Annotated in this window: 53 protein-coding genes and 2 tRNA genes (1 of these 55 running past the window's edge); 28 read left to right on the top strand and 27 right to left on the bottom strand. The window is 40.8% G+C overall.

Annotated elements, in window-relative coordinates:
* The 3 genes from AC4E92_RS05470 to AC4E92_RS05460 all read right to left on the bottom strand — a co-directional run.
* Positions 1–703, bottom strand: the 5' portion of a protein-coding gene (locus AC4E92_RS05470) for an MFS transporter (protein ID WP_490239586.1). The gene continues 527 nt to the left of window position 1, outside the view; the window shows 703 of its 1,230 coding nt (coding positions 1–703); the start codon lies at positions 701–703; its stop codon lies off the left edge, out of view.
* A gap of 86 nt (positions 704–789) precedes the next feature.
* Positions 790–2,415: a hypothetical protein gene (locus AC4E92_RS05465; RefSeq protein ID WP_490239585.1), complete on the bottom strand. Its 1,626-nt coding sequence runs from the start codon at positions 2,413–2,415 to the stop codon at positions 790–792.
* 74 nt (positions 2,416–2,489) lie between these two features.
* Positions 2,490–4,517, bottom strand: coding sequence for a hypothetical protein (locus AC4E92_RS05460; RefSeq protein WP_490239584.1), 2,028 nt, complete (start codon positions 4,515–4,517; stop codon positions 2,490–2,492).
* Positions 4,518–4,616: 99 nt separating this feature from the next.
* On the opposite strand from AC4E92_RS05460, the gene AC4E92_RS05455 reads away from it, so the two are divergent.
* Genes AC4E92_RS05455 through AC4E92_RS05445 form a run of 3 tightly spaced genes read left to right on the top strand, consistent with a single transcriptional unit; the run spans position 4,617 to position 7,377 of the window.
* The gene (locus tag AC4E92_RS05455) at positions 4,617–5,189 is read left to right on the top strand and encodes a GGDEF domain-containing protein (protein ID WP_490239583.1); all 573 of its coding nucleotides are present in this window, start codon (positions 4,617–4,619) and stop codon (positions 5,187–5,189) included.
* Complete coding sequence (gene murA, locus AC4E92_RS05450; protein WP_490239582.1) at positions 5,190–6,449, top strand: UDP-N-acetylglucosamine 1-carboxyvinyltransferase; 1,260 nt, start codon at positions 5,190–5,192, stop codon at positions 6,447–6,449.
* A gap of 34 nt (positions 6,450–6,483) precedes the next feature.
* Positions 6,484–7,377, top strand: coding sequence for a radical SAM protein (locus AC4E92_RS05445; protein ID WP_490239581.1), 894 nt, complete (start codon positions 6,484–6,486; stop codon positions 7,375–7,377).
* On the opposite strand, the gene AC4E92_RS05440 is transcribed toward AC4E92_RS05445, so the two are convergent.
* The 5 genes from AC4E92_RS05440 to AC4E92_RS05420 form a co-directional block, all read right to left on the bottom strand.
* Positions 7,349–8,221, bottom strand: coding sequence for a FlgD immunoglobulin-like domain containing protein (locus AC4E92_RS05440; RefSeq protein WP_490239580.1), 873 nt, complete (start codon positions 8,219–8,221; stop codon positions 7,349–7,351). The genes AC4E92_RS05445 and AC4E92_RS05440 overlap by 29 nt on opposite strands.
* 16 nt (positions 8,222–8,237) lie before the next feature.
* Positions 8,238–8,939, bottom strand: a complete 702-nt coding sequence (locus tag AC4E92_RS05435) for a hypothetical protein (RefSeq protein WP_490239579.1) — start codon at positions 8,937–8,939, stop codon at positions 8,238–8,240.
* Between the two features lie 5 nt (positions 8,940–8,944).
* Complete coding sequence (locus tag AC4E92_RS05430) at positions 8,945–9,406, bottom strand: hypothetical protein (RefSeq protein ID WP_490239578.1); 462 nt, start codon at positions 9,404–9,406, stop codon at positions 8,945–8,947.
* A 29-nt stretch (positions 9,407–9,435) separates the two neighbouring features.
* The gene (locus AC4E92_RS05425) at positions 9,436–9,828 is read right to left on the bottom strand and encodes a ribonuclease H-like YkuK family protein (RefSeq protein ID WP_490239684.1); all 393 of its coding nucleotides are present in this window, start codon (positions 9,826–9,828) and stop codon (positions 9,436–9,438) included.
* Between the two features lie 61 nt (positions 9,829–9,889).
* Positions 9,890–11,071 carry an alkaline phosphatase family protein gene (locus tag AC4E92_RS05420; RefSeq protein WP_490239577.1) on the bottom strand — a complete coding sequence of 394 codons (1,182 nt, stop codon included), beginning with the start codon at positions 11,069–11,071 and terminating at the stop codon, positions 9,890–9,892.
* A gap of 117 nt (positions 11,072–11,188) precedes the next feature.
* Here AC4E92_RS05420 and rd point away from each other — a divergent pair, with 117 nt between their 5' ends.
* A complete protein-coding gene (gene rd, locus AC4E92_RS05415) occupies positions 11,189–11,353 on the top strand; it encodes a rubredoxin (RefSeq protein WP_490239576.1) in 165 nt (54 codons plus the stop codon).
* A 13-nt stretch (positions 11,354–11,366) separates the two neighbouring features.
* Here the strand turns inward: rd and AC4E92_RS05410 are convergent, their stop codons facing one another.
* Together AC4E92_RS05410 and AC4E92_RS05405 are read right to left on the bottom strand one after the other, a co-directional pair.
* Positions 11,367–11,927, bottom strand: coding sequence for a biotin transporter BioY (locus tag AC4E92_RS05410; protein WP_490239575.1), 561 nt, complete (start codon positions 11,925–11,927; stop codon positions 11,367–11,369).
* A gap of 22 nt (positions 11,928–11,949) precedes the next feature.
* Positions 11,950–12,633: a queuosine precursor transporter gene (locus AC4E92_RS05405; RefSeq protein WP_490239574.1), complete on the bottom strand. Its 684-nt coding sequence runs from the start codon at positions 12,631–12,633 to the stop codon at positions 11,950–11,952.
* Between the two features lie 331 nt (positions 12,634–12,964).
* On the opposite strand from AC4E92_RS05405, the gene AC4E92_RS05400 reads away from it, so the two are divergent.
* The 8 genes from AC4E92_RS05400 (at position 12,965) to AC4E92_RS05365 (ending at position 22,647) form a co-directional block, all read left to right on the top strand.
* Entirely contained in the window at positions 12,965–13,531 is a 567-nt protein-coding gene (locus AC4E92_RS05400) for a methionine synthase (RefSeq protein ID WP_490239573.1), read from the top strand.
* The gene (locus tag AC4E92_RS05395) at positions 13,518–15,836 is read left to right on the top strand and encodes a homocysteine S-methyltransferase family protein (protein WP_490239572.1); all 2,319 of its coding nucleotides are present in this window, start codon (positions 13,518–13,520) and stop codon (positions 15,834–15,836) included. The genes AC4E92_RS05400 and AC4E92_RS05395 overlap by 14 nt, the downstream gene beginning before the upstream one ends.
* Positions 15,833–17,188 carry an aspartate kinase gene (locus AC4E92_RS05390; protein ID WP_490239571.1) on the top strand — a complete coding sequence of 452 codons (1,356 nt, stop codon included), beginning with the start codon at positions 15,833–15,835 and terminating at the stop codon, positions 17,186–17,188. Before AC4E92_RS05395 ends, AC4E92_RS05390 begins: the two co-directional genes overlap by 4 nt.
* Entirely contained in the window at positions 17,175–18,500 is a 1,326-nt protein-coding gene (locus AC4E92_RS05385; protein ID WP_490239570.1) for a homocysteine biosynthesis protein, read from the top strand. Before AC4E92_RS05390 ends, AC4E92_RS05385 begins: the two co-directional genes overlap by 14 nt.
* A complete protein-coding gene (locus tag AC4E92_RS05380) occupies positions 18,493–19,242 on the top strand; it encodes a UPF0280 family protein (protein ID WP_490239569.1) in 750 nt (249 codons plus the stop codon). The genes AC4E92_RS05385 and AC4E92_RS05380 overlap by 8 nt, the downstream gene beginning before the upstream one ends.
* Complete coding sequence (locus AC4E92_RS05375) at positions 19,229–20,176, top strand: methylenetetrahydrofolate reductase (RefSeq protein ID WP_490239568.1); 948 nt, start codon at positions 19,229–19,231, stop codon at positions 20,174–20,176. Before AC4E92_RS05380 ends, AC4E92_RS05375 begins: the two co-directional genes overlap by 14 nt.
* A 4-nt stretch (positions 20,177–20,180) precedes the next feature.
* Positions 20,181–21,206, top strand: coding sequence for an aspartate-semialdehyde dehydrogenase (gene asd, locus AC4E92_RS05370; RefSeq protein WP_490239567.1), 1,026 nt, complete (start codon positions 20,181–20,183; stop codon positions 21,204–21,206).
* 91 nt (positions 21,207–21,297) lie between these two features.
* Positions 21,298–22,647 (top strand): amidohydrolase, encoded by a 1,350-nt coding sequence (locus tag AC4E92_RS05365; protein ID WP_490239566.1) that lies wholly within the window; start codon positions 21,298–21,300, stop codon positions 22,645–22,647.
* Positions 22,648–22,649: 2 nt separating this feature from the next.
* Here the strand turns inward: AC4E92_RS05365 and AC4E92_RS05360 are convergent.
* A tRNA-Thr gene (locus AC4E92_RS05360) sits at positions 22,650–22,726 on the bottom strand.
* A gap of 82 nt (positions 22,727–22,808) precedes the next feature.
* Here AC4E92_RS05360 and AC4E92_RS05355 point away from each other — a divergent pair.
* Entirely contained in the window at positions 22,809–24,044 is a 1,236-nt protein-coding gene (locus AC4E92_RS05355) for a patatin-like phospholipase family protein (RefSeq protein ID WP_490239565.1), read from the top strand.
* Here AC4E92_RS05355 and AC4E92_RS05350 read toward each other — a convergent pair.
* The 5 genes from AC4E92_RS05350 to AC4E92_RS05330 all read right to left on the bottom strand — a co-directional run bounded on the left by AC4E92_RS05350 (position 24,034) and on the right by AC4E92_RS05330 (position 29,108).
* A complete protein-coding gene (locus tag AC4E92_RS05350; protein WP_490239564.1) occupies positions 24,034–25,452 on the bottom strand; it encodes a B12-binding domain-containing radical SAM protein in 1,419 nt (472 codons plus the stop codon). The two genes, AC4E92_RS05355 and AC4E92_RS05350, sit on opposite strands and share 11 nt — an antisense overlap.
* Positions 25,436–25,837, bottom strand: coding sequence for a thioesterase family protein (locus AC4E92_RS05345; protein ID WP_490239563.1), 402 nt, complete (start codon positions 25,835–25,837; stop codon positions 25,436–25,438). Before AC4E92_RS05345 ends, AC4E92_RS05350 begins: the two co-directional genes overlap by 17 nt.
* Entirely contained in the window at positions 25,794–27,674 is a 1,881-nt protein-coding gene (gene ftsH, locus AC4E92_RS05340) for an ATP-dependent zinc metalloprotease FtsH (protein ID WP_490239562.1), read from the bottom strand. Before ftsH ends, AC4E92_RS05345 begins: the two co-directional genes overlap by 44 nt.
* Positions 27,671–29,008: a tRNA lysidine(34) synthetase TilS gene (tilS, locus tag AC4E92_RS05335; RefSeq protein WP_490239561.1), complete on the bottom strand. Its 1,338-nt coding sequence runs from the start codon at positions 29,006–29,008 to the stop codon at positions 27,671–27,673. The genes ftsH and tilS overlap by 4 nt, the downstream gene beginning before the upstream one ends.
* Before the next feature lie 24 nt (positions 29,009–29,032).
* Positions 29,033–29,108 (bottom strand) — tRNA-Thr (locus tag AC4E92_RS05330).
* A 196-nt stretch (positions 29,109–29,304) separates the two neighbouring features.
* Here AC4E92_RS05330 and AC4E92_RS05325 point away from each other — a divergent pair.
* The 3 genes from AC4E92_RS05325 to AC4E92_RS05315 are packed head-to-tail and all read left to right on the top strand — an operon-like array spanning position 29,305 to position 32,332.
* Positions 29,305–30,744 (top strand): NAD(P)/FAD-dependent oxidoreductase, encoded by a 1,440-nt coding sequence (locus tag AC4E92_RS05325; RefSeq protein ID WP_490239560.1) that lies wholly within the window; start codon positions 29,305–29,307, stop codon positions 30,742–30,744.
* Complete coding sequence (locus tag AC4E92_RS05320) at positions 30,741–31,952, top strand: NAD(P)/FAD-dependent oxidoreductase (RefSeq protein ID WP_490239559.1); 1,212 nt, start codon at positions 30,741–30,743, stop codon at positions 31,950–31,952. The genes AC4E92_RS05325 and AC4E92_RS05320 overlap by 4 nt, the downstream gene beginning before the upstream one ends.
* Before the next feature lie 2 nt (positions 31,953–31,954).
* Positions 31,955–32,332: a DUF1667 domain-containing protein gene (locus tag AC4E92_RS05315; RefSeq protein WP_490239558.1), complete on the top strand. Its 378-nt coding sequence runs from the start codon at positions 31,955–31,957 to the stop codon at positions 32,330–32,332.
* On the opposite strand, the gene AC4E92_RS05310 is transcribed toward AC4E92_RS05315, so the two are convergent.
* The 5 genes from AC4E92_RS05310 to AC4E92_RS05290 form a co-directional block, all read right to left on the bottom strand.
* Positions 32,312–32,869, bottom strand: a complete 558-nt coding sequence (locus tag AC4E92_RS05310; protein WP_490239557.1) for a glycerol-3-phosphate responsive antiterminator — start codon at positions 32,867–32,869, stop codon at positions 32,312–32,314. The two genes, AC4E92_RS05315 and AC4E92_RS05310, sit on opposite strands and share 21 nt — an antisense overlap.
* Positions 32,866–34,365 (bottom strand): glycerol kinase GlpK, encoded by a 1,500-nt coding sequence (gene glpK / locus AC4E92_RS05305; RefSeq protein ID WP_490239556.1) that lies wholly within the window; start codon positions 34,363–34,365, stop codon positions 32,866–32,868. Before glpK ends, AC4E92_RS05310 begins: the two co-directional genes overlap by 4 nt.
* Positions 34,366–34,378: 13 nt before the next feature.
* Complete coding sequence (locus AC4E92_RS05300; RefSeq protein WP_490239555.1) at positions 34,379–36,175, bottom strand: alpha/beta hydrolase family protein; 1,797 nt, start codon at positions 36,173–36,175, stop codon at positions 34,379–34,381.
* A gap of 217 nt (positions 36,176–36,392) precedes the next feature.
* Positions 36,393–37,541: an aldo/keto reductase gene (locus tag AC4E92_RS05295; RefSeq protein ID WP_490239554.1), complete on the bottom strand. Its 1,149-nt coding sequence runs from the start codon at positions 37,539–37,541 to the stop codon at positions 36,393–36,395.
* 101 nt (positions 37,542–37,642) lie between these two features.
* Positions 37,643–38,959, bottom strand: coding sequence for an MATE family efflux transporter (locus AC4E92_RS05290; protein ID WP_490239553.1), 1,317 nt, complete (start codon positions 38,957–38,959; stop codon positions 37,643–37,645).
* Positions 38,960–39,313: 354 nt separating this feature from the next.
* Here AC4E92_RS05290 and AC4E92_RS05285 point away from each other — a divergent pair, with 354 nt between their 5' ends.
* The 8 genes from AC4E92_RS05285 to aar all read left to right on the top strand — a co-directional run bounded on the left by AC4E92_RS05285 (position 39,314) and on the right by aar (position 48,100).
* Positions 39,314–40,612: an ABC transporter substrate-binding protein gene (locus AC4E92_RS05285; protein ID WP_490239552.1), complete on the top strand. Its 1,299-nt coding sequence runs from the start codon at positions 39,314–39,316 to the stop codon at positions 40,610–40,612.
* A gap of 243 nt (positions 40,613–40,855) precedes the next feature.
* Positions 40,856–41,725: a carbohydrate ABC transporter permease gene (locus AC4E92_RS05280; protein ID WP_490239551.1), complete on the top strand. Its 870-nt coding sequence runs from the start codon at positions 40,856–40,858 to the stop codon at positions 41,723–41,725.
* Entirely contained in the window at positions 41,722–42,552 is an 831-nt protein-coding gene (locus AC4E92_RS05275) for a carbohydrate ABC transporter permease (protein ID WP_490239550.1), read from the top strand. Before AC4E92_RS05280 ends, AC4E92_RS05275 begins: the two co-directional genes overlap by 4 nt.
* A gap of 24 nt (positions 42,553–42,576) precedes the next feature.
* A complete protein-coding gene (locus AC4E92_RS05270) occupies positions 42,577–43,572 on the top strand; it encodes a LacI family DNA-binding transcriptional regulator (protein ID WP_490239549.1) in 996 nt (331 codons plus the stop codon).
* Between the two features lie 343 nt (positions 43,573–43,915).
* Positions 43,916–45,181 carry an ABC transporter substrate-binding protein gene (locus AC4E92_RS05265; protein ID WP_490239548.1) on the top strand — a complete coding sequence of 422 codons (1,266 nt, stop codon included), beginning with the start codon at positions 43,916–43,918 and terminating at the stop codon, positions 45,179–45,181.
* Positions 45,182–45,227: 46 nt separating this feature from the next.
* A complete protein-coding gene (locus AC4E92_RS05260) occupies positions 45,228–46,100 on the top strand; it encodes a carbohydrate ABC transporter permease (protein WP_490239547.1) in 873 nt (290 codons plus the stop codon).
* Positions 46,100–46,924 carry a carbohydrate ABC transporter permease gene (locus AC4E92_RS05255; RefSeq protein ID WP_490239546.1) on the top strand — a complete coding sequence of 275 codons (825 nt, stop codon included), beginning with the start codon at positions 46,100–46,102 and terminating at the stop codon, positions 46,922–46,924. The genes AC4E92_RS05260 and AC4E92_RS05255 overlap by 1 nt, the downstream gene beginning before the upstream one ends.
* A 15-nt stretch (positions 46,925–46,939) precedes the next feature.
* Complete coding sequence (gene aar / locus AC4E92_RS05250) at positions 46,940–48,100, top strand: bifunctional L-alanine/L-glutamate racemase (RefSeq protein WP_490239545.1); 1,161 nt, start codon at positions 46,940–46,942, stop codon at positions 48,098–48,100.
* On the opposite strand, the gene AC4E92_RS05245 is transcribed toward aar, so the two are convergent.
* The 6 genes from AC4E92_RS05245 to AC4E92_RS05220 form a co-directional block, all read right to left on the bottom strand.
* The gene (locus AC4E92_RS05245; protein WP_490239544.1) at positions 48,078–48,734 is read right to left on the bottom strand and encodes a FadR/GntR family transcriptional regulator; all 657 of its coding nucleotides are present in this window, start codon (positions 48,732–48,734) and stop codon (positions 48,078–48,080) included. The two genes, aar and AC4E92_RS05245, sit on opposite strands and share 23 nt — an antisense overlap.
* On the bottom strand, positions 48,731–49,792 hold the full coding sequence (locus tag AC4E92_RS05240) for a galactokinase (protein ID WP_490239543.1): 1,062 nt from the start codon (positions 49,790–49,792) through the stop codon (positions 48,731–48,733). The genes AC4E92_RS05245 and AC4E92_RS05240 overlap by 4 nt, the downstream gene beginning before the upstream one ends.
* Positions 49,792–50,751 carry a galactose-1-phosphate uridylyltransferase gene (galT, locus tag AC4E92_RS05235; RefSeq protein ID WP_490239542.1) on the bottom strand — a complete coding sequence of 320 codons (960 nt, stop codon included), beginning with the start codon at positions 50,749–50,751 and terminating at the stop codon, positions 49,792–49,794. The genes AC4E92_RS05240 and galT overlap by 1 nt, the downstream gene beginning before the upstream one ends.
* Before the next feature lie 5 nt (positions 50,752–50,756).
* On the bottom strand, positions 50,757–51,869 hold the full coding sequence (locus AC4E92_RS05230; protein ID WP_490239541.1) for a hypothetical protein: 1,113 nt from the start codon (positions 51,867–51,869) through the stop codon (positions 50,757–50,759).
* A 74-nt stretch (positions 51,870–51,943) separates the two neighbouring features.
* A complete protein-coding gene (locus tag AC4E92_RS05225; RefSeq protein WP_490239540.1) occupies positions 51,944–52,687 on the bottom strand; it encodes a protease complex subunit PrcB family protein in 744 nt (247 codons plus the stop codon).
* 10 nt (positions 52,688–52,697) lie between these two features.
* Positions 52,698–53,381, bottom strand: coding sequence for a metal-dependent hydrolase (locus AC4E92_RS05220; protein ID WP_490239539.1), 684 nt, complete (start codon positions 53,379–53,381; stop codon positions 52,698–52,700).
* A 118-nt stretch (positions 53,382–53,499) separates the two neighbouring features.
* Here AC4E92_RS05220 and AC4E92_RS05215 point away from each other — a divergent pair, with 118 nt between their 5' ends.
* From AC4E92_RS05215 to AC4E92_RS05200, 4 genes are all read left to right on the top strand, one after another.
* Positions 53,500–55,227, top strand: coding sequence for a clostripain-related cysteine peptidase (locus AC4E92_RS05215; RefSeq protein ID WP_490239538.1), 1,728 nt, complete (start codon positions 53,500–53,502; stop codon positions 55,225–55,227).
* 23 nt (positions 55,228–55,250) lie between these two features.
* The gene (locus tag AC4E92_RS05210) at positions 55,251–55,481 is read left to right on the top strand and encodes a hypothetical protein (RefSeq protein WP_490239537.1); all 231 of its coding nucleotides are present in this window, start codon (positions 55,251–55,253) and stop codon (positions 55,479–55,481) included.
* A 66-nt stretch (positions 55,482–55,547) separates the two neighbouring features.
* Positions 55,548–56,318 carry an alpha/beta hydrolase gene (locus AC4E92_RS05205; protein WP_490239536.1) on the top strand — a complete coding sequence of 257 codons (771 nt, stop codon included), beginning with the start codon at positions 55,548–55,550 and terminating at the stop codon, positions 56,316–56,318.
* A gap of 1 nt (position 56,319) precedes the next feature.
* Positions 56,320–57,312, top strand: a complete 993-nt coding sequence (locus AC4E92_RS05200) for a threonine ammonia-lyase (RefSeq protein ID WP_490239535.1) — start codon at positions 56,320–56,322, stop codon at positions 57,310–57,312.
* Positions 57,313–57,671 lie beyond the last annotated feature (359 nt).

Here is a 57,671-nt window from a genome sequence, read left to right as displayed (position 1 = left end):
CCAATGAAAAAAAGGTCAGACTCATGGCTCTGTTTTTGGAAACAAAGCGCACACCTTCTACCAAATCTTTGAAAAAGGATTTATCCCTTTCACCGTTGTATTCATGCTTTGAAGGTATCATCGGCAAAATTATCAGCAATGGTAGAAAGGAGACTGCGTTGACTATAAAACCAAAACTGAGTCCGTAATATTTCACAACAAAACCGGCTATCGACGGTCCTATCATTCTTGCTACATTGAATATCATCGAGTGCAGAGCAAGCGCATTTGGAAGGTGATTCTTTGGGACGATTTTTCCAATGAAGGTGTTTCTGGATGGAAGATAAAATGAAGCAGAGATACCCATGAAGATACTCAGTACAATAAGCTGGAAAGGTGTCAGGATATTTTTGTAAACAAGATAAGCCATGAAACAGGCGTTTATCGTATCGGCTAACTGTGTCAGGAAAAGTACTTCTCTTGGACCAAACCAGTCGATGAGCACACCGCTGACCGGAGAAAGTATCACAGTTGGGAACCCCTTCAGGAAAGCTATCAAGCCAATAAAGCCGGCTGCTTTGTTTTCAGGAAGGATATTCACTCCAACCCAACCACGCAATGTTGTGTCGATCCATGTACCGATCAACGATATACTCTGTGGAATCCAGAACATGAGATAATTCCTGTTTTTAAGCGCTCTAAATGGGTTCGAATATTTCGCCATACAAACTTTTTATACACCGGGAATGTTAAGTATTCTGGCACGAATCTTTGACAAAAAGCAAACAGCGGGGATGAAATTTCCCCGCTTCAAAAAGTATATGTACCCTCTGCAAGAACCTTTTCCCATTGCCAAAAATCATAACTTATCGATGGTATTCCTCCACAAAGATCCTTTAACCAGCCAGCCATCTGAACGCCGCCAGAAGCTTTCAATCCTCCTTTAACTTTGTATCCCACCTGATTTGAACCTCCAGTAGATGCATGGGTTTCTCCTGATATCCATGGAGTTAATCTTACAAAAGGACCGGCGACATAATAAACATAGGCAGATAAAGTGAAGGGCAACCGTCCTTCTGCTCCAGCCTGTACTTTTGCATTTGCACTGAAATTCACCCCAGAGTAGTTTGTCGAATAAGAAGGCGATTTAGACCAGCTTCCATTCTGGTAGGTCACCTTTAAAGACGTTGTCATACCGAATGTAACCCAAGTTTCGAAACTTATTGAACCATTTATTTGTGCAATGGCTTCTGCATCAAGTTTAGCTTCAAGGTAAAGCACAACGGGAATACAAACAACCCAGAATGTCACAGGTTTTCCTCTTGTGAAAAGATTCACGGACCAATCTTTTGTTATACTCCCGCCTGCATTCACTTGCAGTGAGGGAGTGAAAGATGGTGACAGTGAAACAACCGTTTCAAATTTCTTGAGTCTGTAGCTCCAGCTAAACCAGCCTGTCTGTATCCATTCGTGTTCCCACAACAGCGATACGTTAAAAGAAAGTGTCACGGTGATCTTCGGTGTCACAGAGAGTGTGGAATAGGTGAATGTACGAGATAGCATTTCATTTGTAGAAACGTTAAAACCCCATGATCCATAAAAATCGCTTGCGATTTTGTGTACAGCGGGTTTGGTTAGTTCCTGTTCATGCATTTCTCTGTTTGAAAATTCCAGACTGAAAGCGGTGTAATCTCTAAGAGCTTGTACGACTTCTATACTTTTTTTCTGATCAAGAAGATTTTTTGGTGCCTCACCGCTTGTCACAATTTCTTCAGAGAGCAGAATACCTGTGGCTGTTTTTTGAAGACTGGCTCTGTAAGTTGTACCTCCGCCCAGATCGACAAACCAGTTTTCTGTTCCGGATTTTGAAAAAAAGCTTGGTTGTAAACGTCCTATTTCCGAGCCTTTTGGCAGTACTATTTCCGTTTTTCTTTTAGTTATAAGAGTGTTCTTTGGTGAATTTAAGAAAGCTGACTCAAAGATCTTCCCATCGATTTCATTCTCAAGGTACTTCAGTATCATCTTCTCTGCTGCTCTTTCATTTTCAAAGCCTTTGCGTGCAATGAAAAGTGAACCAGCTTTTGATCTGACAGCACCCGGTGCCCTCATCGTTATGACACAGGTGTAACCTTTTGAATCCTGAGAAACTTTCATGTCTTTCAACGTGAAAGAAGGTGCTGTGCCGTATAAGAGATAGTAGTTTTTTGCAAGTTCATCCACGAAATTGTTGAAAACCTCTCTGTCTTTTTGCATTTGCTCATAGTGGGCTATGTATATTTTTGCCAGATCTGATTGTGGGACGAACTCTGTTCTTGTGATGATTGCTGAACCATCCTGCATAATCTGAATACGCTCTTCGATCGTTCTGGTAAACTGCGCCGCATAATTCAGGGTGACTAACAGCATGATCAGAACTAACATGGCCTTTCTGATCATTTCCAGTCCCCCCCTTGTATAAATCACTTATTCATTTTATGCTTTTTAAAAATTAAAAAATCATTAAAGTCTAACTACCTGCGCAGTATGATCTTTTTCAAACCATTTATGCTCACAGACTTAACCAAAGACAGGTTGGTGTCGAAAACCTTTATACCATTTTGCATTCCAACATAGACATAACTTCCACTGACTAAAAGAGAGTTGGCACTGTTCAAATCGATCTCTATTAATTTTGAAAGGTTTTCATCGAATTTAGTGAGTTTTTGATCGCTCAGCACATAAACAAAACCAGAATCGAAATAGATCTTTTTTGCACCGGAAAAATCGGTTGAGTTGATTTCTGACAGATCAGTCGAGCTGAGTTTGACGATTTCTGAATCTGTAAGCAAATAGACTGTGTTATCCACGACAAAGGCTTCTTTTGCCGTGCATTGGTAAGTGCTTTTCAGGATCGGATTTTTTGGATCTATCGCATCGATCTTTTTCAAACCATCTGCATCACAGACATATATGTACTGACCGAGAACAAAAAGCGATGAAGGCTGGTTCATTGATATTGAGGACTCTTCATAGACGTTTTGGTCTGATATTCTCAAAATCGACAAATCAGTGTCGCTCAGTATACACGCGAAGATTTCACCGGCTACGATTCTTTGAATTGGTATAAGACTGTCAACCCAGATGGCTTTTCCGCTGAAGGATGATGTAGCTACAGTTGTATCTTTTATGATCGAGAATTCATCGCCTATCACGAAAATAGACTCATCACGGTAAAAGAAGTCATTACCCGTCACAGAGGATATCTTTGTAACTGTAACTGGCTGCGCAAAGCTGACATCGTAAATACCGTCTGCCAGAGCCAGAATTTCACTGAAAGACGTCTGTACACCTGTGTAAAAGCTCCAGACAGGTCCTTCTGTTGAGGTGTTACCATCTTTTGCCACAACTTTCCAGTAGTATCTTTTGTTGGTTTCAAGGTTCTGTATCAGCATATTTGAACTTGACAGATTTTGCCTTATCAACGGTGGATTTGAGCTTTCTCCAAAGTACAGATCATAAAACAGTGTGTCACCATCAGCATCTGAACATTCCCAACTTAGGACAACATCTTTTTCAAAGATTGAGGTGTTATTTTCCGGCACGGGATTGGTTGGTGTTGAAGGAGCGGTGTTCGGTATACCTTTTGTTCTAAAGTTCCAGACAGGTCCCTGTGTTGTATTTGTCCCATCAGAGGCTTTTACATACCAGCTGTAATATGTGTTTGGTGAAAGATCGTCCAGTAAAAGAGATGGTTCATTGGTAGTTTTTTTCAGGTTATTGATATAAACTTCATAAGTGAGCTGGTCATTATCTGGATCTGAACATTTCCACTCTAACTTCAGGGGTATATTTACAGACTGTGCTCCATCAGGTGGAGAAACAAGCTGGGGGACATTTGGAGCCCTGTTCTGACCAATCTGGGCTGTTGTGAAAGTTGCTGGATCACTTTCAACGATGTACATACCATCAAAAGCTTTCACAAACCATTTGTAAGTCTTTCCGGCAGTGAGATTGTATTTTGTATACTGATAATTTGTAACTGTCGCTACAAAAGAATCATCGATGTATATTTCGAATCTCAAAGGATCCTGATCTGGATCTGTGCATCTCCATTGAAAAACTACTTGCGAACAATCGACGTTTTTCGAAGTTGGAGCAGGTGATATCAATTCTGGTTTGCTCGGTTGTCTGTTTACTTTAACAGTGGAAAAACTCAGCAGAGGTGATTGAACTTTGTTTTTTCCATCGCTTGCGACTATTTTCCAGTAATATGTTTTAGATGGCTCAAGACTTATTCTGTAAGAATTTTCAGTGCCTTTGTACTTGGATTGTGTGTTATTTTCACTATCTCCAAAAAACAGTTCGTATGTCAGAAAGTCGTTTTCAGGATCTGTGAATGTCCAACTTAAGGTGATATCTAAGGACACATCAGTTTGACCGTTTTGGGGAGATGATGAAACAAAAACAGGTGGCTGATTAGTGGCAACAGATGGTCCACCGCACGAAAACAACACTATGAGAGCAAAAGACACAATTATCAGCGTGATTGAGAATTTCATAACGACCCCTCCCTTTGAGGATTAAACAGACATCAACTTTTCTTCCTTTGATGTTATTATATACTATATGAGAAATCTCAAATCCTGGGAGGAATCGAAATGGATGAAAGAGAGGAACTGTTGAAAAAAATCAAGATCCTTGAGGACCAACTTGAATACTATCGCATGCGTGATGCACAGATGGAACAGATGCTTGAAGAGTATAACCAGTTCATAAGAAAGCAATTTGAACTGTACGACGATTTTGTCAAGGATATAGGTACCAGCAGAATCATAGACCCAATCACGAGGGTTTATTCCAAAGAACACATGAATCGTTTGATAACCTATTATCATCAGAAAGCGTTCGAAGAAAATAAAGGTTATGCCATTGTCATGGTGAGATTGTGCAGAGAAAACGAAGACTTTGAAAGACATCTTGCCTTTATTGGAAAGCTTTTGAAGAATGTCGTGCGGGTGCCGATGGACAGTGTGGGGAAGGTCTCTGATGATACCTTTGCCATCCTTTTGACCGATGTGAACAAAGAAATCGCACAAAAAGTCGTAGAAAGGGTCAGAGATTCGTTGAAAAAAAGTGCCGAAATGAACACGAAGGTGGCTTTCAGGGTTTATCCAGATGATGGAGAAGATTTAGAAAAGTTGATTCAGCAACTTCAGTCGGAGGTATCATAGGTGGGCAAATTGATAGTTCATGGCCCAGCAAGATTAACCGGATCAGTTGAGACCTCTGGCTCTAAAAATTCCGCCTTACCAATTCTCGCTGCTACCCTTTTGTGCGATGAAAAAGTTGTTCTTGAAAATGTACCTGATTTGATGGACATTCACACAATGATAGAGATTCTGAATGCGGCTGGATGTCAGGTCTTTTTTGAAAATGGTATTATCACAGTTATTCCTCCATCAAATCCTAACACAGAGATACCTTACGAGCTTGTTAGAAAGATGAGAGCTTCTTTCAATGTACTCGGTCCACTGGCTGCAAAATTTCAAAAAGCATCTGTCTCTTTACCGGGTGGTTGTTCCATAGGCGTTAGACCTGTGGATTATCATCTTGAAGGTTTACAGAAACTCGGTTTTTCAATAAATATCGAGCATGGAATCGTCACTGCCGAGCTGGAAAAAAAGGTGGACGAGGCGACCATATCTCTACCCTTTCCAAGTGTCGGAGCAACCGAACATCTAATGACAACAGCGGCGATTTTGAACGGAACTCACACAATTATAGAAAATGCGGCTATGGAACCTGAGATAGAAGATCTGGCAGAGTTTTTGAATCGGTCTGGCTGCAAAATTTCAGGTGCAGGAACAAGATGCGTCAAAATTCTCGGAGTCAAAAAAACGCACGGCTGTATCCACAGAATAATACCTGATCGAATTGAAGCAGGCACATACATAATAGCAATTGCGGCGACAATGGGCGATGCTCTGGTAGAAAATCTAAACACATCGCATTTGGTAGCACTCTTTGATGTACTCAGAGCCTCTGGGGTTAATTTATCTCAACTGGATCAGGACAGAGTGAGGGTTTCAATGGACCGAAGACCAGATCCGATGAAGATTCAGGTAATGCCATATCCTGGTTTTCCGACAGATCTTCAGCCCCAAATCATAACCTATCTTTCAAGAGCTCAGGGTACGTCAACCGTGACAGAAAATGTTTTCAAATCTCGATTTCAATATGTCGATGAGCTCAGACGTCTTGGAGCAAAGATCGAGGTCAGTGACGGCACTGCCATTGTGTACGGTGTTGAAAAACTGAGCGGTACACAGGTGAGCGCAACTGATCTGAGAGCAGCAGCGGCACTCGTGATTGCCGGTCTGATGGCAGATGGGACAACGCAGATCAACGAGGTTGATCAGATATTCAGAGGCTATGAAAATATCGTGCAGAAATTTTCAAAACTTTCGGCGGTGATCGAGTATCAAGAGTGAATTTTCACAGATCATTTCTGTACTCAAAGAAAAAATGCATCACTGTGATCTCTGCCCTGTTATGTGCAAAGTTGATCGATATCAAAGTGTTGGTAAGTGTAAAGTCGCAGATCTACCGAAGTTGATGAGCGTAGTCCTTCATTTTGGGGAAGAACCTCCTATCAGTGGAGAAAACGGTGCCGGCACGATCTTTTTCAGCGGATGCAATCTACGCTGTATTTATTGTCAGAACATGAATTTCAGCCAGATGGCAAACGGTGTGGAAATAACCCATCAGGAACTTGCCGAGATCTTTATGGATTTACAGAACCACGGTGCTGAAACTCTCAATCTGGTCACTCCAACACCGCATTTGCTATCAATAGTCCAAGCCCTTGCAATTGCCAAAGAAAAGGGATTCAGTCTGCCGGTTGTATACAACACCAGCAGTTATGAATCTGTTGAAACTCTCAGGTTGCTTGATGGAATTGTCGATATATATCTGGCAGATTTAAAATACGCTGATGATAAATCAGGTTATGTTTATTCTGGTGTGAAAAACTACTACACGATTGCAACTCGAGCTCTCATAGAAATGCACAGGCAGGTCGGCGCATTTAAAGAAAACAGAAAAAAGGGTCTTATAGTCAGGCATCTTGTCCTTCCAAATAACGTCGGTGGTACTCACAGGGTTCTGGATTTTGTTTTTCATTCTCTCTCACCTTCTGTACCGATCTCTCTGATGGCTCAGTACAACCCATTATTTGGTGCAAGATCTGATCCTTTAATTTCAAGAAAACTCACCAAAGAAGAATACGAAGCAGCGGTACAAAGAGCCATCGAACTTGGAATGACTGGCTGGATTCAGACCGATGAAAAAAAGAGAGTCACAGCCAGACCTGTTCCGTCAACCTACAAAATCATAAACCTGATGAGATCAAAAACATGAATATCAGAGCCCCAACAGCCACGAATGTTGTTGTCAGGATTATCTCTTTTGTATTGGTGTAATGAGATCTGTCTATCCTCACAAGATCGGTTGCAACAAAAGTCTCCTTATCAGTTTGAGCAACGGCTTTGACCGTATAATCTCCATCTGGTATGCCTTTCCCATCCCACGAAAGCTGATTTGAACCGGCTTTACCTTTTCCACTCCACTGCCAGACTGTGTTCTGATTGTTGTCAACAACGCTGATCGTCAATTGAGCTGGTTTTGAAAGATATACATAGAAAGTTGTGTAATCGTTGTACCAGTCACCATTCGGAGAAAATTCTTTCGGTTCCACCTTCAAATTTATCGACAGGGCTTCTTCTACCAGATTTATATTCACACTTGTTTCCTTCAGATAAGAGATATTCAAAAGACGGGTTTCAGGTATGTATCCACTGGCTTTAAAAGTGATATAGACACTTCCTTCGGGAACGTAAACGGTATCTTTCACACTGTCCACCCTGCCAAGGAATCTTTCCTGTGAATACAACTCGACTGGATATACGTTGGAATAAATTCTCAAGCTTCCCGCTCTACTCAGCGGTGCATAAAAAACAACCTGACCTGGTTGAGAAACATATACCATCCCATCAAAGACAAGATACCAGCTCTTGCTGACGGTTATTCTATGCTCTCCCGATGTGCTCAGAGTTATCTGTAAAAGACCGTTTATATCAGAAATACCCGCATATACTCCATTTATATACACACTGGCAAAAGGTTCAGTTTTAACTACCACAACATAACCTGCGCTGACCAGTATGGTAACAAGCAACGAAATCAAAACAAGAAATTTTTTCATAAAATCCCTCCAGCTTTCACCAACTTGTTGTCGTATACCAATCAACGATGTTCTCTACTATCCAGATCTCATCGCTCTGATAATACTCCACACCGATGATTATCGGCTCAGTAGATCTGATATCAATTACTCCAGAGGTTTGACTGCTCAGTTCCTTTGCCAGATCCACATAGGCTGAAGCTTTTGCCGATATAGTCCCAGACAGTTCATCTACAACGCTTCCTGTATAATCATACACCCTGATATAAACTTCGCTTTCTTTGGTGGAAGTATTCATCAGACAGAAAGCGGTTCCTGAACTGCCGAAATTCGTGTAGTTTACACCATACCAGTAGTATTTGGCATCTGAAGAGATTTGCACAGGTTCTATCACGTGATTTCGGCAAAAGAGCATCTCTCCATACATGTAAAGAACTGAAATGTAAAGCAGTTGATCACACTGAACCAGTACCAGTCCCCAGTTCTTGTCGCTCTGCGGTATTTTCTGTGCAAGGTCCACGTAAACTGTTTCGTATGGTTTTGATTTGAAAGTTTCTTTCCATATTTCCTTTCCTTCACAGTCATAGACCAGCACTCTAAAGTACGCATTCTCATCACTCAAATTTGAGATCATCACGGCAGTACTTCTATTTGGTGTTGAATCATGATAAAGACCATAATTTGCTCCAAGAGCGATAATTGGTAAAAGCACCGCACAGATCATCAAAAACTTTTTCATCAATATCACTCCCCTAACAAAGGATAGGAAATGATATCTGTTCCGGAAGCGTATACTGTCAACAAATAAGGCTTACCTTCTATCAAAAGCATCGGGCATGAAATTGTTCTGGTCATATCTACCATAAGGCTCAAGATATACACTTTTTCTACCCACTGGGGAGGTTGTTTTAATTCAAAAGATTTCAACCCGCTATCTCCAAAGGAAATTAGACTGATATTGCTTGCACTGTCAGTCAAATCATCTATCAACTTCTTTCCAAAGTATCTCGCATCTGTATATGTTGCAGGCTCAGTTATATGGACATAATGGCTTACAAGATAATCTGCATCCACTTTTTTTTGAAGATAATCGTTGATGTCTTTGACTATTTGTTCAGAAAACTTCGTGATATTTAGCTCAAGTAGAGAAAGACATCCACTGAGTATGAAAACAACGATAAGAACAACAAAACAGATTCTGTACATACCGACAACCCCCTTATATATTTTACACCTTACTTTGTGTGTCGGTGTGCAATTTTTGTTGCCGCAAAAGCCCATGGTTTGAGTTTGTAGGAATATCCCATTCCTTTCACATAACCAACAACACTTGATAGTACATCTCTGCTGGCTCCATCATAACCGACATCTATGTGTATCTCTGGATTTTTCAAATCGAATATTTCTCTCGCAAATGTAGCCATCTCCAAACTCAAATATGTCTCCTGAAAAAGTCTTGTGAACATATCGTAGTGCTTGTGTTCCTTTCGAAGGGTATATAGATAGGTTGCCCCGGCGCCAATTTTGTAAACTATCAGGACCGTTGCAAAAGTGACAACGCCATCTCGTGCATCACTATCAGTTCCGATATATATCTTAAATGGGCTGTGTTCTTTGAAACTGTGGATGATCTGTTTTGCTCTTTCAACATCAACAATACCATAAGTTGGACTTTTCAGTAAGAATTAATCACCTCCTGAAAACCACAAGGGGTATGATCAGTTCATCAGGACTCAGGCTGCCGTGCTTTGATTTTAAACTCTCTTCTCTGCCCGTGAACTTGAAATAAAAAGAGTAATTAGATCTTGCTATCAAAACGACGTCACCAATTCTTTCCAAACTCTCTTTTTTCGAATTACTACCGAACAAATTCATCCCCACAGCCTGGTCTTTTGTCAAAGCTATTGCCTGGTTTTTGTACACCGTTTGAATGTATTTTATCACTTCTTCTGGTTGATGGGTATATAGATGCATCATCCGCATCTCCCCACCAGGTGGAACGGTGAAAAAAGTTGAGATTTCGTCTTTCCATGACCACCAGATCTCGTTTTCCCATGGCGTTTCAATCTGACCATGATCTCCCATTATGATCAACAAAGTGTCGTTTTTCAGATCAAAGATCACTTCTTGTTGAATCATCTTTAAAAGCCAATACAGTTCGCTCTCGAATGCCTTCGAGTTGACCCCCATCTTGTGTCCAATTGAGTCGAGCAATCCCCAGTAGACAAAGCCAAAAATCTTACCATCTTCTTGAAGCATTTCCCTCAACTTGAAAAAAAGATCTCCAAAGCTCTGATAACTTCTCACCGAAGCTCCCGTATGGACCAAATTTGAAAAGCCAGAGCCGCGTATGTTCTTCGAGGTGAGTACACACCCCCTGACTCCTACACTGAGAAGTTTTTCAAAGATCGTCTCGGATAAAAGAATCTGATTAGAGGAAAAATTCGACGAGACTTTGCCAAGTGTTGGTGAAGACAGTTCTATCATATTCACAAGAGCCCCAAGTTCTTTTAAGTACAGAATATACCCCAAAATACCATGTTCAATGGGTGTTGATGCAGTTAAAAGTGACGCAATAGAAGCACTTGTCGTTGTGGGAAAAACAGAGGTTGCCTGCAAGATGTTTTTTTGATCAAAAAAATCCGCTTTCTGGAGTATTTTTTGCAAACTGTGTAGTCCAAGTGCATCTATCAGAAAAACGATGACTTTGTCGATGTTTTCAAATAAACCGGGCAGGAATTTCTCAAAAGGATAAACAGAATGATATGTCTGGCAACCAAAATGAGCCAAAATCGAATTTGAAACATTCACAAGAGAAAATCTCTCATAATCGGGTTTGAAAAGATCATCGGTGATTTTCTCTATCTCCATTTTTCACCACCAGTTAGAGTATAAATCCAAAGACCGGTTTTGAGAACAACCAAAATGTGGTAAAATCTCAATACGAGATTTCATATACCTTCGTTAAACTCAAAAGGGGGAATGAGGATGCAAAAGTACAGGTGCATAATTTGTGGGTATGTCTATGATCCTGCTGAAGGAGATCCAGACAGCGATATTCCTGCAGGAACCCCATTTGAAGATCTTCCCGATGATTGGGTATGCCCGGTATGCGGCGCTTCCAAGGAAGACTTCGAACCAGTAGAAGAGTGAACCCCTAAGGGGTTCACTTTGTGATTTTCCTAAAAGCGCAGTGAGTTCCAACAGCCAGAGAGATTTTCAACAGATCGCCAGGTATGAATGGGAACAATCCCATTGAAAGCAATTTTAAAAGACCAAGGTGAACTCCCTTTGCCAAAAACCACAGATAAAGCTGTGTCAATCCAAAACCGTATATGACACCAAAATTGGCGATCAAGAGTACGATGGTAGTGTTGAGTTTCTTTGATCTTAAAGCGTAACTGATGAACAACGATGCAAAGATAAACCCTATCAGATAACCACCTGTTGGACCAATCAATGCGTTAAGTCCAGCGCTTCTTGAAGAAAACCATGGAATACCGAGTACACCGAGTAATACGTAAAAAATCTGACTGAAAACTGCCAGTTTGTTGATCAAAAGTGGAGCAAGTAAAACCACAAAAGTCTGTCCCGTAACTGGCACCGGGCTGAAAGGAAGAGGAATTCTTATCTGAGCCGCAATGCCTGTCAAGACAGTAAAGGTCAGCGTTGCCACAATCCTGTACCAGACATTTTCTCTCACCAGATACTGCTGGTGTGTTTTCATTATCTCACCTCCAGAAAAATATTCAGTTTTTTGCAATGGCTAAATCTTTTTTCAGCATAGATACACCTGCATAAACAACCCATGTGTCAACGTAGTCTAAAGCAAACTCGATGATCGTTGTTGTAATGTATATATCGATCAATGTTTTAAGATCGTACACACCCGCGAATGCAATGGTTACGAAAACGAGATTGTCCAAGATTTGTCCAAGTTTTGTTGCAATATTGTTTCTCATCCACAGTTTTGTTCTTGTTCTCAGCTTATCATGCACCCAGACGGCGAAGTATCCTGAAAGTATATAAGCAGTCCAGCTGGCAAAGGCTATTCTCGGTGTAAAGGCAAAGGCACTTGAAAGATAACTCTGCGCTATGTCATTTGAAGAGGGAGTGTATCCCACATATACAAGTCCAAGAATCACAAAAACAAACTGGGCAAAGAAGCCTATCCATACGGCTTTTCTTCCTTCTTTCTGTCCATAGACTTCTGTGATAATGGAATAAACAGCAAAAGCCATACCCATGCTCATGTTTGCGGCTGTCACTTCAAGGCTGAAAAGATTAAAGAGTTTTGCCACCCCTAAATTCGATGCGACTATCAAAGTTGCAAGTGCTACGTACAATCCCTCTTTCTTCAGAAATCTTATGGCAAACAACACCGTTAAACATGAAACGATGTATTCAAGTCCCATGAAGAGGAAATTGCCCAATTAATCTCACCTCATTCACCATTATCTCATTTGCATTTTTTCAAAAGTACTAAGAGAAGGAAAAGGCTTTAAAAATGCCCATGCTATTTATTTTTTACCTTTCAAAAATAAAAGCGTAATTTTTTGGCATATATAATAAGTAAAACAAAGTGGAGGTTTTGCAATGAGAAATCATAGCATGTTGATTCAACTCAAAAACAGCGTGATGGCTATGATAATGTGCATTCATGCCCCTGGAATATCTCCAGGCTTTTAGTCGTGCTTGGAGATAATAACAGGGGCGTTTCCAAAAATGGAAACGCCTTTTTTTTAAGTTTCTGGAGGGAGAAGGGTGAGCGAAGTATTTCATCCAGATCGATTGGATTGTATGCCAGACAAAAAGATTTTCTTAGCAAGGGCAGGAGCAAGATATGGAAAGATTGACGAATATTTCATACATCGCGTCAACCAGTTGTTTTTGATCGCACTGGATAAAATACAACCTGTCGTTTATTACAACACCTTTGATGTTTTTGAATTACCCATACAAATCATTCCATCGAGTTTTAAGAACATCAAAAAGATGACAATATTTCTCTCCACACTTGGCTCAGAAATAGACCTTTTGATATCACAACTGGCAGATCAACAGAGAACTTTTGATGCCTTTATAGTTGACTCATGGGCATCTGAAGCTCTTGAAACGCTCAATGAGAGGTTCGACCAGTCACTCAGAGAAAGGTTCGGTGAAGGGACTATGCGCTTTTCTCCGGGCTATGGGGATATAGATCTGAGAACAAACAAATACTTGGTGGAAGAACTTTTAAAGGTTGATCGTGTGAGAGTTCTGGAAAGTGGAGTCATGATTCCAAGAAAAACTACAACCTGCATGATAGGGTGGTTCTATGAAAAGAAATGAATTTCTTCAGATGTTAAATGAAAGAGTTTTGTTTTTAGACGGTGCTTATGGCACGGAATTTTTCAAAAGAGGTTTCAGGGAACTAATAGAATTACTGAACATAAGCAAACCAGAGGTCGTTGAAAAACTTCAACGCGATTACATTCAAGCCGGTGCAGACATTTTGCTCACGAATACTTTCAGTGCCAACAGGATGAAATTGAAAGCACACGGTTTTGAAACAGAGTTTGAGAAAATAAATCACAGGGCAGTTCAAATAGCAAAATCGGTGTCCGCAGGACGGCTTGTTTTTGGAGACATATCATCAACAGGCAGTTTTGTTGAACCTTTTGGTGAGATCAGCTTCGATCAGGCTTATGAAACTTTCAAAGAGCAGGCGTCGGTTCTCATTGAGGCAGGTGTGGATGGGATCATCATTGAAACTATGTCCGATTTGAAAGAACTCAAAGCCGCCATACTTGCTGTAAGAGATCTGTCAGATGATATCCCGTTGATTGCACACATGACCTTTGAGGAAGATGGAAAATCCGTCACAGGAACGTCTGTTGAAATTTTCGCTACACTCATGAACGATCTCGATGTCGATGTGGTCGGCATAAACTGCTCACTTGAACCAAAACAAATGCTTTCAGTTTTTTCGAAGCTCGCCAAATACTGCAAAAAACCTCTGAGCGTTGAGCCGAATGCAGGAAAGCCTGTTTTGGAAAATGGAAAGCTTTCTTACAGAACCACTCCAGAGGAATTTGCAATTTACATGGCAGACTTTGTTCAACTTGGTGCCAATATCGTCGGCGGTTGCTGTGGCACCGGTCCAGATCACATAAAAGTCATGACCAGGTATATAGGAACACAAAAGCCCAAGAAAAGAGAAGTAACCAATGTTCAGTATCTTTCTTCCAGGACTATTTTAAAACCGATAGACCCCTTTCTTATAATAGGAGAAAGAATAAACGCAAGCGGGAAGAAAAAACTCCAGGCTCAGATCCAGCAGAAGGATTTTTCCGGCGTTTTGACTCTTGCTCACCAGCAGGAAGAAGAAGGCTGTACGGCAATAGATGTCAATTTCGGTATCGAAAAACTCTTGAGCAAAGAACATTTTCAGCAGGCGATTATTCAACTGGACAGACACTCCTGTTTACCAGTCTCCTTTGATATACAAAATCTCAACTTCCTTGATGCTGCAATGAGAGAATACGTCGGTAGAGGGTTGATCAACTCTGCTTTTGCAAGGCAGGATCATCTAATAGAGAGGATAAATCTACTGAAAAGATACGGTGGGTTGTTAATAGTACTTGCCATGGAAAAGGATGTGCCAAAAACAGCACAGGAAAGATTTCAACTGGTACTGAAAGCCGTGAAAATTCTCCAAGAGCACAAAGTGGAACTTGATCGGGTTTATTTTGATCCACTTGTTTTACCTATAGGGGCAAAAAACGATTATCACACGACCCTGGAAACGATAAATCTCATTCACAAAGCTGGTTTGAAGTCTTCAATTGGTCTTTCAAATTTGAGTTTTGGCATGCCGAATAGAGAATACATAAACGCCGCCTTTCTCGCACTTTGCATTGAAAATGGTTTGAGTGCCGCCATACTCAACAGCAAAGAAATTCTCACGATGAATATCTTGCAGGGTGCTCTTTCTTTACAGGGAAAAGAACTCGTGAGACCTTCTGATGTTCCACAGGACCCACTGGTGGATCTCATCATTAAAGGACAGAAAGAACAATTGATGAGCATCGTCCAGGAACTTTTAAAGCAGCATGATCCTTTATACATCAGCCAGCAAATTCTTGCGGAAGCGATGAAAAAGATAGGAATGCTTTATGCGAATGGAAGTATTTACTTACCGCATCTGATTTTGGCTGCAGAAACGGTGCAACCTGCTTTTGATTACTTGAACAACCTGCTCGGTGAATCACAGATCAAACTCGGAAAGGTGCTTCTTGCAACTGTCCAGGGAGATATACACGATATTGGTAAGAAGATCGTTGCGACAGTTCTGAGAAGTGGTGGGTTTGAGGTAAACGATCTGGGGAAGGATGTGTCAGCCGAAAGAATCTTGATGGAATGTAAAAAATACAAACCGGACATAGTCGGGCTTTCTGCCATGATGACCACGACTGTCGGTCAGGTGAAAGAAGTTGCAGATCTGTTGAGATCGGAAAACATCAACGTTTTTCTGCTGGCTGGAGGAGCGTCCATGAACCAGCAACTTGCCGATCGATTTGGTGTTATGTATGCTAAGGACGCCGTTCAGGCGCTGGAACTGTGCAAAAAACTCGTGAAGGGAGGTGCGGGATGAAGGTGGTTGTCCTCAAATTCGGTGGGTCTAACTTGAAAAACAAATCAGATTTGCAGAAAATACTCAAAGTTGTGAGTATGTATAGAGAACCTTTCATCGTGGTTGTTTCTGCCGTGAATGGCGTTACAAATAAATTGATAGACGCTTTGAACAACATCGAAGATCTCAACGTAGAAGATTTCCTTGAAGAACTCTATTCAACTTACAGAAGTTTTCTGGATGAAGAAGATTTTCAATTGAAAGAAAGAGTATATCAGATAAAGGAACTTCTTTTGGGGGTGAAATTGATAGGAAAAGTTCCTGATTTTGTATACGATCGTTTGGTCAGTCATGGAGAAAGATGTTCTTCACTGCTTCTAACTCACTTTTTTCAAAAAAACAATATACAGTGCAAGGAAGCACTTCCAGAAGAATTTGGGTTGGTGACAGACGGAAAATTCAAAAACGCCTCTGTAGATCTGGATAGCTCAGAAGTCAATCTCAAGAAATTTTTCAAACACAGTGAAAATTATGTTGTTCCGGGATTTTACGGCATTTACGAAAATCAAATAACAATTCTTGGTCGTGGTGGAAGCGATTATTCAGCAACATCGATAGCATACTGCCTGGATGCACAGAGAGTCGACCTGTATAAAGATGTATCTGGTTTTATGACCTGTGATCCAAAATACGTTGAAAAGGTCAAGCCAGTTAGAAAATTGAATTACGACGAAGCCGCCGAGCTTTCTTACTTTGGCGCCAGGATCCTGCACCATGCAGCGGTTGATCCTGTACGCAAGAAGAACATCCCACTTTACATATTCAATATAAACTGTTTTAAGTCAATTGATGAACCTGATACGGTTATTTCTTTCAACGATTCTGTTGTGAAAACGACAATTAAAAGTATATCCTTCACAGACGATATTGCTGTGATACAGTTCAAAGGTACCAATGTTGGACGAGTCCCTGGATTGCTTGGTCAAATCGCATCCACCTTTGGTAATGAAGGGGTGAATATCAAATCTGTTGTGACTTCTCAAACCAGCATAAATGTTCTGATATCAAAACAAGATCTGGAAAAATGCAAAAAAATAGTTTCAAAGATGCGGATAGCAGAAGTGGAGGACATCTACTACAAAACACAGATATCTCTGATAGCAGCTGTTGGAGATGGACTTTTGAAAAAACACGGTATTGCCGCAAGGATATTCACTGCCGTCTCAAAAGAGCATATAAATGTCGAGATGATTTCCGCGGGAGCATCAGAAGTGACCATATACTTCATAGTGAAGATAACCGATAGAGATAGAGCTTTGAGAGCTATTCACGAAGAATTTTTCAAGGAGAGTGAGAACGATGAAAACTATTGAACAAATCAATGAAAAAATAAAAAGCGGTAAAGCGGTGGTTCTGACGGCTGAGGAAGTGGTTCAGCTTGCAAAGAGCTCCAGTCCAAAACAGATCGCACAGACGGTAGATGTTGTGACCACCGCAACCTTTGCCCCCATGTGTTCAAGTGGTGCTTTCATCAATTTCGGGCACACATCTGCGCCGATGAGAATGGAGCAGATTGATCTATCTGGAGTTGAAGTTTATGGAGGTCTTGCCGCTGTTGACGGGTATATAGGAGCCACGCAGGAATCAAAAAACGACAAGAGCTTTGGCGGAGCTCATATAATCGAAGCTCTGATCGACGGGAAGGATTTATATCTGAAGGCGTCTGGTAAAGGTACTGATTGTTATCCAAGAAAGTATTTTGAAGGGTACGTAAACAAGCAGATGATAAACGACTTTTTCCTGTTCAATCCGAGAAATGCTTATCAGAATTACGCAGCCGCAACAAACAGCTCTGAAAAAACCATCTACACTTACATGGGAAAGCTACTCCCAAATTACGGCAATGTGACTTACTCGACTTCTGGTGAATTGAGTCCACTTTTGAAGGATCCAAAAATGCTCACGATAGGTCTTGGGACAAGGATCTTTTTGTGTGGCACAGAAGGTTATATAGTCTGGACAGGAACCCAGTTTAGAAATGATGTGAAAGTGAATGATCACCAAATTCCAATCAGTGCGGCAAGGACTCTTGCAGTAATCGGAGATGCCAAGAAAATGAGCACAAGGTATCTGAAGGCGGCGTATTTCAAAAATTATGGTGTGACGCTTTTTGTGGGCATAGGCGTGCCCATACCGGTTTTGAATGAGGAAATTGCCTATCATGTTTCACGATCAAATGAAGAGATCGAGACAGAGTTGAGAGACTATGGTAAATCAGGTAAACCCGTCATCTGCCATGTGAATTATGCACAGTTAAGATCCGGATGGATTGAGATCAACGGGAAAAAAGTAAAAACTTCTTCGATATCCAGCCTTTCTATGGCTCGAGAAATAGCCTCTGTTCTGAAAAAATGGATAAGTGAGGGTGAATTCCTACTCACCCAACCTGTTAAATTGTTCGACCAACAGCAAAGCATCAAAGGACTTGTTGAAAGAACACAGGGTGAGAGCTTCGTACGAGAAAAACCAACTTGCGTTGATTGCGGTCTGTGTGTGAGTGTATGTTCTTTTGATGCTCTGATGCTAATCGATGGAAAATTCACGTTCATCGCCGATAAATGTGTGGCTTGCGGAGAATGTTCTGATGTATGTCCGGTGGGAGTGAAACTTCCTCCAGATGAATAGATTTTACAGAAACTTACACAGCAAAAGGTTTCAAAGTTTCAATATAACCTTTATGGAGACCGATCTGTGGATCGGTGTGGATAATTTTGAAAAAGAAATGGTGGATGAAGTGTACAAGATGATCATCCAGTTGCATGAACAATTGCGCGGTTATATCAGAGAAAACGAGAACTTTCTTCTGTCTTTTGAGCCGATAAAGTTGCCATCTCACAGTCCAGAAATAGCAAAGAAGATGGCAAAAGCGGCTGAATGTGCCGGTGTCGGTCCTATGGCGGCAGTCGCTGGGGCTTTTGCAGACGAGGTGGGAAAATTTCTGCTTGAAAAGTTCGACTGTCGTGAAGTTCTGGTGGAGAATGGTGGAGATATATTCATAAAAAACATACAGCCTGTGACTGTTTGTATTTACGCGGGCACTTCTCCACTTTCGCAAAAAATCGGTCTTAAGATACCACCTGGAAGCTGGGGTGTTTGCACTTCTTCAGGCACTGTGGGACATTCAATCAGTTTTGGGAAAGCCGATGCCGTGACCGTCGTATGTGAAAATGCGACCTTTGCCGATGCCTTCGCAACTGCTTACTGCAATATGGTGAAGGTCAAAGAGGATGTTGAAAAATTACTTGAGTCAGCCCTGAACGAGTATGTACAGACCACTCTGGTTGTTTATCGGGATATACTGGGCGTAGTGGGTAAACACGAACTGATTTTTACAGCCGAAATAGGTGATGAAGATGAAAGTAACTGAGAAGATAAAAGAAACTCAGATTCTTTCGATAGAAATTCTACCTCCAAACAGAGGGCAGAGTATAGATGAGATATTCCATGTTTTGGACAATTTGATGGCTTTTCCGATCAACTTCATCAATGTCACAAGACATGCACCGGAAATGACATATGTGGAACTGCCAGATAGGATAATCAAAGTACCAAAAGTCAAAAGACCTGGAACTGTTGGACTTACAGCCGCACTCATGAACAGATACAAAATAGATGTTGTTCCGCATGTGCTGTGTTATGGAATGAACAAATACCAGATAGAAGATATGCTGATAGATCTTCATCTGATTGGAGTAGAAAATGTTTTTGTCATCCGTGGTGAGTACGAAAACGAACCCGACTTGGAAGAAAAGGATACCTACAGACATGCAGTTGAACTGGTCAATCAAATTTCAAAGATGAACCGCGGAGAATATCTATACCCATGTGAAAACGCTCAACCCACCAATTTTTGCATAGGCGTTGCCGGCTATCCAGAAAAACACTTTGAGTCTCCAAATATACAGGAAGATCTCAAGTATCTAAAAGAAAAGATCGATGCAGGGGCAAATTACGTCATCACTCAGATGGTTTTTGATTTTGATGTGTACAGAATTTTTTTGGAAATGGCTCGCGAAAAGGGTATAGATGTGCCTATAATTCCCGGAATAAAACCAGTTGTGAATTTGAAATCGATCTACAGTATTCCAAAAAAGTTCTTTGTCAACATACCTCAGTCGTTTTTGATACAAATGCAGCAGGCACGTACAGCCAAGGAAGAATTTGAAACTGGGATCAGATACATGGCAAAACTCGTGGAAAAATTACTCTGTTTTGGTGTTCCCGGTATACACATTTTCACAATGGGCAGAGGACAGTCAACAAGGGCTTTGATAGAGGCTGTTTATGGCAAAGGAGGTTAGCACCGTGAGAAAGGTTGCCATTCTTGGTGCTACAGGTCTTGTTGGACAAAGATTTGTTCAACTTCTTTCAGATCACCCATTTTTTAAAATTTCAGTACTTGCAGCTTCGGATAACTCCGCTGGTAAACGATATTCACAGGCTGTACAATGGCATCTGGATACACCGATTCCCGATGAAGTTTGCCAGATGCAGGTACAAAAGTGCGAACCTGGTTTCGACTGTGACTATGTCTTTTCAGCACTTCCATCTGACATGGCAGGACCGATAGAAGATGAATTCATCAAATCTGGCTACGTGGTATTTTCAAACGCGGCAAGCCACAGGATGGATCAAAATGTTCCGCTGATAGTACCAGAAGTCAATCTCAATCATCTGGATTTGATAGATCACCAAACGACACCAGGCAAAATCATCACAAACCCAAACTGTTCGACAATAGGACTTGTGATGGCACTCAAGCCGATAATGGATCGATTCGGTATAAGACAGGTGCAGGTTGTGACAATGCAAGCCATTTCGGGCGCAGGCTATCCCGGTGTAGCATCTTTGGATATCCTGGACAATGTCATACCCTACATAAAAAATGAAGAGGAAAAGATCATGATCGAATCAAGAAAGATCTTAGGTGACTTGAAACACAATCACATCGAACTGGCTGATTTTGATATACAGGCTCAGTGTAATAGAGTGCCAGTTCAGGATGGTCACATGCTCTCGGTATTTATAGAAACATGTCTGCAAGCAGATGTCGACAATATCATTAATAGTTTTGAAGACTTTCAACCTTTAAAGAACATGAACCTTCCAACGGCTCCCGAAAGACCTTTGATTTACCTGACTGATCAAAAATCACCACAGCCAAAGTTGCACAGAAACCTGGGCAATGGAATGTCCGTGAGTGTGGGTAGGCTTGTACAGATATCGGAAAAGCGGTTTAGATTTGTAGCTCTTGTTCACAATACGATAAGAGGAGCGGCTGGTTGTGCAGTCTTGAATGGCGAGGTTTACGAGTTATTGAGAGCCAGCTAACTACCCACAACTTATATAAGCTTTGGCTTGAAAAAACCATATTGATGGGTACGGTTATGAACTGGAATAGTGTCATTGGTGAGGTGAAAAAATGATTCTAAAAGGTGCACTTGTTTATCAAAACGGTGAATTTGTGAAAAAAGACGTACACATTAAAGGAAGGTTTTTTGTTTTGCAATCGTCTGGACCTGTATTTGATTTTTCCGGCATGTACCTGATGCCGGGTTTTGTTGATTCTCATGCTCACATACTCGGAGTCGGTCACAAATACGGTTATCTAAATCTGGAACAGGTCGATTCACAAGAAAAGTTGCTGGATCTAATAAAGAACTGTAATGATAAAGTTATCCGTGCAAGGGGATGGAGTGAACAGGTTCTGGGTGGATATCCAGATAAAAATTTGATCGATCAGATAGATAAACCCGTTGTATTGAAAAGAAGATGCGGTCACATAGCGATTCTGAACAAAGCTGCGATGGATATCGTTGGAATACACAAAATCGACGGGATTTTCAGAGAAAAGGAACTGGATCTGGTTGAGGAAAAGATAAAGGATGAAAACTACGAAAAGTTTTTCAATATAGGTGAACAGAAATTTCTCCAGCACGGGGTAACCTTTGTTCATTCCGATGATCTTCACGGAATCAACTGGGATCAATTGAAAAAGGTACTCAAGAATAGAAAGATCAGGGTCCTTGAAAAACTCTATTTTGCCAGTGTACAGGATTTAATTGATTTTGACGAATTCGGCGATCTGGCAGAAAGGGTTTATGTGAAGGCTGTCAAGATCTTTGCAGATGGTTCCATCGGTGGTAAAACTGCTTATTTGAGTGTGCCTTATGCAGATGAAACACAGTACAGAGGCATCAAATTGCTCGACTCTGAGCAAATAGAAAATTTTGCAAAGATCTGCCTTCAAAAAAAAGTTCAGCTCTGTATCCACGCAATTGGAGATGCCGCCGTCCACGAAGTTGCCAAGGTGTACCAGAGATATCCAGCCAACAGAATAATTCACGCACAGCTTGTTGATAAAGATGATCTACCTTTGCTGAGAAAAACGTATTTCAGCGTTCAACCTCATTTTGCTTTTGAGGATCAAGAACTCATTGAAAAAAGAATTCCAAAGAACCTCGATGTTTTAAAATACGATTTTCTCAGATTTCTAAACGAAGGCTTTGCTATCAGCTTTTCCACCGATGCACCTGTCTCGCCGGAAGATCCAAAATACGTGATCGAAAAAGCTCTGAAAATGGGATTCAACTTGATTCAAGCAATCGAACTCTATACAGTAGCGGGAGCAAAGATGGCTGGATTTGAAAATATCGGTCAAATAAAAGAAGGGTACATAGCTGATTTTGCAGTTTATGAAAGAAATCCACTCAAGCTCGAAGATGATCCCGTGGCAGTTTATGTTTCAGGAGAACCCGTTTGGGAGAGATAAAATGGAGCAGGCGGTGGGACTCGAACCCACACCCTCCGCCTTACCAAGGCGGCGCTCCACCTCTTGAAGCTACGCCTGCTTACAGTGTCAGTATATCAGAAATACTATTTCTTTTCAAGAGCCTTTCGATCGGCTTATAATAATCTTGGTGGGTGAAAGATGTGAATGCCATTCTTGCTGCCGCAACAAGTGTGGCGCTTGTTCTTTCCGGTGGAGGAGGAAGGGGAGCCTATCAGATAGGTGTCTGGAAAGCTCTCAATGAAATGGGAATTGAAATTGCCGCTGTTTACGGTACATCTGTTGGAGCAATTAACGGTGCTTTGATAGCACTTGGTGATATTGAGTTTGCCGAGAAAAGTTGGCTTAATCTCACCTTTGAAGATGTAATGGACATACCTGAAAATGTCAAGAAAGTGATAACTGGCAGGTTCACAGATCTGAGTATCCCAGAAGCGATAGATGCGGCAAAAAAATTGATAAGCGAGGGAGGTATAGATATAACCCCCCTCAGAGAAAAGATGAAAACCCTGCTCCCTGAAGAAAAGATACGTACTTCAAAAGTGCACTATGGTCTTGTTGCATATTCCCTTTCTGAGTTGAAACCCTACATGCTTTACATAGAGGAAATTCCACAGGGAATGCTGGCTGATTACATCCTCTCAAGTGCTAACTTTCCTCTTTTCAAGAGAGAGGAAATTGGTGGCAGACTTTTTGTAGATGGTGGTGTGTACAGCAATATACCTGTTAAAATGGCTGTGGAAAGAGGTTATGAGAACATCATAGTAGTTAACATAGGTACAATTGGCATGGCTGACATACTTGAATATATAAGGATATTCAGCAATCAGGGTAAAATAGAGTACATAAGACCAAAAGAACATTTCGGGACAGTAATGACCTTTGATCCAGAGGTTTCAAAAAAATACTTGACAGAAGGTTACCTGGACACCCTTGCTCATTTTGGTAAACTCTTTGGTGAAAATTATTACATCAGTGATGACAGAGATTTGATACAGGAAATGTTCATGCAATTGGGACAAGTCGAGAGAGATATAGCTGGTTCATTGCTTGGACTTCGTTTGCCACCAGATCTGCCAGCACAGTCACAGTACCAAGAGTACATTTTACCCAGATTGAGATTAGAAACACTGTCTTTCTTTGCTGAATCATCGGTAGTTTGTAGAAAATTGCTTGAAGATGTGGCGAGGTTTCTCAAAGTCGAGAGGTTGAAAATCTACACGACTTACGATCTTTTGAGCAGTATCGTCCATGCTTCATCTCCATCTGGCTTTCTGGATACCATCATGTACAGGGCTAAGTACAGAAGATTGATCGATTTTTTGATCTTTCTATACAAAAACGGCAAGATACCTTGTTCTGATAAAATCACTCCGTGAATATTTGTATATGCTGGAATTTTTCGATCAGTTCATGAGATTCATCTTCATTGGCACTGTTTATCATGTACTGTATGTGGGACATCTTCAGACTCTCGAAAGTCATCGTGACATTTTTGCCAGCGAATTTTCTTATGATTTTCATCTTGTTCCTTAGAGTTTTAAGATCCTGCATCTTGCGCGATTCCATTTTCGTGCCGCGTTTGGGAACCAATGGATTGAAGGAAAGTTTTATCTGTTTGTATCCCATTTTTGCAATAATATCGACAAAATCCGCGATTTGTTTCAGTTCCTGGTCAGTTTCTTCATCCAGTCCATAGATCATGTACATCTTGACTTCTTCGAACCCCACTTTTCTTGCCTGTAAAAGGGTCTGTAATATCTGCTGGTCTGTGAAATTTTTGCCCAGTATCTTTCGAATCTTCTCACTGAAAGATTCTGGTGCTATGGTAAAGCTCTGCTGATTTTTTTTCAAAAATCTCAAAAACCTTTCATTCAACCTGTCCAGTCTGAGCGAAGAAAAAGAAACCCGCATTTTCTTTTCTTCAAACCAAGGTATTATTTCATCCAGCCATGGATAATCTGTGACATTGGAAGCGATCAATCCTGCAAAATCAGAGCCGTTCAGTTTCTCTTTGAGAATTTCTGGATCAAGGAATCTAACCGGTTTTTTCGATTTACCCATCATACAGAAACTGCAACTGTGAGGACATCCGCGTTCAATTTCCACGAGTAACCTGTTTGCAAATTCTCCTTTTGAGCATATCAGTGGGCTTGATGGAACCATGGCATTTATGTCATCAAATACCGCGATTTTTTTCCTTGTAGTCTTACAGATTGGTACAGTGGCAAAATCGAGTTTGGAGATCTTCTCAATTAACCTTTCGCGATTGTCATACGAAAGACTTTCCTGTAGATCCTGCAACATAGCTTCAAAATCTCCGTGTAAAATAACATCTGCCACAGCTTTTAAAATGGGAATATCTGTGTAGGTCAAAGCCCCACCAAAGACGATCAAAGGGTCAAAAGCCCTTCTTTCTGTGTTGAAAACAGGTACAGCTTTTGTCTTCAAAAGCCAGATGACATTTAACAGGTCATTCTCAAAGTGCATCACAAAAGCCCAGATGGGAAATTCATCGAGTGGGGTTTGTGTGTCAAGCGAGTAGAATTTGTGGAAGTTTCTGTGAAGAAAAAATCTCTCACAGCGCACTTTTGGTAATCTGTTGAACAGTTTCCATACTAGGTTGAATCCCAAGCTCGATGCCGCAATTTCGTAGGCATTTGGAAAAATAAGGGCAACCCTCAGGTCGCCCTCAAGATTAACTTGTTCAATTAATTTCTCACTTGACTTGAATTTTCTGACAGTGTCAAATTCATCGAAAGATCTTCTATCACGTGGTTTTCTCAATAGATATCCTCCTGAGGTAATTTTTAGAAATCACCGCTCTGACAAATTCGGCTTCCAGTACTTTTGCTTCGCCTTTCATTATAATTCCACGCAATTTGATCTTATTTTGTACAATGTCGATCACCTTCACACTGACCGCCAATTTCTCTGAAACGTATGCCGGTGTGATGTGACGAACATTTGCCTCAACAACAACTGATATCTCTTCTTCTGACAGAAACGGCTGTATCAAATCATGAGCAACGTGAAAGACCAAAGCACTCAAACCAGAGGTGCTGGCAAGGTCGAGCAAACTCATCTCATGATCCTCATTCCAGCGGCACGACTCATCTACCGTTACATCAACTATTCTGCTCTTTGCGCGTAACTGCTCCAAGTTCGTCATGATTTATCATTTCCCCCCCAAGTTCACTTTTCAAAATCTTCCTCAATTCCTCACCTTCAAGGACCTCTCGTTCCAAAAGAAGTTCAACCAACTCATCGAGTTGTTTACGATATTTGCTCAGAATCTCTTTTGCTTTATCATAACACTCAGTGACTATCTTTCTGACTTCATCGTCGATCTCGCTTGCCACTTCTTCGCTGTAGTTTCTCATTCTTGTCAGTTCTTTACCCAGAAATATTTCCTGTTCAGTTTTACCCCAAGCCAAAGGACCAAGTCTGTTGCTCATGCCAAACTGGCAAACCATTCTTCTTGCAAGCTCTGTGGCTCTTTCGATATCTGAAGCCGCGCCGGTCGTAACTTCTTGGAAAATGAGTTCCTCTGCAGCTCTGCCACCAAGAAGACTGGTTATCTGATCCAGAAGTTCCTGTTTTGTAACAAGATAACGATCTTCCGCCGGTAGTTGAAGTGTATAACCAAGCGCTCTGTAACCTCTTGGAATGATCGATATCCTGTGAACCGGATCTGCATTTGGAAGCAAGCTTGATACAATAGCGTGTCCCACTTCGTGGTAAGCAACAATTCTTTTTTCTTTTGGACTTATCACACGGGATTTTCTCGCCGGTCCGGCTATGACACGGTCTATGGCTTCCTCAAAATCTGACATCGATATCTTTTCCCTGCCATCTCTTGCAGCAAGCAGGGCAGCCTCATTCACGAGATTTTCAAGGTCTGCACCAACAAAGCCTGTTGTTCTTTGAGCCAGAATCTTTACATCAACGTCATCTGCTAAAGGTTTGTTCCTTATGTGAATCTTCAGTATTGCTTCTCTTCCTTTTACATCTGGCGTGTCTAAGACCACCTTTTTATCAAATCTTCCAGGTCTGAGCAGAGCAGGATCAAGGATATCAGGTCTATTCGTAGCAGCCATAACGACTATACCTTGCCTGATATCAAACCCGTCCATTTCCACAAGCAACTGGTTCAGAGTTTGTTCGCGTTCGTCATGACCTCCGCCAAGACCCGCACCTCTGTGTCTTCCGACAGCGTCTATTTCATCTATGAACACTATGCATGGTGCATTCATTTTGGCTTGGTTGAACAGATCACGAACACGAGCAGCACCAACTCCGACAAAAAGCTCTACAAAATCAGAACCACTTATGTGGAAGAAAGGTACATTGGCTTCTCCTGCGACAGCTCTTGCAAGCAGAGTTTTTCCAGTGCCGGGTGGTCCGACTAAGAGAATACCCTTGGGCATTCTCGCTCCAATTTTTGCAAAGCGATTTGGGTCTTTTAAGAATAAAACGGTCTCCTTCAGCTCTTCTATCGCTTCATCCACACCCGCAACATCGTTGAAAGTAACACGACCCTGACCGGGTTTACTCATCTGAGCTCTACTTTTTGTAAAAGTGAAAGCCTGGTTGTTTCTGCCAGAAATTGTCCTCATCATGAAAAAGAACATGAACAAAAGAAAACCGATGAAGATCACGTTCCCAATGACGTTGATCCAAAAGGAACTGCTTACACCTTTTTCACCAACTACTCTCACACCTTTTTCACTGAGGACTTTTATGGTGCTTGAGTCCTGACTGAACCAGGGCGCGTATATTTCGTAGTACTCACCACGTTTGGTTGTTACTCTCAACATTCCATCGTCTCTTATGACTACTTCTGCAATCTTTGTGGGTTCTTCATATGACATCTGTATGAAATCACTGAAGCTCATCTTCGAAGGCGAAGTGTTTTCAAAATAGAAAGACCTCACAAGCCAAAAAAGCGAGAGTATAACCAGTGCTGCAAATATCAACGATATATAGTTTGGACGATTTCCATTCAAACTTTTTTCCTCCTTTCGTTTCTCTCTTTAAGTATACAACTGTACGGATCATTCAGCAAATTCAAAACAAGAAGATTATTTTTCTTTTCTTTGAAACTATTGTTTAGATAAACACCGGGAATCCAGATTATCTGATTTTCATCACAAACTACTGGCATTTCATCTCTCAAAAAATGCGGTATTCTTGAGTCTATCATGATGTCTTTCAATTTCTTACCAAGTATTCTGTCGCCTTTATTGCGAGTTCTTATCATCACATACTCCGGGTTGACAAAAACATGTTCATTTGATTTGACATCTTTTGACAGTTCAAAGATCCATCCATTAAAATTGTACACTCCCTCTCGAGTAATTTTCAGCTTGTCGGCAGGAAAATGTCCTTTTTCAACGCTGATGAACTCAAATCCTTTCCGCACACTGGTTCCTTTTGCGATATTGACAGTCCACGAACTCTCATTTAGCTTTGATACTATCTGTTCTATCTGCCTGTAGTTGATCTGCGCATTTAATTTCTCCACAGACGCTTTGATCATTTCCACTATTTCAAATTCGTCCATTTCACTTGAGTCAAAAACGATCCTGTTCTGAAAAAGATATATTTTGTTCCTGTATTTCTCTAAAATCTTAGAAACATGATCTTTGAGCAAGATGGCAGAAAAATGAACCTGTTTGATCGTACTTTCAACATCGTCATTCAGATTTCTCAACAGCGGCAGTATCCTGTGGCGTATGTAATTTCTCGTATATGACAGATCAAAATTGGTTTCGTCTTCAACATAACAAATAGAATTTCTCTTTGCATACGATTCTATCTGCTGTCTTTTGAAGTACAGAAACGGTCTGATTTTGTATCCATCCTTTGGGTACATACACACAAAACCTGTCAAACTCGTACCTCTTGCCAATCTATAAAGAATAGTTTCAGATAGATCATTCAAATTGTGTCCAAGAGCCAGAAGATCTGAACCAGATTCCTGTAAAATTCTGTGCAAAAAATCGTAGCGTACAATCCTTGCACCTTCTTCTATGCTGAGTTTTCTTTTAGCACAGATGGCTGGCACATCTATTCTGTCTGTGTAGAGTTTCACACCTATACTGGCACAGAGGTTTTTGACAAATTCTTCATCTCTTGAAGCATTTTCACGGATCATGTGATTTAGATGCGCTGCGAGTACTTCGATCTTGAGTAACCTGCGAAGTTTCACCAGCACGTGTAAAAGGCTTACAGAATCGATACCACCGGAGAGGGCTACTAACACTTTGCAATCGGGTGTGATCAACTGATGATTTTCAATGAATTTGAGAACTTCAAATTCAAACTCGTCAAGAGGCACAACAACACCTTCTAAATAAAAATATGGAGCCAGCGAAGGGACTCGAACCCCCGACCTACGCATTACGAATGCGCCGCTCTGCCGATTGAGCTACGCTGGCTCGCCAGTTTCCACATCTGACATTATACAAACACAGCGGTGAAAAATCAAGTGTTTGTTAGAACTGTTATCAATCTTTGCATATCAATGGCTTGAAAAGTTCAAAAATCGTGGTAGAATAAAAACGGTGTGGTATGAGTCCTGGAGAAAGCCACATCCCTTTTGGGGTGTGGCTTTTTTCTTTGGAGGTGTTTAAGATGAAAGTTATCGTAATCGGTGCGGGTGTCGTTGGAAGCTTAGCAGCAAGGGAATTGTGTAAATACGATCTTGATCTCACAATAATTGAAAAAAACCTGGATATAGGTTGGGGAGTCACAAAAGCCAACTCCGCCATACTTCACGCAGGTTATGATGATCCTGCTGGTTCTATGCGAGCAAAATTTTGTGCAAAGGGAAATGAACTGTACACTCAACTGTCGAAAGAACTGGATTTTGAAATAAAAAGGATTGGTTCATACGTGATCGCTTTGAACGATCAGGAAGTAAAAACAGTTGAAGAGCTCTACGAGCAGGGAAAGATCAACAAAGTACCTGGTCTGGAGATTCACAGCAGAAATACCGTACTTGAAAGAGAACCGAATCTGAGTAAAGATGTTCAGTGTGGTCTTTGGGCACCAACTGCCGGCATAACAGAACCATGGATGGTTGCAATTGCCGCTGTAGAAAATGCTGTGGAAAATGGAGCAAAAGTTGTTTTGAACGAAGAGGTTGTGGGCTTTGAGAAGAAAAACGACAGAATTACAAAGGTTATCACCGATAAAAATTCTTATGAGGCAGATCTTGTCATAAACGCTGCTGGACTTTTTGCAGATAAGATAGCCATTCTCGCAGGGGCAGAGTATGTTCCATTGCATCCACGCCGCGGTGAGTACATTCTTCTGGATAAAAAAGTGGGGACAACTGTCAGATCAATTATCTTCCCGACACCCACCAAAACATCAAAGGGAATACTGGTTTTACCAACCATAGATGGCGGTTTGCTACTCGGACCCACGGCAGTTGATTTACCAGCAGATATGAAAAACCATTTTGAAACAACGCAGGAGGGATTGGAACAGATAAAGAGTTTCACAAAAACCCTTGTTCCGTCTCTGGATTTCTCTCAAACCGTCAAGACTTTTTGTGGTTTGAGACCTGAAAGTCCTCAAAAAGATTTCTTCATCGGTGCGAGCAAGGTTGTGAAAAACTTTGTAAATCTCATGGCAATGAGATCTCCCGGTTTAACTGCTGCACCTGCGATTGCACAGTATACGGTTGAACAGATCATTCAGCAGGAGCTCGGTTTTCGTTTAACCGCGAAAAAAGATTTCAATCCATTCAGAAAAGGCATAAAAAAGATCGTTGAATTACCACTGGAGGAATGGCAAAAACTTGTGCAAAAAGATCCCGCTGCTGGCAGGTTGATCTGTTACTGCAACGAAGTCACAGAAGCAGAGATAATCGAAGCGATAAGAAGAGGTGCAAGAACTTTGGATGGTGTCAAATTCAGAACAAGAGCGATGTTTGGAAGATGTCAAGGTGGTTTTTGTTCAATAAAGATCATGAAGATTCTGCAAAGGGAGCTCAAAATGGACATGTCTCAAATAGTTCTCAAATCACCTGAAAGCTGGATCGTCGACGGGAAGGTGAGAGAATGAAAACAGACGTTCTTGTGATAGGTGCCGGTGCTGCTGGAATGGCAGCGGCACTGAGCGCGGCAAAAAATGGAGTAAAGGTAGTTCTTGTTGACAGAGATGAGAGAACCGGCGGCATTCTCAATCAATGCATACACAATGGCTTTGGACTTCATTATTTTAAAGAAGAACTCACAGGTCCGGAATACGCCGAGAGATTTTCCGCATTGCTTGAGAATCACAACATAGAACTTCTGACAGACTGTCACGTCCACACTGTTAAAGCCGATAAAAAAGCTGTTCTGGTTTCCCCAAAGGGTGTGTTTGAAATTCAAACCAAATCTGTCGTCTACACAGCGGGTGCAAGAGAGAGACCCTTTGGAGCTTTGATGATCCCGGGAGATAGACCTTCAGGAATCTTCACAGCCGGTGTTGCCCAGAAATACATGAACATAGAGAACAGATTAATTGGAAAGAGAGCTTTGATACTGGGTTCTGGTGATATCGGCATGATCGTGGCACGGAGATTGACACTTGAAGGTGTCGAAGTGGTTGCAGTGGTAGAAAGACTACCTTATTCCGGAGGGCTTTTAAGGAATGTCATTCAATGTCTTGAGGATTACAATATACCTCTGTATCTTTCGAGCACAGTTGTTGAAGTGAGAGGAAAAGATAGACTTGAAGAAGTTGTAGTTGCACAGGTTGATGAAAATTACAAGCCAATACCCGGTACAGAAAGAATTTTCAAAGTGGATACACTTGTTCTCTCTGTTGGACTCATACCACAGGTGGAGTTGCTTCAGGGACTTGTACAGATGGATCCAGTTTCAAAAGGTGTTTCGTGTTCCAATATAGGTCAGAGTTCAAATGAATGGATCTTTTCTGCAGGTAACTGTACTGTGATATATGATCTTGTCGATTATGTGACAATGGAAGGAGAAAAAGCCGGAAAATACGCAGCTCTGTATGCAAAGGGAAGCAACTTTGAAAGTGGTGTACCAATCGAAGCTAAGGAAAATATCGGAGTGATCTTCCCAAGAAGATATGTAAGCGGTGAGGACTTGATTTTATACATCAGAAGCAAAAAGCCAATGGAAAAAGCAACCTTGATTGTCGGCAGTTTTGAAAGGAAATTTGAAGATGTGATGCCAAGTGAGATGATCAGGATAAAGATACCATCTGAGAAGTTATCAGGTCTTGAAAAAATTTCCGTTTCTCTCAGGGAGGAATGAAAATGGACAGAGTTGTTTGTGTGCAATGTCCCGTTGGGTGCAAGATAAAATATGAGCTATTGGACGGAAAGATAGTGAAAGTCGAAGGCAACAGGTGTCCAAGAGGTATTGCATACCTTGAAGATGAACTCAAAGAACCAAAGAGAGTTGTTCCAACGAGCGTCAAAGTTGTTGGAGGGAATTATCCACTCGTATCAGTTAAAACTTCAAAACCGATCCCGAAAAAATACATCCCGCAGTTGATGAAAAAACTCAGAGAGATTGAAATAAACGCCCCCGTCAAAGCTGGGGACGTTATTTTGAAAAATGTTTTTGATACCGGTGTTGATGTAGTTGCGACAAGAACTGTTTTGAAAGATTCAAATCGAGATGTTCCATAAAGATTCTTGGCTGGTTGAAACTGCTGTTGCTCCTTTATAAAGAGCTTCTCTAACCTGTTCGATGGTTTTGACAAGACCACCGGTGATAACCGGTATTCCTGTTTCGTCTCTTATTTGTTTTATAAGATCCGGCAGAAGACCCGGAAGAACTTCTATGTAATCAGGTTTGTGCGATTTTGCCTGCTGAATACCTGTGATGAGAGACTGAGAATCAAGCAGGAATATTCTCTGAATTGGAACAAGATTTATCTTCTGTGCATAGCTCACCAGATTACCCTTTGTCGTTATGACACCATCTGCTTTGAGCTGAACCTTGAGAAACTTCAGCGCAGCTTCGTCCTTTCCAAGTCCCTTAACCAGATCGATGTGAACAAAGACATACTTTCCACTGTTGTGCAAAAGTTGTATGATCTGACCAAGTTCCATGATATCTCCTGTGAGCAAAAACACAGATGTTGCTTTGCTCAAAAGAACCTTCTGTATCTGAGTATCTTCTCTAATGGCTGGAACTACTGGAAATCCAAAATAATTCATCATTCTTCAGCCCACCCGGCTGATCTTTGAACTGCTTTTTTCCAGCCAGAATAAAGTTTTTCTCTTTGCTCATAACTCATCTTTGGTTCGAATCTTCTGTCGATCTGCCACTGTTTTTTTATCTCTTCATGATCCTGCCAGTAACCCGTAGCCAGTCCAGCAAGATATGCGGCTCCAAGTGCTGTGGTTTCACTCACTTTTGGTCTTTCGACGGCAACTCCAAGGATATCCGATTGAAACTGCATCAAAAAATTGTTCACAGATGCGCCACCATCAACTCTGAGTGAACGAAGATCGATTTTTGATTCGTTTGACATGACCTCAACAACATCTCTTGTCTGGTAAGCTATGGACTCAAGAGTAGCACGGACGATGTGTTCTTTCAGAGTACCTCTGGTTATACCCACGATCGTCCCGCGCGCGTACATGTCCCAGTAAGGTGCTCCAAGTCCAACAAAGGCAGGGACAAAATAGACGCCGGCAGAATCTGGAACAGTTGAGGCAAGATATTCTGTATCTGAAGCTTTTTCGATCAATTTGATACCATCTCTGAGCCATTGAATAGCGGCTCCTGCCACAAAGACACTGCCTTCAAGTGCATAAAAGACTTTCTTTTCTTCCAAGCCCCAGGCAATGGTTGTCAAAAGACCAGATTTGGAATAGATGGGTGTTTCACCCGTATTCATGAGTATGAAACATCCCGTACCGTAGGTGTTTTTCACCATGCCCGGCTCACAGCAGATCTGTCCAAACAGTGCCGCCTGCTGATCTCCTGCGTCGCCAGAAATTGGTATCCTCTTTGTAAAAATTTCTTCACTCGTGTAACCGTATATGCAGCTCGATGGTCTGACTTCTGGCAGAACAGACTTTGGTATGTCGAACAGTTCAAGTAGTTCCTGATCCCAATCGAGAGTGTTAATATTAAAAAGCATCGTTCTTGACGCATTTGAATAATCTGTCACGTGAACCTTTCCGCCTGTCAAATTCCATATGAGCCAGCTATCGACAGTACCGAAGAGCAATTCACCTTTTCTGGCTTTTTCCCTTGCCCCTTCTACATTGTCCAAAAGCCATTTCAATTTGGTGGCTGAGAAGTAAGCATCGATCACAAGACCTGTTTTTTCTCTTATCTTCTGGGCATAACCCTTACTTTTGAGCTCATCACAGATATTTGCCGTTCTTCTGCACTGCCATACTATTGCGTTGTAGACTGGTCTACCGGTTTTTTTGTCCCACAGTATAGTCGTTTCTCTTTGATTGGTTACACCGATTGCTGCGATCTGTTCTGGTTCTATCGAAGCATTTCTCAAGGCTTTTTTTGCCACACTTATCTGTGACTCAAGAATATCCATCGGATCGTGTTCTACCCATCCCGGTCTTGGGTATATCTGCGCAAATTCCTGGTTAACCATGTGCACAACTTTACCGCTTTGATCGAAGATTATCGCTCTTGAACTGGTTGTTCCCTGATCAAGTGCGAGAATATACCTCTCAGCCACCTCAAAAACCCCCTTATGAAACAAATTGTATTGCCTGGCCAGCTATGATGTACCAGGTGACGAACAGACTATTAACAAAAGCTCCAACATATATGCTACCAGTTCTTCTGTAGAAAAACGATGAAATAGCTCCTACAATAGCAGTGAGAAAGACAAACTGATAGGCAACTATACCAAGCAATGACTGGGTTGGGAAGAACAGTGTCTGCGTGGTGTAAAGTTTTCCAAGCTGCAGTGCAACGAGTACAGCTATTCCAAGACAGTTGGCAAGTGCTGAAGATACCATCCAGGTGATGGTTGAAATCGATTCATTTTTAAACTGCTTTGCTTTCAATTGTCCGTTGAGAACAAGAGCATTGACAAACGCAAAAAGCGCAAATGGAGGAAGGTATCTCAAAAATATCAAGAATCTTGAGAAATCCATCGGTTTGAGGGCAATAACCCACCAGCGAAAATCAACTTTGAAAGCCCACTGAACCATTGACAGTACTATGTGTGTGGCAAAAACTATACAAACAGCAAGAGCAAAAGCTTTCCATAATTGTTTCAGACTGAATTTTTTGTTTTGAACATCTGTGGCTAAACCGTACGTGACAATGTTTCCACCTATTTTTCTGTGATAGACAAAATGCCACACTACAAACAAACAGATTGCAATGAGAGCGTTGAATGTCGCCCACCTTGCAAAACCAATTGTCAGACTTTGTGGCCAGAAAGATGTAGGTACAGGGCTTTTTCCGCCGGGCTGTTGAAATTTGAAGAAAGTCATGGCAGGAATGGAAGTGACAAGTGCAAAACCTATCCACCAGATTATCTTGTCCCACACAGTACCTTTTGTCTGGAACATGGCAGGTTTTCCATTAAGCGATGAGAAATATCCTGTTTTTAACATGCAAACACCATAGCTCATCATGAACATAATGCCACCAATCAATCCGAGCAACGTGCCGAATTCTTTCCATTGCCAGATTTGATTACTTGGATCTATGAATTTTGGTGGAGTTATAGAATCTTGCAAAAATTCTATTGCATACCCTATGGCTTCTGTTGAAAGATGATCCCCCGGATGAGTACACTTTGGTATGTACAGTTTTCGGGCTGACTCATTTTCAAAAGAACCGTAGAGCTTTCCGACAACAACGTCTTCTGTTGTCCCAAAAGCAGTTTTTAATTTTTCTGTCTTGACGATATCTGAAGGTACCTTCACTCCCCACATCAGCTGGCTGAATTCATCGTATTTACTGAATACAACAGCAAAGTTGAATTTTGATTCTGGTGTGACTTTTGGAGCCCCATAGGTTTCCGAAGAAGAGCCTTCAAGTATTACTGTTTTGACCAGTTCGGGGTATTTACCGGCAGCACTCAAAACAGACCATCCGCCCATCGAGTGACCTTCTACGGCTATATTGTTTTTGTCCACAAACGGCAGGCTTGCAAGGTACAGAAGACCTGTGTCTGCTCCTCTTGATGGATTTGCCACTCCACCTTTTATTTGTTCAGAATATCCGTGCCCTGCCATATCCATAGCCAGAACGACATAACCTCGACGGGCAAATTCGATGTTAAAACCACTCTGAGTTTCTCTTGAGTTGATATACCCGTGCATTGTTAAAACAGCAGGTGCCGGTTTTTCGGCTGATACCCCTTTTGGAATAAACAAAAGTGCACTGAGAATCTTTCCGTCTGAACTGGCAATTCTCACTTCCTTGACTTTGACTGTTGCAAAATTTGTCTGGACAAGAAAAGCGATCAAAGAACCTGTGAAGATGATGAGTAACGACAACAACAGCCATCCAACCGCTCTTCGCATAGATACACCTCCCATAAAAGATTAAAAGCCATACCTCATATTGAGATATGGCTTTCTCCTGTTCTCCCACCATACCAAATCCACAATTAATTATAAATCACCTTTAATACCTGACAGCAAATTTATTTTAGCACATTTGATTTTGACAGGCAAGTTCACTGACACTTTTAATTTCCCGGATGCTTAGCAGCTCAGGCTGCCTTCCATGGAACATCTGTCAAAGTGATTGTTTTTTGTCATTTTTCACAAACTCGCTGTGAACTTTTTTGAGAAGTGAAGGAATTTGGAGTTTTTGAGGACATTTACTGAGACATTCACCACATTCTATGCAAAAAGCCGCCGACATTTTTTGACTTTCGAACCATCTATACGTCTGCCTTCCTCCTTCTACATCTTCAAACATGATTGTTTCGTTATACAGTCTGAAATTTCCGGGGATGTTCACACCATTCGGACATGGCATACAGTAACCACATTCTGTACAATTGACTGCTGCAAAAGATTCTAAGGTTTTTCTCACCTCATCAATTAATTTTAAATCATCTTGTGTCAGGTTGTTCGGTGTTATCTGGTTCACTATCTCTATGTTTTCCTTCACCTGCTCTGGAGTGCTCATTCCACTCAGAATGACTGACACTTGTGGGAAGTTTCCAAGCCATCTCAAACTCCACTCCACAGCAGACCAATTTCTTCCACTTCTTTTCAGAATATTCACAACTTTATCTGGAAGTTTTGCAAGTTTTCCACCTTTAAGAGGTTCCATTATCACAACTGGCAGTCCTTTGGAAGAAGCATACATAAGTCCCATCAATCCAGCCTGATAGTTGATATCCATATAGTTGAGTTGAATCTGGCAGAAATCCCAATCGTAACTATCCACAATTTCTTTGAAAACGGGGTATTTATCGTGGAAAGAAAAACCAGCAAACCTTATTTTTCCCTGGTCTTTTGCCTTCTTGAAAAATTCAAAAAACCTCAAATCTATTATTTTTTGCCACCTTTCCTTGTTAAGTGCGTGCATGAGATACATATCTATATGGTCAGTTTGAAGTTTTTTTAACTGTTCATCCAGAAATCTTTCGAAATCTTCAAATCTTTCCACCTGCCAGACAGGAGATTTTGTGGCAAGAAAGACTTTTTCCCTGTATCCATCTTCAAGTGCCCTTCCAACAACTTTTTCACTGTTTCCCCTGTGATAAGAATACGCAGTGTCGACATAGTTCACTCCATGATCAACAGAATATCTGATCATCTCTATTGCCTTTTCTTCATCTATTTGAGATTCATCGCTATTCAAAACAGGAAGTCTCATTGCTCCAAACCCCAAAAGAGATGTCCTTGCTTTTCCAAACTCTCTGTATTGCACAATTTTGCCCTCCCGTACTATTTTCTGAAAGAACAATCCAATTATAAAACATCTTAATGTTTTGTGGCTGAGGATAGTTAATCAAATTCAGTTGAGGATGATTACTTGACTCTGTACTGTTTCCATTTACCTTTTGAAAATACGACAAAGGCGTAGATCAATTCAGCTAACTCGGCGACTATAAATGAAAACCAGATGTAAACAGTTGGAAGTTTTAGAAACAGCACGACGATTATCACATAAGGAAGCTGTACGAACCATCTTCCAACAATGCTCGAAAACATGGCTGGCAATGTGTAGCCTGCACCAAAAAAACCACTCATTAGCGATACTGACAAAGCTGCAATCAACATCGACCATGAACCAATTCGAACGGCAGAAACTCCTTCCTGTATGACTTCTTTTTCATGGACGAAGAAACTCATAACGACTTGGGGATAGAAATTGGCAATGATCACAAAGATAAGTACGAATAACGAACCATATAAAGCCGCCAGCAGTACCGTATTTTCAGCTCTCTGTATCTTGTTTGCTCCAAGGTTCTGTCCGACAATTGCACTTGCGCCCATTGAAAAACCCATCAACGGTATAAACGCAAGACCCATTAGCCTGCTGACAACACCCACAACGGCAAGTGTTGAAGAGCCATAGATGCCGAGAATTTTCGTCAAGATTGCACTTGATCCACTTCTCATGAGCATTTCAATACCACTCGGTAAACCTATCGTCAGCAGCTTGAGATCTATTTTTCTGTTCAATTTGAACAAACCAGATAGTGTTATCTTTATTTTGCCTCTACCTTTCAATAGAACTGCAAATCCCCAAAGGAACGCAACAAAAGTCGATATGACGGTAGCTATAGCGGCACCACTGACCTTCATATTAAAACCCTTGATGTTGAAAAACGGGACTCTATCGAACATAAAAATTGGATCGAGTACGACATTCAAAACAGCACTCGTGCCCATTATTATCATCGGCAATCTTGATTCGCCTGTCATTCTCTGCGCCGTGTAGGTTGAATATGTTGCAAAGAATATGGGCATGAAAAAACTTCTCCAGTACCCATAATCGATTCCTGCTTTGATAACCTCTGGATCCTTACTGAAAATACTCATCAATGGTTTAAGAAAGACAATCAAAATTGCAGAGGCAATCAACGCGACAAAAATTTTAAAAACTATGGTTTGTTCGATCACTCTGTTTGTGCGCTCATAATCCTTTGCTCCGTAATTCTGGGAAATCAACGAGGTCGAACTCATTCCTATTATTTCATTCAAGACCTCAACCAGCCAGAAAATAGTGGAAAAAACCGTAACACCGGCAATTGCTTTTGCCGATATTCTGCCTATCCAGAACATATCGACGATATCGTACAGTCCCTGCAAAGCAAAACCGCCCATCGTGGGCAGTGCCATATAAAAAAGGTTTTTAGTTAGACTACCTTGAGTAAGATCTCTATTCAGATATATCACCTTTATCAGTGTGTTTTGTGCGAGAGTACATTAAAAATCTTACACTTTTAATGTATCTTTGCAAACCATCTTTTGTTTACGGTGCAGTAACTTTAAAGACCATCAAAGTCCTTTTAAGCGTAATACGCAGTAATCATGAGTAATATTAAAAATCAATCAAATATCCGCCAATTTTGACTGATAATCCTGTCAGAAGATTGTTTATGAGATGATAACAGTACTTGACAAAAATGCAAAAAGGTGTGTATCTTATTCATCGGTAACGTTACCGTTATAAATCAAGGGGAGGTGTTTCAGGTGAAAAGAGTTTTGATTTTCCTGCTTCTGGCATCATTCGCACTTTTTGCTTTTGCAAAAGAAAAAATAGTCATCAACAGCTATATGTCAGACCCCGCTCCAAGAAAAGCTTTCGCTGAGCTTGTAAAGATCTTCCAGGAAAAATACCCAGAGTACGAAGTTACTGTGAACACTTTTGCCCACGAAGACTTCAAGACGCTTTTGAGAACATGGCTTGCCGCTCCGAAAGGAACAGCTGACGTAGTAACGTGGTTTGCCGGTGAGCGTATGAGGTATTTCGCTGAAATGAACTTGATCGCACCTGTAGAAGAAGTGTTTGCAGGATCGTCTTGGGAAAATTATTTTCCTGCTTCTTTCAAAAGCACTTGCTCTTACAACGGTAAGATCTACTTTATACCTCAAAGCTGGTACTGGTGGGGAGTTTATTACAGAAAGTCTGTCTTTGAAAAATATGGCATAAAAGAACCCAAAACATGGGACGAATTTCTGCAGGTTTGCGAAACCTTGAAGAAAAATGGAATAGTACCAATTGCAATTGGCAGCAAATTCCCATGGACTGCGGCTGGCTGGTTTGATATCTTGAACCTGAGAATCAACGGTCTTGATTATCACATTGATCTTACAGCTGGTAAAGTCCCGTACAATGATCCAAAACTTGCAAAAGTGTTCGAATACTGGAAAAAGCTTGTGGATAATGGTTATTTACTGCCCAATCACACATCTTATGAATGGCAGGAAGGTGCCACTTTTCTTTTCAGAGGTCAAGCAGGTATGTACTACATGGGGCAATTCATAAAAGACGTAGCACCAGAAGAAGTGAAAAATGATCTTGACTTTTTCAGATTTCCTATTATCGATCCTTCCGTGCCACTTTATGAAGAAACACCTATTGATGGCTTCATGATTCCAGCCAATGCTCCAAACAAAAAAGGTGCAATAGAATTTTTGAAATTCATTGCTTCTAAGGAAGCACAAGAGAAATTTGCCAAGGATCTTGGAAGGCTTGCTGCAAATGTTGAAGTTGCTCCACCTGATGAGCATGCCAGAAAAGGGCTTGACATGATACTTGCTTCTGCAGGCGTTTCGCAATTTTACGACAGAGATACCAATCCAGAGATGGCTGAAGTTGGAATGAACGCATTTATAGAATTTCTACAAAATCCAGGCAAGATAAATTCTATTCTCAATAATTTGGAAGCTGAGAGAAAGAGAATTTACAAAAAAACAAGCCAGAAAGCACATCCCATTTATGGGATTGTGATGAATGGCTTAAGTTATTCTGGTGATGAATGTGTATAATAAAAGTAGTAACATGTTAAAAGCAGTAGGGCTGGACCGGTCCGAATTAAAGCCCGTGGAGTGGGAGACCACTGCCAAGATATTTAGGGGTAATCCCTATATCCTGGTAAGTCACACCATGTTGAAACGGGAAGCCTAATCTCCTTAATGGGAATCCTATCCCATTTAGGGGATTGGGAGGAGGTCAAGGAATCAAATGACATTACCCGTGGGAGCTCCCCACGGGTTTTCTGGAGGTATGTGATGCGAAAAAGTATCACGCCATATTTATTCCTCGCAGTACCATTTTTGATGTATTCCATCTGGGTTATCTTTCCCATTTTACAGACTTTCGTAGTTTCCTTCACCAAATGGGACGGCATGACACAGATGAGATTTGTCGGTTTAGAAAACTTCAAAAGGCTTGTCAATGATAAATATTTTGGTTTGTCGCTTTTGAACAACATAAAGTGGATGGTAGGTTTTGTTATTCTTTCTATACCACTGGGACTGCTTTTTGCTATCCTGATGGATCAGAAGTTCGCCGGGCATAAAATATTCAAATCTCTTGTTTATCTACCGATGGCTCTGTCTTTTGTTGTTATTGGTCAGATATGGTCCTGGGTGTTAGAACCAACCGGTGGTGTTGTCAACGCATTTTTGAATTTCATCGGTTTGAGTAAACTGGCAAAACCGTGGTTGAGTGATCCAAAAATCGTGACTTACTCACTTATAGCTGCCGCTTTGTGGAGACAGATACCTTACGCGATGGTCCTGTTTTTAGCGGGATTGAAAAACGTCTCGAGCGAATTGGTTGAGGCAGCCGTCGTTGATGGTGCAAATGCTTTTCAAAGATTCTGGTATGTTATATTACCGGCGTTGAGACCGGCATTAATTATCGCTGTGACTGTTAACATCATAGATTCGTTGAGATCATTTGATATAGTTTTCGTCATGACACGCGGTGGTCCTTATTATTCTTCAAGTGTGATGGCTAATTACATGTATATCCAGGCTTTTCACAACTACAGGATGGGCTATGGAGCATCTATAGCGGTGGTTCAGTTTTTCATAACGCTTGGTTTTATCCTCTTGTATTTGATAAATGTTCTCAAAAGGGAGGAACACCAGTGAAGAAATCTGTCAAAGCTGTAATCTTTTATGTCTTCTCAACTTTCATCGTTGTTTTGTGGTTGATTCCTTTCTTAGTAGCCATTTTCACTGGGTTTAAAACAATGGATGAGATATTCATGCTCAGAAATTTTTGGTCTGTTCCAAAATCTTGGACTTTTGACAATTTCAAAACAGCCTGGATTGAAGGAAATATGGGAAGGTATTTTATAAACACTTTTTTTGTAACAGCAGCGTCAGTGATTTTGACTCTGTTTTTATCAAGTTTGAGTGCATTTGCCCTGTCGTGGTATAAATTCAAACTGAGGACTGCTATTCTTTTGATTTTTGTTGCAGGGATGCTTATACCTTTTCAGATGCTTTTGATACCTGTGTACAAATTCTCTGTGTCTACGGGACTTTACGATACTCTATGGGGGTTGATACTCTTTCATGCGGCTTTTCAGATAGGTTTTTGCACATTCTTTCTCAGAAATTTCATGATAACTATCCCGGTGAGTATATTTGAGGCTGCCAGAATAGATGGTGCAAATGCCTTCAGGATATACTCAAGGATAATCATGCCACTTGTTAAGCCTGCAATAGCCGCTTTGTCAATTTTGGAGTTCACCTGGATATGGAACGATTATCTGTGGTCACTCATACTCATTCAGAGCGATAGTAAAAAAACGGTCACCCTCGGATTAACCGCACTGCAAGGTCAGTGGATCTCCAGTTGGAATGTTATAGCCGCTGGCGCTCTTCTGGCTGCTGTTGTCCCGATCGGTGTATTTCTTTTATTTCAAAGATATTTCATAGAAGGCTTAACCTTGGGAAGTGTAAAAGAGTAGAATAGCTTTCAAGGAGGTTCTCAAGTGAAAAAATTTGTCACAATAAAAGATATTGCCATAAAAGCCGGTGTGTCTGTTAACACAGTTTCCCGAGCTCTCAACGACAAGCCTGATATAAGCCCACAGACAAAGAAAAAAATCCTAGAAATAGCCAAGGAACTTGGCTATATAAAAGACCTGAGTGCTCTATCACTGAAAAACGGTGTGACGAAAACCATTGGAGTTGTTTTTGAAGACAGTTCAAACCCGTTTTACGCGGAAGTTTTTAAAGGCGTGGAACACCAGGCAAGAAAGTATGGTTATCAGGTTATATTGATGAACACCGAAAAAGATTACATAAGAGAGATTCAGGCAGTTGAGACTCTCATAGAAAAGCGAGTAGATGGAATAATAATTTCTCCAACTCAATTTGATAGGAAAGATATCGAACATTTGATCAATTTAAATTACCCTTTTGTAGTACTGGGGGTTCATTTCGAAAACTCACAATTTGATGAAGTTTACTCGGACGATTTGAAAGGTGGTTATTTAGCCACTAAGCACTTGATTGAAAAAGGAAGGCAAAGGATTTTGATGATAAATGCCTATATGTACAAATCTGTGGCGAAAATGAGATATCTTGGTTATAAAAAGGCGCTGGAAGAATCCGGACTGCAACCTTATTTTATGGTACAGATAGAAGAAGGGTATGAGTCGTGTTTCAACAAAATATTAGAACTCAAAGACATGGATTACGATGCCGTGTTTTGCTTCAACGATGTTTTTGCCATAGCAGCTCTTAAGGCACTCAAAGCTCTTGACAAAAAAGTTCCTCAAGATGTTGCAGTTGTTGGCTATGATGATATATCATACGCGTCATTTGTTAACCCATCTCTCACTACTGTGAGAATTGACAAATACAAAGAAGGTATGATCGCTTTCGATCTTTTATATGAGAGATTAATCGAAAAACGAACCCAACCCGTTCAGGTTGTCCTCGATATTGAGCTCATTGAAAGAGAAAGCAGTCAAGTTCTATAATGATCTTTCATCTCTTTGTTGAAAGATGTCTTTTATAACCTCTTTATTTGCTGCACATCTTGGATAGCACAAATGTTTTGTCTATTTCTATGAGTATTCTTCAATACTGCCTTTTTCTTTACACAAAAACTGAATACTTTTTCAACTTCAATTTATTTTATAGAAGATGCTGAAAATGTTGAACAAATGATCATTCGTCCAAGCAGTTTTAACAACTTGAACGTTGAGTATCTTGCTGTAAATGCAGATCTTAAACTCTCTTGATTGCACAAAAATCACCAGATTTGACATAATCTATGGCATCATGGTATGATCATAGTACCAAAGACCGGGAGGTGAAACCATGAAGCGGCTTTTTTTGGCAGTATTGCTGATTGCAGCAATGGCAATTATGACTTTCGGGGCAATCACTCTCACCATGGTTGAAACAATAACAAGTCCTGCTCGCACTGAACTTTTGAGGCAGATCCTTGACGAATTTGAAGCGACACACCCTGGGATCAAAGTTGAACTGATCTCTCCACCGTATGAGAGTTCCGATCAAAAACTCATCATGATGCTTAACACGAAGCAAAAGGTCGATGTTTTTGAAGTACGCGACAATTTCCTTGCAATTCACGTGAACAACAAGAACTTACTGGATCTCACCGAGTTTGTTAAGCAATGGGATGGCTGGAACGATCTTCTCGATCTCACGAAAACGGCAGCAACAAAGGTAGAAGGAAAAGTTTACTACATCCCGTACGGTTTTTTCATCAAAGCACTGTTCTACAGAAAAGACATCCTTGAAAAGAACAATATACCAGTCCCGAAAACGATGCAGGAATTGTACGAGTATGCCAAGAAATTGACTTCTCCATCAGAGGGAAAATACGGCTTTGCTTTCAGAGGTGGAGCAAGCGAGCATTCTTTCTCTGAAATAGTGATAATGTCTTATGTGCCAAATATCGACCCAAGACCAGATAGAGGTTATTTGACAACAGATGGAGTACCGTACCACGACACACCCGGTGCGATAGAAGGTCTGAAGATGTGGATAAAACTCTACAACGACTGCTCACCAAAAGACTCTTTGAACTGGGGTTGGGCAGAACAGGTCAACGGGTTCGTTTCTGGTATGACACCTTTCTTGATTCAGGATCCAGATACAGTCCCAATAGTTGAAAGAAGACTTGGCGATCCAAACCTCTATGGTGTAGCACCTATGCCAGTTGGTCCATACGGAAAGGTATATCTTGATTATGGAAATGCAGGCTGGGGTATAGCTTCTTATTCAAAGTATAAAAACGAGGCTTGGGAGCTTGTGAAATTTTTGTCCTCCCCTGAAGTAAATGCAAGGTTTTCTCAGTTAAACGGTACACTCCCAAACTGCAAATCAGCTTTTGCAGATCCGTATTATTCAACAGGTCCTTACAGAGCATGGTACGAAGAACTCACCAACCCTGATAAATACGTCTTTTACGAAAGACCTGTACATATGTCAGGTTTTCCGGCATACGCGGAAAAGCACAAGAACGATATACAGAACATCATCCTGGGAAAGAAAGATTTGTACCAAGCGGTAAAAGAATGGGCTGACTTCTGGAAAAAGGAATATGGTATAAAGTGATTTAAATGGGGGCTGTCTGCCCCCATTTTGAGGAGAGAAATATTCGATGGCTAAGGATAGAAAATTCATCTTTTTCATGATCTTACCGAGCTTACTGTTTATAGTATTTGTGATTTTTCTGCCAGCAATTAGATCAGTCTTCATGGCTTTTCAGGATTACAATATGTACTTACTGACAAAAAAATTCGTTGGTTTTAAAAATTTCATCGATGCTTTTGAAGATCCAATTTTTATTCAAGCACTGCAGAACACCGTGGTCTGGGTTTTACTTTCACTTGTTTTGCAGTTTACACTCGGTTTTTCATTAGCTTTGCTGTTGAGAAAACCTTTCAGAGGTAGAGGTATATACACAGCGCTTGTTTTTTATCCCTGGGCTGTTTCTGGCTTTGTCATAGGTCTTCAATGGCGGTGGATGTTTCATGGTTCTGCTGGTGTGATAAATGATCTTCTTTTGAAGGCTGGTCTGATAAAGGAAAGAATTGCATTTCTTTCAGATCCACATTATGCGTTGTATTCAGCCATTGTTGCGAATGTATGGTATGGAATACCATTTTTTGCCATCATGCTACTTGCTGCCCTTCAGTCTGTACCACAGGAATTGTATGAGGCAGCTAAAATAGACGGAGCAAATGCACTCAGACAATTTGCCAGCATAACCATCCCGTATGTGAAACCGGTGATGATAAATACATTGCTGATCAGATTTATCTGGATCGTCAATTTTCCAGACATCATTTTTTCGATGACAAATGGCGGACCTGCTGGTAGTTCACACATCCTCTCCACTCTTTTAATAAGTAAAGTTTACAACGAATACAACTACGGTGTAGCTAGTGCAATTGGTGTCATCATAATGCTAATCCTTGTAATTTATTCATACTTTTATCTGAAATTCAGTCGTGTTGAGGGTGGGTTTTGATGAAAAGACTGATTGCTGTTTTAAAGGTAATAGCCTTGGGTATCTTCTTAGTGTGTGCGATCTTTCCACTTTACTGGACTCTTATCACTTCACTTAAAGGTCCAACGGAAATGTACACTTATCCTGTAACCTACTGGCCAAGACACATCACTTTTGATAATTATAAATACCTTTTGAGATCTTTGAATTTTGCAAAATACATTCTCAACAGCACCATCGTTTCACTGCTTTCAGCATTGGTGGCTTTGATCGTTGCTTCTTTTAGTGGATATGTGCTGGCAAGAAAACAGTTTTCGACCAACAAATTGCTGTTTTTTCTTTTGTTCATGACGCAAATCATCCCGGGTTTCATGCTCATGTCCTCGATATACGTTATGTTTGGACCGTTAGGTTTGGTTGACAATCTCCTTGTGCTGATTTTTCTCTATAGTGGCATGATGGTGCCTTTTTCATCGATTATGATGAAAGGCTTTTTCCAGAGGATACCAGAGAGCATTGAAGAAGCCGCTTTGATAGATGGATGCAGAAAACTCCAGATGCTTTTCAAAGTGGTCTTCCCGGTTACTGCACCTGGTCTTGCGGCAACCTTTTGTTTTGCTTTTGTGAATTGCTGGAACGAATTGTTCCTTGCGATTATGTTGTTGAACAGTGAGTCTAAAAAAACCATTCCCGTCGGTTTGAATTCTTTTGTCGGCAAGGCAGATATAGATTGGGGTGCCATGGCTGCAGGAGTATTGATTGCTCTGCTGCCCGCTATGCTGATCTTCGCCTTCGCTCAAAAATACATTGTCCAGGGATTGACACAAGGCGCAGTAAAGGAATGAGAGGAGGAAAACTACATGGATATAACTCAGATTCTCCACAGTTACGCAGAGGAAGGTTTTTCATACAGTCCTGTCAGTGTGCCAATATACGAAACATCCATCTTTTCTTTCAAAAATTTTGAAGAATTTCAAAGCTCACTATTGAACGAGTTCGAAGCACATCTTTACAGCAGGGGAAAGAATCCAACGGTTGAAGTGCTGGAAAGAAAAATCGCAGCGCTTGAAAAAACCGAAGATGCAAAACTATTTGCCTCTGGCATCGCGGCAATCAGTGCAGCAACAATGGCGTTTTTGAAAAGCAACGACCACGTGATCTGTGTAAAGGATGCCTACGGATGGACAAATAAACTCTTTTCACAGTATCTGAAAAGGTTTGGCGTTGAAGTCACATTTGTCGAGGGAACGGATTTGAAGGACTTCACACAAAACACAAAAGCCAACACGAAGCTCTTTTTCCTTGAAAGTCCTACAACCTTCACATTCCAACTGCAAGATCTGGCTTGTATTGCAGATTTTGCAAGGAAAAACAACATAAAAACCGTGATAGACAACACCTGGGCAACTCCGGTATTTCAAAATCCCGCTGAACTTGGGATAGATCTGATCGTCCATTCAGCCAGTAAATACATCGGCGGTCACAGCGATGTGGTTGCCGGGGTAGTGGCTGGCAGAAAAGAAGACATAAGGCACATTTTCAACACCGAGTTCATGAACATCGGTGCAACGATAGGACCGTTTGAATCATGGTTGCTGTTGCGCGGTTTGCGTACGATCCACATCAGAATGCAAAAACACATGGAAAACACTTTGAAAGTCATAGAATATCTTCAAACAGTTCCCGAAGTTGAGGAAATATTCTACCCATTTTATTTCAAACATCCTCAGTACGAGCTCGCTAAAAAACAGATGAAGGGTGGTAGCGGTCTGTTCAGTATCAAACTCAGGGCAAAGAGTTTAGAAGACATAATTGCCTTTACAGATGCACTGAAGGTGTTCAGAAGAGCCGTCAGCTGGGGAGGGTATGAGAGTCTTGTCATGCCTTACGCGGCGACAAACAGAGATGGTCTGACTGAAAAAAATAAGATCATACGACTTCACATAGGTTTAGAAAATCCCGATCTACTGATCCAGGATTTAGAAAACGCTTTTCAAGCTATGAGGAAAGCAAAACCTTGATATCCATCTCGATGATCATTCGGACTATATGCTTGGCTTTTGAAACATCTTTTTTGGCTACGGCATCTAACAGTTCCAGGTGGTAGGGTAAGCTTGCCCTACCAAATGTTCTTTCGACAAACGGTGGATGCCAGATCGCACTGAGAAGATCATAAAAGGCTTCAAAAAATTTCATCAATACGGCATTACCAGACATTTCAAAAAATCTCTTGTGGAACTTCATGTCCTGATCTGGATCGACAAGATCGAGATTTTTCAGCTCGTCAACGGTTTTGAGAAGAATATCTTCAGATGAATTCTGAACAGTCAATTCAACGGCAAGCTCTTCCATAGCCCCCCTAACTCTCAAAAGATCTATTATGAATTCTCTTGTTGGAGAAAACTTCACCGAAAAGGAAGTTTCAAAAGACAATTCGTGCAAATCGCTTGCTACAAAAATCCCCTTGGGAGCTTTTACTTTTACGACACCCTTTTCCTCCAGTTTCTTGATTGCTTCACGAACGGTCGTTCTGCTCACCTGAAAGATCTGAGCAAACTCTCGCTCTGAAGGAAGCCTATCAGATGGTCTTAGTCCCATCCTGACTATGTATCTTATTATTTCATTTTTCAACCAATCAGAAGATGTTTTCTTCATTCGATCACCTTATGTACCCCATCATCGCTTTTGATTTTGAGCAGTTCAGGCTTTTTGCCGAACCTTTTAAAGTAAGACCTTTCCAGTTGTGGAAAGATTTCATCAATACGACCTTTTTTAGCGAGCACAAGAATACTGCCTCCAAACCCCCCTCCGACCATCCTGGCTCCAGATATTCCAAGTTCTCCTTTGAGAAAGCCGACTATGAAATCAGTTTCGTCACAGGAAACCTCGTAAAGATCTCTCAAGCTCACGTGTGATTCGTATAAAATGTTCCCAAGCAGAAAAATTTCTGAATTTTTAAGTGCTCTCACTGCAAGTGAAACGCGCTTATTCTCATCGAGCACGTGTCTTGCCCTTTTTCTCAACAGCGGGTCGAGTTTTACAAGATCATCGTAATTCAGCTCTCTGAAAGATTTTTTATTCACTGTCTTTAATACCTTCTCACACTCTTCACGCCTTTTGTTATATTCGGACGAAGATAGTTCGTGTTTTGTGTTCGAATCGATCAGAGCAAATTCAAAACCATCCAAGTCCAGCGGGACATATTCATAACTCAGATTAAAGGTATCAAGGAAAATCGCATGGTCTTTTTTGGCAAAAACCGCCGTGAACTGGTCCATCACACCACATCTAACGCCAACAAATTCTCTTTCCGCTTTCACTCCAACTTCTACAAGTTTCATTTTGTCCAGTTTCAAATCAAAAACTTCACTTATTCCATAGGCAGTAGCTATTTCCAGTGCAGCTGAACTTGAAAGCCCCGCTCCAATGGGAAGATTTGAGAAAACATTGATCTGGACTGGTTCTGTTTTGAAGCCTTCTTGCTCAATAGCCCATATGACTCCCATGATGTAGTCCGTCCACTTGCCGAGTTTTTGAAATTTTTTGAGTGAAACCGTCTCATTCATCGTGTATGATGTGAAAACATATTCATTACTGGGTTTAATCTCAACTTCAACGTATTTATCTATTGCAAAAGGTAGAACAAAACCATCGTTGTAATCTGTGTGCTCACCTATTATATTCACCCTGCCGGGTGCTCTGAACTTCGCCATTAAATCGCCTCCACGTTTATATCCCTGAGCATCTTTGCTGCCTGTTCTGGTATAACAGGATTTATGAAAGCCCATGTACCGGTTTCAACGCTTGCCATCCATTTGATTTTGTCTTTGTCTCTCTTTGGGGGATTGAACTCAACGTGGAAATGAAATAGATCATTCTCAGACTCACAGTTGAATGGCTTTTGGAAAAACATCATCATGTATGGAAATTCTTGATCAAAGAGTTTGTCGTATTTTGCTGTGACAACTTTCAAAATACTTGCAAATTCTTTTCTTTCTTTAGAAGAAAACTCGAAAATAGCACTTACATGCCGCTTGGGATAGATGTGAACTTCAAAGGGAAATCTCGCATAAAACGGCACAAGAGTTATGAAAGATTCTGTTTCATGGACTATTCTTTCTTTTTTCATGAGCTCATTTTCAACTATCTGACATATCACACACTGTCTTTTTTGGGCGTACCACTTTTTCATTGCTTCAATCTTAGCCAGAATTCTCTTTGGTAGAAAAGGAAAGGCATAGATCTGACCGTGTGGATGTGGGAGACTTGCACCGACTTCTTTGCCTCTGTTCTCGAAGATGAAGATGTATTTGACAAAATCGTGTTTTGACAATTCAATGGTTCTATCTATCCACATCTCAACCAGTTTTTCTATTTGCTTTAATGGCATCCCCGGCAGGGCTGTATTGTGATCTTTTGTGTAGACAACGACCTCGCAGATGCCAAAAGACCTTGATTTTTTGTAAAAATCATCCTCATCGATCTGCGGTGGGTCTTTTTTCAATGCAGGGAATCTGTTTTCAAAACTGACAAGATCGTAATCCTCAGGAAGTTCAAGACCACCAACACATATTGGACAGCTCTGTTGTGATGGCTGTACTGGTCTTTTTTGAGTTTCTGCAGAGACAATAATCCATTCATCGGTCAGTGGGTTGTGTCTGAGTTCAAGCAACCTTCTCACCCTTCACGGTAGAAATAAAATGATCTTCCATCTGAACGAATCTTCAATTCCTTTTTCAAATGAGCAAAAGATTCAATTTCAGTCTGGATTTTTTCCCCAGATACGAGTAATCTCTTTAAAATCCTGTTTTTATCAAGATAGGAGACTTCAAAACCTTGATCGCCGATTTTTTCGAACTTATACATGTCTGCATACTCTATCTTTTTAGAGTTTTCGTGGAAAATCACACCAAAGTTGAAAATCTGACACAAATCAAGCATTTCTCTGTTGCTGTTATTCATTTCAAGGTACAGTCTCACAATTTTCTGCATAAAACTCGTTCTCGCCAGGTCTTTCAACGTTTTGTTTTTTTCTACGATCAGACCATCTACCAGACCAGCCGCATTCAGCAACGATATGCCTTTTGCAACGAAGATTGAATCTTTCAATATCTTTCTTATTAACCGTACATCTTCTCTTTTGTCCTGTCTGAAGTTAATCTGGAAGAACTCAAAACCCGTTTCTTTGAGTTTAATGAGATTTGAATCGCCAGACTCTACAACGGCTCCTGCTAAGAACCCGTTGTTTTTGCACATTTGCACAAAATTTCCTGCATTATCTAAATTTTTAAGCAACAGCACCTGGAGATTTTTTTGTTTTGCTTCTTTTATTATCTCACTTACTTCATCATTTTGCACCATCAAGGCACTGTAAGGTTTTGTAACACCTTCGATTTTGTTTTCCAATGATACGAGTTTTGTGTATTCTTTGAACAAAAGATATTTGTCATAGCCGTGCAAAACTACAAAAGCATCAAGATCGATGAAATGTTCTGTGTTTTGTGAAATTTCAATGTATCCAGTGAATTCGTTACCTTTTTTATCAATTTTGATATCTGCACCACTACGACTGAGAAAACCTACAAGCAAACCGTTGCCAGCGATGCACAGACTATCGAAATATTCCGCATCAGGTATATTGATTTTGAAAGCTTCTACTGTGCCGGAGCCTTTGAATTTGGCACGAAATATCTTACCGAATATGATATCTTCAGACGAAAAAACAAGCTCGTAGTTGTCTTTTTTTTGAAAAATCTTTCCTTCCTCAAAATCTATACCGTAAATCAGCACAGAATATCGCCTCTTCAGTTAGAAGATACTCTTTAATGTTATCAAATGCTTTTAGGCTTTGTTTCAATCAAAGTTCAAAAAATTTCAAACTCTGCAGACAGATTGAGTTCTTCACGGTCAAAAAGCGTACAGACTACAGTGTAATCGCCGGGCTGAAGAGGCTCGTCGATTTCGACGATCACGGCTGGGTAAGTTATGACCTGTATGACGGGGGTTGAAGGCGAAGGAGATTCCACATGAGCCTTTATCTGTATTGTCTTGTTGATTATATCAACACGGTCCACGACTACTTCATAACCACCGGTGTTTTTCCTGCCAGCGGATATCATAATCACAATTTTTTCTCCTGCCTTGAAAGTCTGGACTGGTATCATTTGGTGGTTCAACACATCAAGTGAAGCCGTTTCGTTCCCCTTTGCTGATTTGGTTCTGTACGAAATATCGGCAAAAGATATCTCATATCCACCTACAATGATTTTATTTACCTGTCTTGGTAGAATCAAAAGATGCTGGATCATATAGGTGTAGATTCCGCTTTTTTTGGCCGGCAGTTCTATCTCGCTGTCGAAATTTTCCGCAACAATTTTGACTTTGAACGGCTTTACTTCAGTGATTTGCACCGGTGTAAACAACCAACCTTTGAGAAGCAAAACAATCTGTTCTGATTTTGAGAGTATTATGTATTGAAAATTCGCAGATCTTGAGCCTATTGACTGGTATGATTCCTCTGGAAAAATAAATTCCGCTGGTGTGTAGTATATCATCTCTGCCATACACATTGCTCCAAATAGGACAATTGCAAGGATGAAGTTTCGCATCTTTCTCGCCTCACAGTTCAATCGTCTCACCGGGTTTCATCACCAAACACCTGATCTGTAACTTCTCAACTTCCTGTTTGAATTTTTCCGGATCTGCCTTTATGATTTCCCATGTGTTGTAATGTATCGGAACGACTGTTTTTGGCCTGAACATCTTGACTGCTTCAACGGCATCCCAAATATCCATCACGAAATTACCACCTATTGGAAGAAATGCAAGGTCTATGCTTTCTTTGAGCAGTAATTCCATATCTTTTGTCAAACCCGTATCTCCCGCGTGATATATCTTTTTGCCCTCAGTTTCGATCAAAAAGCCGCATGGATTTCCAGCATAAACTGGTAATTCTTTTTCGATCAGGCTAGATCCGTGCAGTGCAGGTGTCAATTTAACACTACCGAATTCAAACACGTATTTTCCTCCAATGTGCATGGGGTGAGTTGCGATATTGTGCCTTGATATATAACTGCACAGCTCAAAGTTTGCAATTACAGTTGCTCCGTCACTTTTTGCTATTTTCACAGTATCTCCAAGATGATCCGCATGACCATGTGTAACCAGTATGTAGTGTATTCTGGGTAGATCCTGCACTTTCACAGGGCAGCACGGATTTTCACTTATGAATGGATCGATTATTAAGTTTTTCTCTTTGAGCTGAATCAGAACCGCCGCATGTCCAAGATAACGTACCTTCATCTTGATACACCTCCATGAGTATTTTACAACTTTCATGGCAAGTATACTATCGCGGTATAGAATTTAAAGGAAAAATGTTGTGGTATAATAACCAGACTAACTTCATGGAGGTATTGATGTGAAAAAGAAAGCATTTTCAGTATTGATATTTTTCTTTATTATTCTACTCATATCTTCATGTGTTTCTTCATACAACAATCCTCCAAACACACCGACAGATCCATATCCGACAGACAATGCTGTGGATGTTTCTGTTGATGTAATACTTTCATGGAGATGTGTTGATCCAGATGGAGATAGCCTGATGTACGATATATATTTTGGAACGGGTTCAGGCAATTTGCAGCTAATTGAGGAAAATTACTCAAGCAACTCATACCATATATCAAGGTTAGAATACAACAAAAAATACTACTGGAAAATAGTTGCAAGTGATGCAAAAGGTGCTATTAAAGAAAGCCCGGTCTGGTCGTTTACAACTGTGGATATAAGTAAATGCACAATAACTGTGAACCCAAAAACAATCACCATAGGAAGAGCAGGATATGTAGAGGCAAAGGTTTTGAGCAGCACAGGTAAACCTGTACAAAATATCGATGTAACCTTTGAATACTACGATGGCACATGGAAAAAACTTTCTACTGTAAAAACAAACTCAGGCGGCATAGCTTTGCAAGAACTTTCATACGATTTTTGTGTGCAAGAGGGTGATGTTCTTTTTAAAGCTTATATACAAGATCAACCAGCAGTCTCAGCACAAAAAAAGATAAATTTTCAAAATCCAGACTGGGTTTTTTTGATCTATCTTGCAGCGGATAACAATCTTAAAGATGCTGCGCTCTATGATCTTGAAGAGATGAAAAATTCCAATTCAAAAGTAGCAGTTTTCACGTTGTTTGATGGTTACTCGTCCATAGACAAACTTTTGGTACTGGATGAATACGGTGAATGGAAATACATAGAAACTTTTCCACAAGACATAAACAGCGGTGATCCAGAGGTTTTAAAAAACTTCATTGAGCGTTTTTCAAAGATAAATGCGAATCATCGGGCGCTTGTCATCTGGAACCACGGTTCTGTCTGGATTTATGATTCAAAATACGCTACAAAAGCCATAGGGTTTGATGACACAAAAGACGATGCACTTGCCATCTGTGAGATTCGCCAGGTACTTGAATATCTGCCAAAGTTTGACATCCTTGGTATGGATGCATGCCTTATGGGTTCATTGGAAGTTGCTTATGAACTGAAAGATTGTGCAGATTATCTGATAGCATCGTTTTTCACCGAGCCTTCTTCAGGCTGGGATTACAGTTTTTTGTCAGATATAGATCAAAATTCAGATCCATTTACTTTGAGTAAATTGATCGTCGATAGATACTTTGAAAGCCTCAAATATACTTCACCACTATCACTGTGTGTTTATGATATGTCTTTTATTTCAAATTTGACAGATATTATATCTGATTTAGGATCAAAATTGAAAGAAGCTTTATCAGATAATTCTATTCGCTCTAGAATATTAAACTACCGCAATTCATCAACAAAAGCTGATAGTTCATACCCTTACAATTTACTCATTGACATAGAAGATTTTGCCAGCAATATAAAAGAATACGAAACACAGGCAGAATTGACCAATGCAGCAAGTGATGTTCTTTCAGAGCTTGCTAATACTGTCGTTTACAAAAAAATAAAAGGTGCCCTTGAGACAACTTATGGATTGAGTGTTTTCTTTCCAGAAAAGAAAGCTGATCTGGTTAATTTTGGTAAAGATCTACAAACATTGCTTTTTTACACGCAACCTAACGGATGGTTAGATTTTCTGAATGAATTTGTACGATAATAATTCTCAAAGGGGTGATGAAGGTGGAATGGTTTGTTAACGAGAATTTTTGGAAAGACATGTATGACTGGTTGTTTCCACCAGAACGTTTTGAAGTAGCCAGTCAGCAGGTGGAGAAAATAATTGAAATTACTGGCATTCATAGTGGAAATGTTCTGGACCTTTGCTGTGGACCAGCAAGACACACTTACGAAGAAACATTATGTGTATTTCGGGCAGGAACTAAAGATGATGCTTCAGATGTGTGGTTTTAAAGAGTATTCTGTTTTGCTGCACAGCCTCACGATACTATAGTTGTATAATTTACAAAGGGTGATATTGTGAATTTAAACATATACAGCAGTGATATTCGCCTGATTGATCCCATATGTGTGCCGATTTTCAAAGTGAATGGCGACAAAGGTGTTCTTTTGATCCATGGTTTTACAGGAAGTCCGCATGATATGAGTTATCTTGCTGAAAAGCTTTTCAATGAAGGATTCACTGTATCTGTTCCACGACTGCCAGGTCATGGTACAGATCACAGGGATTTTTTGAATACCACATGGAGAGACTGGCTCAGAAGGTCTATAGATGCCTATCTTGATCTGACAAATTTCTGCAACCAGATTTATGTTGTTGGTCTTTCGATGGGAGGACTTCTTGCTGCTATTGTTGCATCGCTGTTTAAAACTCAAAAGCTTGTTTTAGCGGCTCCCGCTTTTAAGGTGTCAGACTGGAGATTGAGGTTCACTCCTTTAATGAGTCTGTTTACAAAATACACAGAAAAAGAGACACCGGTTTTTGACGATCCTTCGCTCGATAAACTTGCTCAGGAGTACTGGAATAAACTGTTCATTAAACCTGCTGCGCATCTTTACAAGTTACAAAAGATTGCCATAAAGAGTTTAGAAAAAGTAGAGTCTCAAACACTGGTGATAGTAACTCAAAAGGACAACACCGTGCCATTGTCTGTTCTGGATGTAATAAGAAAACATTTAAAGTCTGAGTTCAAAACAGTTGTCCTTGAAAAGAGCGCCCATCCTGTTACAAGTGACATAGAAAAGGAGCTGGTCGCTCAAAAAACGATCGAGTTTCTCAAGGGGGAATAACATGATTTCACTCACAGATATCGAACAAGCAAGACAAAAGATCTTCAGATGGATACACACTACACCTGTTTTTTCCTCGCAAACTTTGAATACGATCTCAAACAATCAAGTGTTTTTAAAGGCAGAAAATCTCCAAAAAAGTGGTTCTTTCAAATTCAGAGGAGTGATGAATTTTTTATTGTCACTGAGCAGGGAAGAGCTCAAACACGGTGTGGTGACCGGATCTTCTGGCAATCACGGACAGGCTCTTGCCTGTGCAGGAAGGATTCTGGGTACTGATGTGACTGTTGTTGTTCCAGAGGATGTATCGATGGCAAAGCTCGCTGCGATTGAAGAATACGGTGCAAAAATAGAACGATGTGGCAGGACATCAACACAGAGGTTGAACAGAGCGTACGAGATATCAAGACAGAGTGGAGCAGTCTTTGTGCCACCTTTTGATCATCCATGGATAATGGCTGGTCAAGGAACAATAGGTCTTGAGTTAATCCAACAGCTTGGCGAATTCGATGCTGTCCTGGTTCCGTGTGGTGGTTGTGGTTTGATTTCAGGCATCTGTGTGGCAGTTAAAGAAAATCTCAAAAATGTGAAAGTCTTCGGGGTTGAGCCGGAGCAAAGCAACAGTACGTACCTTTCTTTCAAGGCTGGTCATCTTGTTGAGCTGAAATCCATAGACACCATTGCAGATGGATTAAGGACAGCTATGCCCGGGAAACTCACCTTTCCTGTTGTTCAAAAATATGTGGACGATATCCTTCTTGTTTCAGAACAGGAGATAAAAAAAGCGGTTGTTTTCTTACTTGAAAGGATGAAGCTGCTGGTGGAACCATCTGGAGCTGTAACAGTTGCTGCGCTCATGTCGAACAGGTTCCCGTTGAAAGGCAAAAAGGTTGTTGCAGTTGTTTCTGGTGGGAATGTTGATCTTCTTGCGCTGACCCTTTGGATTAAGGAAATCAAGCAAGAAGCTGGAAAGTCAACTACTCCACATCCATAGATTAACTTCAGCCAGAGGCAAAAGCCTGCCGGGCTATGCTAAGCAGGTCATGACACATTACAAAAAAACAAGCCAGAAAGCACATCCCATTTATGGGATTGTGATGAATGGCTTAAGTTAGTCTGGTGATGAATGTGTATAATAAAAGTAGTAATATGTTAAAAGCAGTAGGGCTGGACCGGTCCGAATTAAAGCCCGTGGAGTGGGAGACCACTGCCAAGATATTTAGGGGTAATCCCTATATCCTGGTAAGTCACACCATGTTGAAACGGGAAGCCTAATCTCCTTAATGGGAATCCTATCCCATTTAGGGGATTGGGAGGAGGTCAAGGTGTATGTTATTTCAAAGATGTCAGAAA

Origin of the sequence: Pseudothermotoga sp., from assembly GCF_031962025.1 — a bacterium.
In the GTDB taxonomy this organism is placed as follows: domain Bacteria; phylum Thermotogota; class Thermotogae; order Thermotogales; family DSM-5069; genus Pseudothermotoga_B.
Note: the sequence above shows the minus strand (reverse complement) of the source record. Positions and strands in the feature narration are given on the sequence as shown.

Coding starts and splice junctions, on each gene's coding strand:
- AC4E92_RS05315 (WP_490239558.1), top strand. CDS start 31,955: ATGGACAGAGTTGTTTGTGTGCAATGTCCCGTTGGGTGCAAGATAAAA.
- AC4E92_RS05380 (WP_490239569.1), top strand. CDS start 18,493: ATGAATAGATTTTACAGAAACTTACACAGCAAAAGGTTTCAAAGTTTC.
- AC4E92_RS05435 (WP_490239579.1), bottom strand. CDS start 8,939: ATGAAAAAGTTTTTGATGATCTGTGCGGTGCTTTTACCAATTATCGCT.
- aar (WP_490239545.1), top strand. CDS start 46,940: ATGGATATAACTCAGATTCTCCACAGTTACGCAGAGGAAGGTTTTTCA.
- AC4E92_RS05245 (WP_490239544.1), bottom strand. CDS start 48,734: ATGAAGAAAACATCTTCTGATTGGTTGAAAAATGAAATAATAAGATAC.
- AC4E92_RS05390 (WP_490239571.1), top strand. CDS start 15,833: ATGAAGGTGGTTGTCCTCAAATTCGGTGGGTCTAACTTGAAAAACAAA.
- AC4E92_RS05395 (WP_490239572.1), top strand. CDS start 13,518: ATGAAAAGAAATGAATTTCTTCAGATGTTAAATGAAAGAGTTTTGTTT.
- AC4E92_RS05345 (WP_490239563.1), bottom strand. CDS start 25,837: ATGACGAACTTGGAGCAGTTACGCGCAAAGAGCAGAATAGTTGATGTA.
- AC4E92_RS05385 (WP_490239570.1), top strand. CDS start 17,175: ATGAAAACTATTGAACAAATCAATGAAAAAATAAAAAGCGGTAAAGCG.
- AC4E92_RS05200 (WP_490239535.1), top strand. CDS start 56,320: ATGATTTCACTCACAGATATCGAACAAGCAAGACAAAAGATCTTCAGA.
- AC4E92_RS05325 (WP_490239560.1), top strand. CDS start 29,305: ATGAAAGTTATCGTAATCGGTGCGGGTGTCGTTGGAAGCTTAGCAGCA.
- rd (WP_490239576.1), top strand. CDS start 11,189: ATGCAAAAGTACAGGTGCATAATTTGTGGGTATGTCTATGATCCTGCT.
- AC4E92_RS05225 (WP_490239540.1), bottom strand. CDS start 52,687: ATGCGAAACTTCATCCTTGCAATTGTCCTATTTGGAGCAATGTGTATG.
- AC4E92_RS05365 (WP_490239566.1), top strand. CDS start 21,298: ATGATTCTAAAAGGTGCACTTGTTTATCAAAACGGTGAATTTGTGAAA.
- AC4E92_RS05265 (WP_490239548.1), top strand. CDS start 43,916: ATGAAGCGGCTTTTTTTGGCAGTATTGCTGATTGCAGCAATGGCAATT.
- AC4E92_RS05375 (WP_490239568.1), top strand. CDS start 19,229: ATGAAAGTAACTGAGAAGATAAAAGAAACTCAGATTCTTTCGATAGAA.
- AC4E92_RS05320 (WP_490239559.1), top strand. CDS start 30,741: ATGAAAACAGACGTTCTTGTGATAGGTGCCGGTGCTGCTGGAATGGCA.
- AC4E92_RS05240 (WP_490239543.1), bottom strand. CDS start 49,792: ATGGCGAAGTTCAGAGCACCCGGCAGGGTGAATATAATAGGTGAGCAC.
- AC4E92_RS05465 (WP_490239585.1), bottom strand. CDS start 2,415: ATGATCAGAAAGGCCATGTTAGTTCTGATCATGCTGTTAGTCACCCTG.
- AC4E92_RS05220 (WP_490239539.1), bottom strand. CDS start 53,381: ATGAAGGTACGTTATCTTGGACATGCGGCGGTTCTGATTCAGCTCAAA.
- AC4E92_RS05460 (WP_490239584.1), bottom strand. CDS start 4,517: ATGAAATTCTCAATCACGCTGATAATTGTGTCTTTTGCTCTCATAGTG.
- AC4E92_RS05280 (WP_490239551.1), top strand. CDS start 40,856: ATGCGAAAAAGTATCACGCCATATTTATTCCTCGCAGTACCATTTTTG.
- AC4E92_RS05310 (WP_490239557.1), bottom strand. CDS start 32,869: ATGATGAATTATTTTGGATTTCCAGTAGTTCCAGCCATTAGAGAAGAT.
- AC4E92_RS05430 (WP_490239578.1), bottom strand. CDS start 9,406: ATGTACAGAATCTGTTTTGTTGTTCTTATCGTTGTTTTCATACTCAGT.
- AC4E92_RS05255 (WP_490239546.1), top strand. CDS start 46,100: ATGAAAAGACTGATTGCTGTTTTAAAGGTAATAGCCTTGGGTATCTTC.
- AC4E92_RS05290 (WP_490239553.1), bottom strand. CDS start 38,959: ATGGCACTGCCCACGATGGGCGGTTTTGCTTTGCAGGGACTGTACGAT.
- AC4E92_RS05410 (WP_490239575.1), bottom strand. CDS start 11,927: ATGAAAACACACCAGCAGTATCTGGTGAGAGAAAATGTCTGGTACAGG.
- AC4E92_RS05260 (WP_490239547.1), top strand. CDS start 45,228: ATGGCTAAGGATAGAAAATTCATCTTTTTCATGATCTTACCGAGCTTA.
- AC4E92_RS05440 (WP_490239580.1), bottom strand. CDS start 8,221: ATGAAAAAATTTCTTGTTTTGATTTCGTTGCTTGTTACCATACTGGTC.
- AC4E92_RS05445 (WP_490239581.1), top strand. CDS start 6,484: ATGCATCACTGTGATCTCTGCCCTGTTATGTGCAAAGTTGATCGATAT.
- AC4E92_RS05455 (WP_490239583.1), top strand. CDS start 4,617: ATGGATGAAAGAGAGGAACTGTTGAAAAAAATCAAGATCCTTGAGGAC.
- AC4E92_RS05420 (WP_490239577.1), bottom strand. CDS start 11,071: ATGGAGATAGAGAAAATCACCGATGATCTTTTCAAACCCGATTATGAG.
- AC4E92_RS05300 (WP_490239555.1), bottom strand. CDS start 36,175: ATGCGAAGAGCGGTTGGATGGCTGTTGTTGTCGTTACTCATCATCTTC.